Origin of the sequence: Streptomyces parvulus (assembly GCF_014648855.1) — a bacterium.
Lineage (GTDB): Bacteria > Actinomycetota > Actinomycetes > Streptomycetales > Streptomycetaceae > Streptomyces > Streptomyces parvulus.
Genome location: NZ_BMRX01000003.1, coordinates 337945 through 393061, shown reverse-complemented (window position 1 = coordinate 393061; position 55117 = coordinate 337945). Strand labels below are relative to the sequence as shown.

55 protein-coding genes and 1 riboswitch (2 of these 56 running past the window's edge) are annotated in these 55117 nt (G+C 73.6%); of the genes, 22 read left to right on the top strand and 33 right to left on the bottom strand.

The window, feature by feature from the left end:
* On the bottom strand, positions 1–229 hold the 5' portion of the coding sequence (locus IE108_RS07305) for a DUF397 domain-containing protein (RefSeq protein ID WP_064726714.1). 2 nt of this gene lie to the left of the window's left edge; 229 of the gene's 231 nt are visible here — the first part of the coding sequence; the start codon lies at positions 227–229; only part of the stop codon is in view: it crosses the left edge, with 1 base visible at position 1.
* 21 nt (positions 230–250) lie between these two features.
* The gene (locus IE108_RS07300; protein ID WP_064726713.1) at positions 251–1111 is read right to left on the bottom strand and encodes a helix-turn-helix domain-containing protein; all 861 of its coding nucleotides are present in this window, start codon (positions 1109–1111) and stop codon (positions 251–253) included.
* 214 nt (positions 1112–1325) lie between these two features.
* Here IE108_RS07300 and IE108_RS07295 point away from each other — a divergent pair, with 214 nt between their 5' ends.
* A complete protein-coding gene (locus IE108_RS07295; protein ID WP_064726712.1) occupies positions 1326–1808 on the top strand; it encodes an ATP-binding protein in 483 nt (160 codons plus the stop codon).
* A gap of 50 nt (positions 1809–1858) precedes the next feature.
* Here the strand turns inward: IE108_RS07295 and IE108_RS07290 are convergent, their stop codons facing one another.
* The 4 genes from IE108_RS07290 to IE108_RS07275 all read right to left on the bottom strand — a co-directional run bounded on the left by IE108_RS07290 (position 1859) and on the right by IE108_RS07275 (position 4331).
* Entirely contained in the window at positions 1859–2332 is a 474-nt protein-coding gene (locus IE108_RS07290) for a C40 family peptidase (protein WP_064726711.1), read from the bottom strand.
* Positions 2333–2335: 3 nt separating this feature from the next.
* Positions 2336–2478, bottom strand: a riboswitch (cyclic di-AMP (ydaO/yuaA leader).
* A 372-nt stretch (positions 2479–2850) separates the two neighbouring features.
* Entirely contained in the window at positions 2851–3159 is a 309-nt protein-coding gene (locus IE108_RS07285; protein ID WP_064726710.1) for a hypothetical protein, read from the bottom strand.
* A 7-nt stretch (positions 3160–3166) separates the two neighbouring features.
* On the bottom strand, positions 3167–3802 hold the full coding sequence (locus tag IE108_RS07280) for an ATP-dependent Clp protease proteolytic subunit (RefSeq protein WP_064726709.1): 636 nt from the start codon (positions 3800–3802) through the stop codon (positions 3167–3169).
* Between the two features lie 151 nt (positions 3803–3953).
* Positions 3954–4331: a VOC family protein gene (locus IE108_RS07275; RefSeq protein WP_064726708.1), complete on the bottom strand. Its 378-nt coding sequence runs from the start codon at positions 4329–4331 to the stop codon at positions 3954–3956.
* Positions 4332–4438: 107 nt separating this feature from the next.
* On the opposite strand from IE108_RS07275, the gene IE108_RS07270 reads away from it, so the two are divergent.
* The 8 genes from IE108_RS07270 to IE108_RS07235 all read left to right on the top strand — a co-directional run bounded on the left by IE108_RS07270 (position 4439) and on the right by IE108_RS07235 (position 11300).
* The gene (locus IE108_RS07270) at positions 4439–4720 is read left to right on the top strand and encodes a type II toxin-antitoxin system Phd/YefM family antitoxin (RefSeq protein WP_064726707.1); all 282 of its coding nucleotides are present in this window, start codon (positions 4439–4441) and stop codon (positions 4718–4720) included.
* Between the two features lie 271 nt (positions 4721–4991).
* Complete coding sequence (locus IE108_RS07265) at positions 4992–5294, top strand: urease subunit gamma (protein ID WP_064726706.1); 303 nt, start codon at positions 4992–4994, stop codon at positions 5292–5294.
* A 9-nt stretch (positions 5295–5303) separates the two neighbouring features.
* Complete coding sequence (locus tag IE108_RS07260) at positions 5304–5615, top strand: urease subunit beta (protein WP_064726705.1); 312 nt, start codon at positions 5304–5306, stop codon at positions 5613–5615.
* The gene (locus IE108_RS07255; RefSeq protein ID WP_064726704.1) at positions 5608–7329 is read left to right on the top strand and encodes an urease subunit alpha; all 1722 of its coding nucleotides are present in this window, start codon (positions 5608–5610) and stop codon (positions 7327–7329) included. The genes IE108_RS07260 and IE108_RS07255 overlap by 8 nt, the downstream gene beginning before the upstream one ends.
* 7 nt (positions 7330–7336) lie before the next feature.
* On the top strand, positions 7337–8011 hold the full coding sequence (locus IE108_RS07250; RefSeq protein ID WP_064726703.1) for an urease accessory protein UreF: 675 nt from the start codon (positions 7337–7339) through the stop codon (positions 8009–8011).
* 117 nt (positions 8012–8128) lie between these two features.
* Positions 8129–8806, top strand: coding sequence for an urease accessory protein UreG (gene ureG, locus IE108_RS07245; protein WP_064726702.1), 678 nt, complete (start codon positions 8129–8131; stop codon positions 8804–8806).
* Positions 8794–9570 (top strand): urease accessory protein UreD, encoded by a 777-nt coding sequence (locus IE108_RS07240; RefSeq protein WP_064726701.1) that lies wholly within the window; start codon positions 8794–8796, stop codon positions 9568–9570. Before ureG ends, IE108_RS07240 begins: the two co-directional genes overlap by 13 nt.
* Before the next feature lie 188 nt (positions 9571–9758).
* On the top strand, positions 9759–11300 hold the full coding sequence (locus IE108_RS07235; RefSeq protein ID WP_079163434.1) for an alpha/beta hydrolase: 1542 nt from the start codon (positions 9759–9761) through the stop codon (positions 11298–11300).
* A 61-nt stretch (positions 11301–11361) separates the two neighbouring features.
* Here IE108_RS07235 and IE108_RS07230 read toward each other — a convergent pair whose 3' ends face one another.
* The 3 genes from IE108_RS07230 to proP all read right to left on the bottom strand — a co-directional run bounded on the left by IE108_RS07230 (position 11362) and on the right by proP (position 14851).
* A complete protein-coding gene (locus IE108_RS07230) occupies positions 11362–12396 on the bottom strand; it encodes an NAD-dependent epimerase/dehydratase family protein (protein ID WP_107420075.1) in 1035 nt (344 codons plus the stop codon).
* Positions 12397–12475: 79 nt separating this feature from the next.
* A complete protein-coding gene (locus tag IE108_RS07225) occupies positions 12476–13198 on the bottom strand; it encodes a lysophospholipid acyltransferase family protein (protein ID WP_064726698.1) in 723 nt (240 codons plus the stop codon).
* A gap of 138 nt (positions 13199–13336) precedes the next feature.
* Positions 13337–14851, bottom strand: coding sequence for a glycine betaine/L-proline transporter ProP (gene proP / locus IE108_RS07220; protein WP_064726697.1), 1515 nt, complete (start codon positions 14849–14851; stop codon positions 13337–13339).
* A gap of 143 nt (positions 14852–14994) precedes the next feature.
* Between proP and IE108_RS07215 the strand changes: the two genes are divergently transcribed.
* A complete protein-coding gene (locus tag IE108_RS07215; RefSeq protein ID WP_064726696.1) occupies positions 14995–15450 on the top strand; it encodes an RpiB/LacA/LacB family sugar-phosphate isomerase in 456 nt (151 codons plus the stop codon).
* 23 nt (positions 15451–15473) lie between these two features.
* Here IE108_RS07215 and rocD read toward each other — a convergent pair whose 3' ends face one another.
* From rocD to IE108_RS07200, 3 genes are all read right to left on the bottom strand, one after another.
* Complete coding sequence (gene rocD, locus IE108_RS07210; RefSeq protein WP_064726695.1) at positions 15474–16694, bottom strand: ornithine--oxo-acid transaminase; 1221 nt, start codon at positions 16692–16694, stop codon at positions 15474–15476.
* Entirely contained in the window at positions 16691–17530 is an 840-nt protein-coding gene (gene ddaH / locus IE108_RS07205) for a dimethylargininase (protein ID WP_064726694.1), read from the bottom strand. The genes rocD and ddaH overlap by 4 nt, the downstream gene beginning before the upstream one ends.
* A gap of 125 nt (positions 17531–17655) precedes the next feature.
* Complete coding sequence (locus IE108_RS07200; protein ID WP_064726693.1) at positions 17656–18159, bottom strand: Lrp/AsnC family transcriptional regulator; 504 nt, start codon at positions 18157–18159, stop codon at positions 17656–17658.
* Positions 18160–18236: 77 nt separating this feature from the next.
* On the opposite strand from IE108_RS07200, the gene IE108_RS07195 reads away from it, so the two are divergent.
* Genes IE108_RS07195 through IE108_RS07180 form a run of 4 tightly spaced genes read left to right on the top strand, consistent with a single transcriptional unit; the run spans position 18237 to position 22352 of the window.
* Complete coding sequence (locus IE108_RS07195) at positions 18237–18995, top strand: LytR/AlgR family response regulator transcription factor (protein ID WP_064726692.1); 759 nt, start codon at positions 18237–18239, stop codon at positions 18993–18995.
* A gap of 2 nt (positions 18996–18997) precedes the next feature.
* A complete protein-coding gene (locus IE108_RS07190) occupies positions 18998–19357 on the top strand; it encodes a hypothetical protein (protein WP_064726691.1) in 360 nt (119 codons plus the stop codon).
* The gene (locus IE108_RS07185; RefSeq protein ID WP_229851688.1) at positions 19354–21138 is read left to right on the top strand and encodes a sodium/solute symporter; all 1785 of its coding nucleotides are present in this window, start codon (positions 19354–19356) and stop codon (positions 21136–21138) included. The genes IE108_RS07190 and IE108_RS07185 overlap by 4 nt, the downstream gene beginning before the upstream one ends.
* Positions 21135–22352 carry a sensor histidine kinase gene (locus tag IE108_RS07180; RefSeq protein ID WP_064726690.1) on the top strand — a complete coding sequence of 406 codons (1218 nt, stop codon included), beginning with the start codon at positions 21135–21137 and terminating at the stop codon, positions 22350–22352. Before IE108_RS07185 ends, IE108_RS07180 begins: the two co-directional genes overlap by 4 nt.
* Positions 22353–22373: 21 nt before the next feature.
* Here the strand turns inward: IE108_RS07180 and IE108_RS07175 are convergent, their stop codons facing one another.
* From IE108_RS07175 to IE108_RS07155, 5 genes are all read right to left on the bottom strand, one after another.
* Positions 22374–22544 (bottom strand): hypothetical protein, encoded by a 171-nt coding sequence (locus tag IE108_RS07175; protein WP_107291848.1) that lies wholly within the window; start codon positions 22542–22544, stop codon positions 22374–22376.
* A gap of 102 nt (positions 22545–22646) precedes the next feature.
* Positions 22647–23597, bottom strand: coding sequence for a cytochrome c oxidase assembly protein (locus tag IE108_RS07170; protein ID WP_064726689.1), 951 nt, complete (start codon positions 23595–23597; stop codon positions 22647–22649).
* A 167-nt stretch (positions 23598–23764) separates the two neighbouring features.
* The gene (locus tag IE108_RS07165) at positions 23765–24790 is read right to left on the bottom strand and encodes a 6-phosphofructokinase (RefSeq protein ID WP_064726688.1); all 1026 of its coding nucleotides are present in this window, start codon (positions 24788–24790) and stop codon (positions 23765–23767) included.
* A gap of 189 nt (positions 24791–24979) precedes the next feature.
* A complete protein-coding gene (locus IE108_RS07160) occupies positions 24980–25708 on the bottom strand; it encodes a type 1 glutamine amidotransferase (protein WP_064726687.1) in 729 nt (242 codons plus the stop codon).
* Between the two features lie 23 nt (positions 25709–25731).
* Positions 25732–26970, bottom strand: a complete 1239-nt coding sequence (locus IE108_RS07155) for a Mur ligase family protein (RefSeq protein ID WP_064726686.1) — start codon at positions 26968–26970, stop codon at positions 25732–25734.
* 169 nt (positions 26971–27139) lie between these two features.
* On the opposite strand from IE108_RS07155, the gene def reads away from it, so the two are divergent.
* On the top strand, positions 27140–27679 hold the full coding sequence (gene def / locus IE108_RS07150) for a peptide deformylase (RefSeq protein WP_064726685.1): 540 nt from the start codon (positions 27140–27142) through the stop codon (positions 27677–27679).
* Between the two features lie 57 nt (positions 27680–27736).
* Here def and IE108_RS07145 read toward each other — a convergent pair whose 3' ends face one another.
* Positions 27737–28393: a TetR/AcrR family transcriptional regulator gene (locus IE108_RS07145; protein ID WP_064726684.1), complete on the bottom strand. Its 657-nt coding sequence runs from the start codon at positions 28391–28393 to the stop codon at positions 27737–27739.
* A gap of 168 nt (positions 28394–28561) precedes the next feature.
* On the opposite strand from IE108_RS07145, the gene IE108_RS07140 reads away from it, so the two are divergent.
* A complete protein-coding gene (locus IE108_RS07140) occupies positions 28562–29788 on the top strand; it encodes an acyl-CoA dehydrogenase family protein (protein ID WP_064726683.1) in 1227 nt (408 codons plus the stop codon).
* Between the two features lie 163 nt (positions 29789–29951).
* Here the strand turns inward: IE108_RS07140 and IE108_RS07135 are convergent, their stop codons facing one another.
* The 6 genes from IE108_RS07135 to IE108_RS07110 all read right to left on the bottom strand — a co-directional run bounded on the left by IE108_RS07135 (position 29952) and on the right by IE108_RS07110 (position 36063).
* Positions 29952–31163, bottom strand: a complete 1212-nt coding sequence (locus tag IE108_RS07135; RefSeq protein ID WP_064726682.1) for a cytochrome P450 — start codon at positions 31161–31163, stop codon at positions 29952–29954.
* Between the two features lie 27 nt (positions 31164–31190).
* Positions 31191–31427 carry a DUF6213 family protein gene (locus IE108_RS07130; protein WP_064726681.1) on the bottom strand — a complete coding sequence of 79 codons (237 nt, stop codon included), beginning with the start codon at positions 31425–31427 and terminating at the stop codon, positions 31191–31193.
* Between the two features lie 25 nt (positions 31428–31452).
* Positions 31453–32838 carry an NADP-dependent succinic semialdehyde dehydrogenase gene (locus IE108_RS07125; protein WP_064726680.1) on the bottom strand — a complete coding sequence of 462 codons (1386 nt, stop codon included), beginning with the start codon at positions 32836–32838 and terminating at the stop codon, positions 31453–31455.
* A 108-nt stretch (positions 32839–32946) separates the two neighbouring features.
* A complete protein-coding gene (locus IE108_RS07120; RefSeq protein WP_064726679.1) occupies positions 32947–33408 on the bottom strand; it encodes an NUDIX hydrolase in 462 nt (153 codons plus the stop codon).
* A complete protein-coding gene (locus IE108_RS07115; protein ID WP_064726678.1) occupies positions 33405–34943 on the bottom strand; it encodes an ATP-dependent DNA ligase in 1539 nt (512 codons plus the stop codon). The genes IE108_RS07120 and IE108_RS07115 overlap by 4 nt, the downstream gene beginning before the upstream one ends.
* 154 nt (positions 34944–35097) lie before the next feature.
* Complete coding sequence (locus tag IE108_RS07110; RefSeq protein ID WP_064731657.1) at positions 35098–36063, bottom strand: NAD(P)/FAD-dependent oxidoreductase; 966 nt, start codon at positions 36061–36063, stop codon at positions 35098–35100.
* Between the two features lie 76 nt (positions 36064–36139).
* Between IE108_RS07110 and IE108_RS07105 the strand changes: the two genes are divergently transcribed.
* The 6 genes from IE108_RS07105 to IE108_RS07080 all read left to right on the top strand — a co-directional run bounded on the left by IE108_RS07105 (position 36140) and on the right by IE108_RS07080 (position 41442).
* A complete protein-coding gene (locus IE108_RS07105; protein WP_064726677.1) occupies positions 36140–36715 on the top strand; it encodes a helix-turn-helix domain-containing protein in 576 nt (191 codons plus the stop codon).
* Between the two features lie 125 nt (positions 36716–36840).
* Positions 36841–37821 (top strand): NADPH:quinone oxidoreductase family protein, encoded by a 981-nt coding sequence (locus IE108_RS07100; protein ID WP_064726676.1) that lies wholly within the window; start codon positions 36841–36843, stop codon positions 37819–37821.
* Positions 37818–38999, top strand: a complete 1182-nt coding sequence (locus IE108_RS07095; protein ID WP_064726675.1) for an acyl-CoA dehydrogenase family protein — start codon at positions 37818–37820, stop codon at positions 38997–38999. The genes IE108_RS07100 and IE108_RS07095 overlap by 4 nt, the downstream gene beginning before the upstream one ends.
* Positions 38996–40084: an acyl-CoA dehydrogenase family protein gene (locus IE108_RS07090; protein ID WP_064726674.1), complete on the top strand. Its 1089-nt coding sequence runs from the start codon at positions 38996–38998 to the stop codon at positions 40082–40084. The genes IE108_RS07095 and IE108_RS07090 overlap by 4 nt, the downstream gene beginning before the upstream one ends.
* A 183-nt stretch (positions 40085–40267) precedes the next feature.
* Positions 40268–41131 carry a phosphatidylinositol-specific phospholipase C/glycerophosphodiester phosphodiesterase family protein gene (locus tag IE108_RS07085; RefSeq protein ID WP_064726673.1) on the top strand — a complete coding sequence of 288 codons (864 nt, stop codon included), beginning with the start codon at positions 40268–40270 and terminating at the stop codon, positions 41129–41131.
* Between the two features lie 116 nt (positions 41132–41247).
* Positions 41248–41442, top strand: coding sequence for a hypothetical protein (locus tag IE108_RS07080; RefSeq protein ID WP_064726672.1), 195 nt, complete (start codon positions 41248–41250; stop codon positions 41440–41442).
* A 32-nt stretch (positions 41443–41474) separates the two neighbouring features.
* Here the strand turns inward: IE108_RS07080 and IE108_RS07075 are convergent, their stop codons facing one another.
* From IE108_RS07075 to IE108_RS07035, 9 genes are all read right to left on the bottom strand, one after another.
* Positions 41475–41843 carry a DUF779 domain-containing protein gene (locus IE108_RS07075; RefSeq protein ID WP_064726670.1) on the bottom strand — a complete coding sequence of 123 codons (369 nt, stop codon included), beginning with the start codon at positions 41841–41843 and terminating at the stop codon, positions 41475–41477.
* Positions 41844–41933: 90 nt separating this feature from the next.
* Positions 41934–42323 (bottom strand): luciferase domain-containing protein, encoded by a 390-nt coding sequence (locus IE108_RS07070; RefSeq protein WP_064726669.1) that lies wholly within the window; start codon positions 42321–42323, stop codon positions 41934–41936.
* Positions 42324–42435: 112 nt separating this feature from the next.
* Positions 42436–43530 (bottom strand): lytic polysaccharide monooxygenase auxiliary activity family 9 protein, encoded by a 1095-nt coding sequence (locus IE108_RS07065; protein ID WP_064726668.1) that lies wholly within the window; start codon positions 43528–43530, stop codon positions 42436–42438.
* A 94-nt stretch (positions 43531–43624) separates the two neighbouring features.
* Positions 43625–44788, bottom strand: coding sequence for a glycoside hydrolase family 12 protein (locus IE108_RS07060; RefSeq protein ID WP_064726666.1), 1164 nt, complete (start codon positions 44786–44788; stop codon positions 43625–43627).
* A 250-nt stretch (positions 44789–45038) separates the two neighbouring features.
* Entirely contained in the window at positions 45039–46064 is a 1026-nt protein-coding gene (locus IE108_RS07055) for a LacI family DNA-binding transcriptional regulator (RefSeq protein ID WP_064726664.1), read from the bottom strand.
* A gap of 53 nt (positions 46065–46117) precedes the next feature.
* The gene (locus tag IE108_RS07050; protein WP_107420074.1) at positions 46118–48190 is read right to left on the bottom strand and encodes an SWIM zinc finger family protein; all 2073 of its coding nucleotides are present in this window, start codon (positions 48188–48190) and stop codon (positions 46118–46120) included.
* Positions 48187–51858 carry a vWA domain-containing protein gene (locus IE108_RS07045; RefSeq protein WP_064726663.1) on the bottom strand — a complete coding sequence of 1224 codons (3672 nt, stop codon included), beginning with the start codon at positions 51856–51858 and terminating at the stop codon, positions 48187–48189. The genes IE108_RS07050 and IE108_RS07045 overlap by 4 nt, the downstream gene beginning before the upstream one ends.
* A 5-nt stretch (positions 51859–51863) precedes the next feature.
* The gene (locus IE108_RS07040) at positions 51864–53033 is read right to left on the bottom strand and encodes an ATP-binding protein (RefSeq protein ID WP_064726661.1); all 1170 of its coding nucleotides are present in this window, start codon (positions 53031–53033) and stop codon (positions 51864–51866) included.
* 118 nt (positions 53034–53151) lie between these two features.
* Positions 53152–55117, bottom strand: the 3' portion of a protein-coding gene (locus IE108_RS07035) for a hypothetical protein (RefSeq protein ID WP_229851694.1). It continues 3155 nt past the right edge of the window; 1966 of the gene's 5121 nt are visible here — the last part of the coding sequence; its start codon lies off the right edge, out of view — the gene reads right to left on this strand; the stop codon is at positions 53152–53154.

Genomic DNA, 55117 nt, shown 5'->3' with positions numbered 1-55117 from the left:
AGGGCCGGCGTACCCCGGCGGTGAAGCACGTCCAGCTCTCGGGGGAGAAGAGCAGGGCGGCCCCGGCCGGGTTCTTGGAGTCCCGCACCGCGAGCAGTCCGGCCCAGCGGCCGGCCGGCGGCCGGGCCGTCTCCACGCAGTTGTTCGCTCCCGTGCTGTAGCTGCTGCGCAGCCACCGGACGCCGGTGAGATCGGTGCCGGCAGGGATGTGCCCCGGGATTTCGGACATGGAGCCTGACATGGTGCCTCCTTACGCGCCTGCCGCGGTCGCGGCGATGAAGTCCAACGAGTCCTCGGGCGAAAGGGCATGGATCAGAAGGGCGTTGAAGGCCTCGGTATAGGCCTCTAGGTCTTCTTTCCGTTCGAGGTGCAGGCTACTCGTCAAGTGGTCTAGAACAACCACGTCCAGATCAGAAGTGTTCGAAAAAGAGAAGATTACGAAAGGGCCGGTAACACCGATGTGCGCCCCGGCGGCAAAGGGCAATACCTGGAGCCTGACATGGGGCAGCCGCGCCTCCTCCACCAGCCGCTCCAGCTGACGGGCCATCACCCCGGGCCCGCCCACCTGCCGCCGCAGCACCGCTTCGTCGAGCACCGCGCTCAGCTCCAGCGGCGGATCGCCGCGCAGCACGTCCTGCCGGGCCAGCCTCACCTCCACCAGCGCGTCCAGCCGTTCCTCGGGCATCCCGTCCACAGCCGCCCGCGTCACCTCCCGCGCGTACTCCGGGGTCTGGAGGAGGCCGGGGACCACCGTCGTCTCCAGCGTGCGCATCGCGCCGGCCTGCGACTCCAGGCTGATGAAGTCGCGGTAGGTGGGCGGCAGCACCCCCCGGTAGGCGTGCCACCAGTGGTGCCGGCCGCCCGCGTCGTCGGAGCGCGCCAGCATCACCAGCAGGCCGCGCAACTGGTCGTCGTGCACGCCGTAGGCGTCGAGGAGTAACCGGACGTCGGACGGTTTCGCCCCGCTCGTGCCGGTCTCGATCCGGCTGACCTTCGACTGGTGCCAGCCCACCAGCCGCGCCGCCTCTCCACTGGTGATGCCCGCCGTCGTGCGCAGGGCGCGCAGTTCCGCGCCCAGCTTCCGGCGGCGCACCACGGGACCGTGCTGCATGGGCCACTCCCTTACTCCTTATGGGCCGCCCAAATCCGCTCTGCCGTCGCAGAGTTCACCGCTTCGAGCGACAGATATATGCATATCTTGGTGGATCGCCGCCCTTCGCGGGCCGGGTGATGGCAGTCTGGCGGCGAAGCACCAGTCCGGGACCGTACTCGAACCATCCGGCCCGTGCCGGACCGCGGTCCCGTGAGAAAGGGACGACGTCGCCATGGCAGATCACCTGGAAGCATCCGTCACGCTGCCGAGCGATCCCGCCTCGGTGGCCGCCGCGCGGACCTACGTGGCCGGCACGCTGGTCGAGTGGGGCCTGCCGGCCGACGCCGACCTCTCCGACACGGTCCGGCTCATCGTCTCCGAACTGGCGACCAACGCGGTCCAGCACACGTTCGGGCAGTCCCCCACCTTCACGGTGGACCTCGCCCTCGACCGGGACGAGCGGCTGCGCATCGGCGTCACCGACAGCCATCCGCGTTTCCCCAAGCGCCTGCCCGCCGCCGTGCAGCAGGACAACGGGCGCGGCATGGTGATCATCCGCTGGCTGACCGCCGAGTGCGGCGGCAGGCTGCGGGTCCACCCCACGCGGGAGGGCGGCAAGACCGTCTGCGTCGAACTCCCCTGGACCGCCCCCGGCCGGCCGGTAGCCCCCGGGCCGGCCACGGCCGCCGAGTACGGGGCGCACCCGAGGGGATGACGGCGGACGCGGCGCCGTCATCCCCTCGGAAGGGCTACGCGGTCACCGGCCTACTTGACCCGGCCGTACAGGACGCTTCCGGTCCAGATCTTCTGGAGGCGCACCACGTCGCCGGTCTTCGGGGCGTGCCAGAGCTTGCCCTTGCCGGCGTAGATGCCGACGTGGTAGACGCTGCGGCCGGAGTGGAAGAAGACCAGATCCCCCACCTTGCGTTTCTTGGCCGAGATGTGACGGGTCTTGTTGTACTGCTGGGCGGCGGTGCGCGGCAGCTTCTTGCCGGCCTTCTTGAACGAGTACAGCGTCAGGCCGGAGCAGTCGAACCGGCGCGGTCCGACGGCCCCCCACTTGTACGGGGAGCCCTTCTTGGAGGCGGCGACCTTGAGGGCCTTCGTCGCATGCGTCGCCGCGGCGGCCTCCGAGGCGAAACCGGGGACCACGACGGAGCCGCCCACCGCGGCGAGAGTGAGGGCCGAGGCCGTACCGGCACGAGCCATCAGGGACGGGACACGATTGAGCGCGGACATGCGCAACCCTTCGTCAGCCGCCTGTGAAGGATGACCTGTCGGATTCGGGCTGGCGAAGTTGCCCGGCCGCACGAGTGCGGCTTCACCCCAAGGGCTGCTCGGTCCGGCACCTCTCACGGAGGCGACCGCTCCGGCGACCCGTCGTGCTCGGGTCCTCCACTCCTGCCGATCCACTTCCCTCGCGACCGGTCGTCCGGACGGCGGCAGGACTCGGCGTCCGCCCGGACCGCCCCGCCGCTGCGGCGGGGGCTTGTCGTCAGTCACGGATCTTGTCTCGCCGGAACGCGAAATCCCAACGGAACGTGGCTTTTGTGTTGTTACTCACCACTCACCCGTTCGGGTGGACGGCCCTGTGTTCGATCAACGGTCGTAGGCGGTGCCGACGCCGGGACCAGCGGCGCAGCGCGAACCACGGCCGCCGGTGGGGGAGTGCCGCGCAACCTCGACCGGCCGCGAACAGGGCGTGTTCCTAAGCCGAAAGGGGGTACGTCTTTTGGTCCGTTTCGAAACCGGCCGACTCAACTCTCGGAACACGGCGGAAGGGTGAGCCGCCCCGTCCGCCGGTCGCCGTCCAGTACGCGCAGGGCCCGGGCGAGGGTGGACGCGTGCAGCTCGGTCTCGCCGCGCGCGTGCATCAGCTCCAGCGCGTCGCGCAGCGCCGCCGCCTTGGCGACCAGTGCCTGGGCCGCCCGCAGCCCCCGGTAGGTGTCGCCGTCCCGGGCCGGGTTGACGCGTCCGAGCAGGTCGACGACGTCCAGGTAGCGGTCGATCAGCTCCGCCTCGGCGCGGGTCAGAGCGGGCAGGGGCGGCAGTTCCGGCGGCAGCACCGGCCGTTCACCGCTCACGGGGCGCCGGGGAGGCGCCGGGGCGGTCGGTGACGACGCGGTCCACCAGCCCGTACGCCACGGCCTGTTGGGCGTCCAGGACGGTCTCCCGCTCGACGTCCCGCGCCACCTGCGCGGGACCGCGGCCCGTATGCCGTCCGAGGATCTCCTCCAGGCGGGCGCGGATCCGCGTCAACTCCTCGGCCCGGGCGGCCAGGTCGCCGGCCCGCCCCTCCAGTGGCTCGGTGAGCGACGGCTGACGGAGCACCACCCGCGCCCCGGGCAGGATCGCGCGCTTGCCGGGGGTCCCCGCCGCCAGCAGTGCCGCGGCGGCCGCGCCGGCCTGCCCGAGGCAGGTCGTCTCCACGTCGCAGGCCAGGTACCGCATCGTGTCGTAGATCGCCGTCATGGCCGTGAAGGAGCAGCCCGGGGAGTTGACGTAGAGGGAGACGGGCCGGTCGGGATCGCGGTGCTCCAGGAGCATGAGCTGTGCCACCACGTCATGGGCAGAGGCCTCGTCGACCGCCGTCCCGAGCGGGACGATCCGTCCCTCCAGCAGCTTCGCGTACGGATCCGTCGTGCGGGCCCCGGCGCCGGTGCGCTCGGTGAACTCGGGCGGGACGTGGTGTGCGGACGGTCGGACCATGACGAGCCCCCTCCTCGTGGCGGAACCCGCGCGGCCGCACCGGTTCCGTAAAAAATGTACAGGACGTACGTTGCGGAGGTGGGGGATCGCCGGAATGCGAGGGTTCAGTGGTGTCGCGGGGACCTTGCCGCGGGGCGTCCGGGCCCGGCGGTCACCGCGCGGGCGGCGGCTCGTGCAGGCCGAAGAGCGAACCCTGGTCGTCGCGGCACAGCTTGAAGCGGCCGAACCGGGCCGCCGACTCCGGGTCCTCCTCGCCCTCCTCGTTCTCCTCGCCGAGAGCCTCCACGGAGCCGCCCAGCTCACGCACCCGAGCCACGGCCGCGTCCAGGTCGTCGACCCGGAAGAACAGGTAGGGCGCGGCGCCCGGATCGCCGCCGTGCATGCCGCCCGGCAGCCCGGCGGTGCCGATGGAGAACCCGCGCCCCGTGGGGCCCGCTTCGAGGGTCCAGCCGAACAGGGTCCCGTAGAAGACCCGCCCGCGTTCGGGGTCCGCCACGCCCAGCTCGAAGAAGGACGGTTCGCCTGTCATGGGGTGCCTCCCGCGGTGCGGCGGCCTCGGGTCGTCTCGTTTTCATCGTCCACCCGGAGCCGCGGCGGCGCAGCCGCTCGTCGCGGGCCGAACCGTAAGCTGGGGACATGGCCTACGAGATTCCGGTGACGCAAGCCAGGGCTGAGCTCGCCGACCTGATCAACCGGGTGGTGTACGGCGGTGAGCGCGTCGTCGTGACACGCCACGGCAAGCCTCTCGTCGCCCTCGTCTCCGCCGCCGACCTGGAGCGCCTGGAGCAGCCCGGGGACCCCTCGGAGGGCCAGGTGGTCACCTCGGTCACCGGTGTCCAGGACCCGCCCGCCGCACCGCCCCGCGAAGCCCACCGCTTCGGCATCGCCGCGGAGCACCGCGGACCGAAGCCGGCGTAGCGTCCGCGGGCCGAAGCCGGCGTAGCGTCCGCCGAACGGGTGCCCGCGTGCGGGCAGGCGTGAGCACGTCGGCACGACCGGTAATCAGTCGGTCAAAACCCGGTCATGCGACGGAAACACGCCAGCCGTACGCTCCACCCTATCCACCTGCGGTTTTAGCGAAAACGGCAGGTACTCGGCGGCCCATTCGTGTGTGTTACATCTTGAGCCGCCGTGGTGGCCGCGGCCGCCGGACCGCCCGGATCCGGCGTCATGTCCTGTGAGGTGGTACATGCAACTGACCCCGCACGAGCAGGAGCGACTGCTCATCCATGTGGCCGCGGACGTGGCGGAGAAGCGCCGCGCGCGAGGCGTGAAGCTCAACCACCCCGAGGTCGTCGCGCTGATCACCGCGCACATCCTCGAAGGCGCCCGCGACGGGCGCACCGTGGGCGAACTCATGTCCTCCGGGCGCAAGGTGCTCCAGCGCGACGAGGTCATGGAGGGCGTCCCCGAGATGATCCACGACGTGCAGGTCGAAGCCACCTTCCCGGACGGCACCAAGCTCGTCACCGTCCACGAACCGATCGTCTGACGGGCGGCCATGATTCCCGGAGAGATCCTCTTCGCCGACACACCGGTCCCCTTCAACGAGGGCCGTCCGGTCACCCGGCTCACCGTCCTCAACACCGCCGACCGCCCCGTCCAGGTCGGCTCCCACTACCACTTCGCCGAGGCCAACCCCGGCCTCGAGTTCGACCGCGCGTCGGCGCACGGCGCACGGCTGAACATCGCCGCCGGCACCGCCGTCCGGTTCGAGCCCGGCATCCCCGTCGACGTCGAGCTGGTGCCCCTGGCCGGGGCCCGCGTCGTCGTGGGGCTGCGCGGCGCCACCGGAGGTGCCCTCGATGCCTGAGCTGTCCCGCGGCGCCTACGCCGACCTCTTCGGCCCGACCACCGGCGACCGGATCCGCCTCGCCGACACCGACCTGCTCGTCGAGATCGAGGAGGACCGCTCGGGCGGTCCCGGCCGCTCCGGCGACGAGGCCGTCTTCGGCGGCGGCAAGGTGCTGCGCGAGTCCATGGGCCAGGCGCGGACCACCCGCGCCGAGGGCACCCCGGACACCGTCGTCACCGGCGCCGTGATCATCGACCACTGGGGTGTGGTCAAGGCAGACGTCGGCATCCGGGACGGCCGGATCACCGGCATCGGCAAGTCCGGCAACCCGGACACCATGGACGGCGTCCACCCCGGGCTCGTCATCGGCCCCGAGACGGAGGTCATCGCCGGCAACGGCAAGATCCTCACCGCGGGCGGCATCGACACGCACGTCCACTTCATCGCGCCCGGCGCCGTCGACGAGGCGCTGGCGTCCGGCGTCACCACCCTGATCGGCGGCGGCACCGGACCGGCCGAGGGCAGCAAGGCGACCACCGTCACGCCGGGCTCGTGGCACCTGGCGCGGATGTTCGCCGCCCTGGAGTCGAGCCCCGTGAACATCGGCTTCCTGGGCAAGGGCAGCACCATGTCCAAGGAGTCGATGCGCGACCAACTGCGCGCCGGCGTGCTCGGCTTCAAGATCCACGAGGACTGGGGCGCCACCCCCGCCGCCATCTCCGCCTGCCTGGACGTCTGCGAGGAGTCCGGCGTCCAGCTCGCCGTGCACACCGACACCCTGAACGAGGCGGGCTTCGTCGGAGACACCTTCGACGCCGTCGCGGGCCGCACCCTGCACGCCTTCCACGTCGAAGGGGCGGGCGGCGGTCACGCGCCCGACATGATCACCGCGGTGTCGCTGCCCAACATGCTGCCGGCGTCCACCAACCCGACCCGGCCGCACACCGTCAACACCGTCGAGGAGCACCTCGACATGCTGATGGTCTGCCACCACCTGAACCCCGCCGTCCCCGAGGACCTGGCCTTCGCCGAGTCCCGGATCCGGCCCAGCACCATCGCCGCCGAGGACGTCCTGCACGACATGGGGGCGATCTCCATCATGGCGTCGGACGCGCAGGCCATGGGACGCATCGGCGAAGTGATCATGCGGACCTGGCAGACCGCGCACGTGATGAAGCGCCGCCGCGGCTTCCTGCCCGGCGACACCCGGGCCGACAACCGCCGCGCACGCCGCTATGTCGCCAAGTACACGATCAACCCGGCCGTGGCGCAGGGCATCGAGCACGAGGTCGGCTCCGTCGAGACCGGCAAGCTCGCCGACCTGGTGCTCTGGGAGCCGCGGTTCTTCGGCGTGAAGCCGCAGCTCGTCCTCAAGGGCGGGCAGATCGCGTACGCGCAGATGGGCGACGCGAACGCCTCCATCCCGACGCCGCAGCCGGTCCTGCCGCGCCCGATGTTCGGCGCGCACGGCACGGCCCCGGCCCGCAACTCCGTCGCCTTCGTCGCGGAGCAGGCCGTCGAGGACGGTCTGGCGGAACGGCTGGGCATCGGGCGGGAGCTGGTGCCGATCCGCTCGACGCGCGGCCGTACCAAGGCGGACATGCGGGAGAACGACGCGCTGCCCCGCGTGGAGGTCGCCGCGGACTCCTTCGCGGTGACCATCGACGGAGAACTCGTCGAGCCCGCGCCCGTCGCCGAACTGCCGCTGGCCCAGCGGTACTTCCTCTTCTGAGGCCGGGATGAGCCGCGCAGCACTGCTCGTCCTCGCGGACGGCCGCTTCCCCGCCGGAGGGCACGCGCACTCCGGCGGGGCGGAGGCCGCCGTCCGGGCGGGCCGGGTGACCGACGCCGCGACCCTGGAGGCGTTCTGCCGGGGACGGCTGCACACCGGCGGCGTCGTCGCGGCCTCCCTCGCGGCGGCCGCCGCCCTCGGAACCGACCCCGTGGAACTCGACCGCGCCGCCGACGCCCGCACGCCCTCGCCCGCCCTGCGCACCGTCGCGCGCAGGCTCGGGCGGCAGCTGACCCGGGCCGCGCGGGCCACCTGGCCGCATCCCGAACTCGACGCGCTGGCGGCGAGGTTCCCGAAGGGCGCGCACCAGCCCGTCGTACTGGGGGTGGCCGCGCGCGCGGCGGGGCTCGGGGCGCTGGACGCGGCCTACTGCTCCGCCTACGAGGGGGTGAGCGGGCCGGCCACGGCGGTCGTGCGGCTGCTCAGCCTCGATCCGTTCGACGCGACCGGGGTGCTGGCCCGGCTCGCCGCCGACGTGGACCTCGTGGCGCGGGACGCCGTCGAGGCGGCGGGGCGCGTCCGGGCCGAGGGGACCGGGGTGCTGCCCGCCCGGTCCGCGCCGTTGCTGGAGATCGCGGCGGAGGCGCACGCGGGGTGGCCGGTCCGGCTGTTCGCCTCGTAGTCCTCGTGGTCCTCGTGGTCCTCGTAGTCGTCGTAGTCGTCGTAGTCCTTGAAATCCTCGTAGACCGCGCAGGCCTCGCAGGCCGCGCAGTCGAATTCCCTTCACAGGAGCCGTCACATGCACCTTGACCACGACCACGACCGTCCCGCCGCCGTCTCCGCCGACGCCCGGCGGCCCGACGGCAGCCGCCGGGCCGTGCGGATCGGACTCGGCGGGCCCGTCGGGTCAGGCAAGACCGCCACCGTCGCCGCGCTCTGCCGGGCGCTGCGCGAGGAGTTCTCGATCGCCGTCGTCACCAACGACATCTACACCCGCGAGGACGCCGAGTTCCTGCTCCGCGAGGCGGTGCTGCCGCCCGAGCGGATCACCGCCGTGGAGACCGGGGCCTGCCCGCACACCGCCATCCGGGACGACATCTCCGCCAACCTGGAGGCCGTGGAGGACCTGGAGGACGAGGTGGGGCCGCTCGACCTCGTCCTCGTCGAGTCCGGCGGCGACAACCTCACCGCCACCTTCTCCAAGGGGCTCGTCGACGCCCAGATCTTCGTGATCGACGTGGCAGGCGGCGACGACATCCCGCGCAAGGGCGGACCCGGCGTCGCCACCGCCGACCTGCTGATCGTCAACAAGACCGACCTCGCCCCCCACGTGGGCTCCGACCTCGCGCGGATGGCGGCCGACGCCAAGGCGGCCCGCGGTGAACTGCCCGTCGCCATGCAGTCGCTGCGCGGCGAGGACGGGGCCCGGGAGGTCGCCGAGTGGGTACGGGGGCGGATCGCCGCGTGGACCGCGTGACCGCTCCGGGCGGTGTGCGGGCGCGGGCCCGTGTCCTCGCCCGCGCCGACGGGCGCGGCGGCACCTCCCTGCCCGTGCTGGAGGGCGAGGGGCCGCTCGCGGTGCGACGGACCCGGGGGAGCGGGGCCGAGGCACGGGTGATGCTGGTCGGCGCGATGAGCGGACCGCTCGGCGGTGACCACTTCACGGTGACGGCGGAAGCGGCCCCCGGCGCCCGGCTGCGGGTCGGCTCCGCCGCGGCCACCCTGGCCCTGCCGGGGCAGGAGAAGGCCGACGCCCGCTACGACGTCCGGCTCACGGCCGGCGAGGGCGCCGACCTGCGCTGGCTGCCCGAGCAGCTGATCTCCGCCCGGGGCAGCGACCTGTACGTCGGCACGCGCGTCGACCTCGCCGCCGGGGCCCGGCTGCTGCTGCGCGAGGAGCAGGTGCTCGGGCGGGCGGGGGAGGAACCCGGCCGGCTGACCAGCCGTCTGACGGTGCGGATCGACGGGCGCTGCGTCCTCGACCAGGAGCTGGCCTGCGGTCCCGGTGCCCCGGGCGGCTGGGACGGCCCCGCCGGACTCGCCGGGCACCGCGCGGTCGGTCAGCTGGTCGTCGTACGGCCCGGGTTCGCGGCCGAGCCGCCGGCCGCCCGCGTCCTCGGGGAGGGCGCCGCCGTCATGCCGCTGGCCGGTCCCGCGGCCCTGGTCACGGCGGTGGCGCCGGACGCGCTGCGGCTGCGGCGGCTGCTGGACGGGGCGTTGGCCTCACTCGGGCGCGACTAGCGAACGCTTTTCTCCGTTTATCGGATTGGCAAAGAAGTAGCCCCGAGTCTGTCGCCGGCCGACGCACAGCCGCGAGGATCCCCGTACTTGTCGCGAACACGTACGGGGAGGACCACTTGAGCAGGAGCACAACGCGGCGCAGGGCCACGGCGTTCGGCTCGGCCGGAGTGCTGGTCACCGCCACGCTCATGGCGGGCGCGGTCACGGCACCCGCCGCGAGCGCCGCACCGGCGACCGACCGGCCGACCGCGCGGGGCTGGGACCACGAGGCCCGCGGTGCCGTCATCGCCGCCGCCCGCGCCGCCCGCGCCGGAGTCGACTGGCAGGACTGCCCGGCCGACTGGAACCTCCCCAAGCCGATCCAGTGCGGCTACGTCACCGTGCCGCTCGACTACGCCAAGCCGTTCGGCAAGCAGATACGGATAGCGGTCGACCGCATCGGCAACACCGGCACGAAGTCCGAGCGCCAGGGCGCCCTCCTGTACAACCCCGGCGGCCCCGGCGGCTCCGGACTGCGCTTCCCGGCCCGCGTCACGAGCCAGAGCGCGGTGTGGGCCGACGCCGCCAAGGCCTACGACTTCGTGGGCTTCGACCCGCGCGGCGTCGGCAAGTCCGCGCCGATCTCCTGCGTCGACCCGCAGGAGTTCGTCAAGGCCCCCAAGATGGACCCCGTGCCCGGCTCCGAGGCCGACAAGCTCGCCCAGCGCAAGCTGGCCGCGGAGTACGCCGACGGCTGCCTCGAGCGCAGCGGCGAGATGCTCCCGCACATGACCACGCCGAACACCGCCCGCGACCTCGACGTCGTCCGGGCCGCCCTCGGCGAGAAGAAGCTCAACTACCTGGGCGTCTCCTACGGCACCTACCTCGGCGCCGTCTACGGCACCCTCTTCCCCGGCCACGTGCGCCGCATGGTCGTCGACAGCGTCGTCAACCCCTCCCGCGAGAAGATCTGGTACCAGGCCAACCTGGACCAGGACGTCGCCTTCGAGAAGCGCTGGAAGGACTGGCAGGACTGGGTCGCGAAGAACGACGCCGCCTTCCATCTCGGCGGCACCCGCGCCGAGGTCCAGGAGCAGTGGCTGAAGCTGCGCGCCGCCGCCGCGAAGGAGCCCCTGGGCGGGGTCGTCGGCCCGGCCGAGCTGATCTCCTTCTTCCAGAGCGCCCCGTACTACGACTCCGCGTGGGCGCCGACCGCGGCCGTGTTCGCCAAGTACGTCGCCGGCGACACCCAGGCCCTCGTGGACGCCGCCGCCCCCGACCTCTCCGACACCGCGGGCAACGCCTCGGCGGAGAACGGGAACGCGGTCTACACGGCCGTGGAGTGCGCCGACGCCCAGTGGCCGTCCGACTGGCGCACCTGGGACCGGGACAACACCGAGCTGCACCGCGACCACCCGTTCATGACCTGGGCCAACGCCTGGATGAACCTGCCCTGCGCCACCTGGCCGGCCAAACAGCGGACCCCGGTGGACGTGAAGACCGGCCCGGGTCTCCCGCCCGTGCTGATCGTCCAGTCCGAGCGGGACGCGGCCACCCCGTACGAGGGCGCCGTCGAACTGCACAAGCGGTTCAAGGGATCCCGCCTCGTCACCGAGCGGGACGCCGGCTCGCACGGCGTCACCGGGCTGGTCAACCCCTGCGTCAACGACCGGGTCGACACCTACCTGCTCACCGGCAAGGTGGACGCCAAGGACGTGACCTGCGCCCCGCACGCCACGCCCAAGCCCTGACGGGCCCGCGACGCGCGACGAGGGGGCGGCCGGTCCGACCGGCCGCCCCCTCGGGCGTTCCTCAGTCCCGGCGTGCCGCCAACCAGGCGTCCTCCGCCGCGTAGTCGAAGAGGTCGCCGTAGGCCTGGAACATCTTCGGGTACGCCTCCCGCCAGTCGCGTCCGGCCAGCCGCTCCTCGATGAAGGCGACCGTCTCCGCCAGGCCGTCGGCGTACCGGCCCACCGGGCGGTAGCCCAACTGGCGTTCCGCCTCGCCCATGTCGCACACGACGGGCGCCGCCACCGACCACGGCGTGTCGCCCACCGTGTCCGCGGGCGGCGGTCCGTCCACCAGGACGTCCTCGGTCTCCACGCCCATCACCGCGTCGACGGCCCGCGCGATCTCGGCCACCGCCGGCGCGTCCGGGTCGACCGCGTTCAGGACGCGGGTGCCGGGCCGGGAAGCGGCCAGCCGGACCAGTTCGGCGATGTTGTGCACACCCGCCGGGTGGAAGCGGCTCGCGCCGCCGTACGCCAGCACGCGCCGCCGCCTGCCGTCGAGGTTGCGCCCCACGAAGTACAGCTCGCGCGGTGTGCGGCAGTGCGGGCCGTGGACCGCGCCCGCGCGCAGCAGGGTCGCGGGCAACCGGTCGCCCGCCGCGAGGAGTTCACGCTCCAGCGCGGCCTTGCGGGTGCTGTAGGACGAGTCGCCCGGCTCCACCGTGCGCTGCGACTCGGGAAGCGGCACGGGGTAGTGGGGGAAGCCGCCGGGCTCGGCCTGGGTGTCGAAGTTGCGGCCCCGGTCGTCCTCGTACACCGAGACGCTGGAGACGACCACCACCGAGCCGGCCCGCCCGGCGAGCGCGGCCAACTGCCGTGCGTGCCCCGCGTCGAAGGCCACCGTGTCCACCAGCACGTCGCAGCCCTCGCCGACCGCCGCCGAGAGCGCCGCGTCGTCCTCCCGGTCGGCCCGCACCACCCGTACGTTCTCGGGCCAGCGCGCGTCCCGGCCGCCGCCCCGCGAGACGGCGTCCACCTCCCAGCCGTCCCGGGCCAGCGCCGACACCGTCGCCCGCCCGATCTGCCCCGTCGCCCCGATCACCACTGCACGTGTCATACGCCGACCGTAGGCGCGCGCCCCCGGGTGCGGCCACGGGCTTCTGCCGACAGCAGACCCCAGGCCCCGGTGGTTCCCTCTAGCGGTGCGGCAGACGCGGGAACCGGCGCCCCTGCGCCGCCTTCCGAGCCGCCTCGGCCTTCACGTCGGCGGCGTACCGGTCGACGTACTCCTGACCGGACAGCGACAGAATCGCGTACATGATCTCGTCGGTGGCGGCGCGCAGCACGGCCTTCTCGCCCTCCATGCCCGCGTAGCGGGAGAAGTCCAGGGGCTCGCCGAAGCGGATCACCACGGGGTGCACCTTGGGGATCTTCCGGCCCGGCGGCTGCGCCTCGAAGGTGCCGATCATCGCGCAGGGCACGACCGGCACGCCCGCCCTGATCGCCATCACGGCGACGCCGACCTTGCCCTTGTAGAGCCGCCCGTCGTGCGAGCGGGTGCCCTCCGGATAGATGCCGAGCAGCTCGTCCCTGCCCAGCACGCCCAGTCCCTCGCGGATGGCGGCCTGCCCCGCCTCCTTGCCCGAGCGGTCCACGGGGATCTGCCCGGCGCTGCGGAAGAAGAACGCGGTCAGCCGGCCCTTGAGGCCCGGTCCGGTGAAGTACTCGGCCTTCGCCAGGAAGGTGATGCGGCGTCGGAGCACCGCGGGCATCAGGAAGTGGTCCGAGAAGGAGAGGTGATTGCCCGCCACGATCGCCGCCCCCGACGCCGGTACGTGGTCCAGGCCCTCGATCCTGGGCCGGAAGACCAGCCTCAGCAGCGGACCCAGCAGCACGTATTTGAGGACGTAGTAGAACAAGGCGGCGCTCCTCGGTCCGGCGGGACGGCTCGATCGCCGTGTTCTCACTGGTCAACCGGCGTCGGCCGGGGTGCCAGTGTAGGTGCGGGCCGGGCCCGCCCGGAACCGGACGTGCCCGGCCCGCCGGCCGTGCTCCCGTCAGAACTTGGGCGTCGGCGCCTGCGCCTCCACCATCTCCGCGGCCTCCTCCTCGCTCTGCACCGACGGCGGCGAACCCTCCAGCGGCTGCTGGGCCGTCTCCTTCATGCAGGCCACCGCCACCACACCGATCAGGGCCGCGGCCATCGCGTAGTAGGCCGGCATCATGTCGGAGCCGGTCACGCTGATCAGCGCGGTGATCACCAGCGGCGTGGTGCCGCCGAAGATCGACGCCGACAGGTTGTAGCCGACCGACAGGGAGCCGTAGCGGACGTTGGTCGGGAACATCGCCGGCAGCGCCGCCGACATCGTGCCGAGCAGGCACACCAGGGACAGACCGAGCATCAGCATGCCCGCGGAGACCGCGAGCAGACTGCCCTCCTGGACCAGCACGAAGGCCGGCGCGGACAGGACGAAGAAGCTGACCATGCCGGTCATCAGCAGGGGCTTGCGGCCGAAGCGGTCGGACAGCCGGCCCACCTGGTTGATGATCAGCATCAGCAGCACCATGGTCGCCACCAGGATCATCAGCCCGTGGCTCTCGCTGTAGTCCAGCTCGTCCGACAGGTACGTCGGCATGTACGACAGCAGCATGTAGTCGGTGATGTTGTAGGCGCCGACCAGCGCGATGCACAGCACCAGCGACCGCCAGTGGGTGCGGAAGATCTTGGCGAGGTCACCGCGCGTGGTGGTCTCCACCGCGTTCGCCGCCTCCGAGATGTGGACGTTGGAGTCCTCGAGCTTCAGGAACGCGGGCGTGTCGTCCAGCTTCAGCCGCAGGTAGATGCCGACGATGCCGAGCGGCGCCGCGACCAGGAACGGGATGCGCCAGCCGTAGGAGTCCATGGCGTCGCTGCCCAGCCAGGCGGTGAGCCCGGTGACCAGGCTCGCCGCGCCCGTGTAGCCGGCGAGCGTGCCCAGCTCCAGGAAGCTGCCGAAGAAGCCGCGCCGCTTGTCGGGCGCGTACTCGGCGATGAACGTGGAGGCGCCGCCGTACTCACCGCCCGTCGAGAAGCCCTGGAGCAGCCGGAAAACGATCAGCAGGACCGGGGCCCAGAAGCCGATGGCGTCGTAGCTGGGGATGAGGCCGATGGCGGCCGTGCCGATCGCCATCAGGATCATGGTCAGCGCGAGGACCTTCTTGCGGCCGATCTTGTCGCCCATCGGGCCGAAGAACATGCCGCCCAGCGGACGCACCAGGAAGGCCACGGCGAACGTGGCGAAGGAGGAGAGCAGCTGCGCCGTGTCGCTCCCGGACGGGAAGAACACCCGGCCGATGGTGCCGGCCAGATAGGCGTAGATGCCGAAGTCGAACCACTCCATGGCGTTGCCGAGGGACGCCGCCTTCACGGCGCGCTTGACCGCGGCCTCGTCCGTGACGGTGATGTCCGAGCGGCGCAGCTTCGGGTTCTGCCGGCGCTTGATGGCCCGGAACAGGGTCCGGTGGCGGCGCACCGCCGCGGCGTCGGGTTCCTGGCCGTTGTCGGTGGGGGACGTGGCGGCCTCCCTTTCCACGCGCAGTCACCCCTGGCGGAGTGCTGCTCGGTCGTACGAATTCTCAGGTCGTACCGTTCCCCCGATCATGCTGGGTATGGTCGTGACTTCGGTCATGTGGTTGAGCCGATGAGGTGACCGGGCGCCGTGGGTACCCTGCCCGCATGCGCATCGCCGTCTCCTCCGACATGGACGAACCCGTGGCCCGGCTCCTCGTGGAGGAGCTGCGCGGCCGGGGACACGAGGTGCTCCCGCACGGCGCGCTCAGACCGGGGGCGGACGCGCGCTGGGCGGTCTGCTCGGAGCGGGCGGCGCGCGAGGTCGCCGACGGCCGGGCCGACCAGGCCGTGGTCTGCTGCTGGACCGGCACGGGCGCGTCGATCGCCGCCAACAAGGTGCCGGGCGTGCGCGCGGCCCTGTGCGCCGACGCCTACACGGCCGACGGGGCCCGCCGCTGGAACGACGCCAACGTGCTCGCCCTCAGCCTGCGCCTGACGTCGGCGCCGCTGCTGGGGGAGATCCTCGACGCCTGGTTCGCGGGCGGCCCCAGCGAGGACGCCGAGGACCGCGACAACGTGACACGCGTGGAGCGGCTCGACCGGGGCCGAACCGCTCCGTAACCGCACGTCGGGGGCGCACTCCGTCAGGACGTCAGGACCTTCTCCAGCGTCCCGAGCGCCCCCCGCAGCTCCTCACCGGTGACGGTCAGCGGCGGCGCCAGCCGGATCGTCGAGCCGTGCGTGTCCTTGACGAGGACGCCCTCGCGCATCAGCCGCTCGCTGATCTCCCGGCCGGTGCCCAGCGCCGGGTCCACGTCGACCCCCGCCCACAGGCCCCGCGCGCGGAAGCCGACGACGCCCCTGCCGACCAGCGCGGCCAGCCCCTCGCGCAGCACCGCGCCCAGCTCCGCCGCCCGGCGCTGGAACTCGCCCGTCTCCAGCAGCTCCACCACCGCCGTGCCGACCGCCGCGGCCAGCGGATTGCCGCCGAACGTCGAACCGTGCTCGCCCGGGTGCAGCACGCCCAGCACGTCCCGGCGGCCGACCACCGCCGACACCGGCACGATGCCGCCGCCCAGCGCCTTGCCGAGCAGCACCACGTCCGGCTCGACCGACTCGTGCGCGACGGCGAGCGTGTGCCCGGTGCGGCCGAGCCCCGACTGGATCTCGTCCGCGACGAACAGGCAGCCCGCCCGCCGGGTCAGCTCCCGCACCCCGGCCAGATAGCCGTCGTCCGGGATCAGCACGCCCGCCTCGCCCTGGATCGGCTCGATCAGCACCGCCGCCGTCGTCTCGTCGACCGCCGCCTCCATGGCCGCCAGATCGTTGTACGGCACCACCCGGAAACCCGGCGTGAACGGGCCGAAACCCGCGCGGGCCGTCTCGTCCGTGGAGAAGCTGACGATCGTCGTCGTGCGGCCGTGGAAGTTGTCCGCCGCGACCACGATCGTCGCCCGGTCCGCCGGGACGCCCTTCACGTCGTAGGCCCACTTGCGGGCCACCTTGATGCCGCTCTCCACCGCCTCCGCGCCGGTGTTCATCGGCAGCACCATGTCCGTGCCGGTGAGCCCGGCCAGCCGCTCGGCGAAGCCCGCCAGCCGGTCGTTGTGGAAGGCGCGCGAGGTGAGCGTGAGCCGGTCCAGCTGGCGGTGCGCGGCCTCGATCAGCGCGGGGTGGCGGTGCCCGAAGTTGAGCGCCGAGTACCCGGCCAGCATGTCCAGGTAGCGGCGGCCCTCCACGTCCTCGACCCAGGCGCCCTCGGCGCGGGCCACGACCACGGGCAGCGGATGGTAGTTGTGCGCGAGGACCGGCTCCTCGGCGCGGATCAGCTCCTCGGAGCCGCGGGCGGGGGCGGGGGCGGTCATGAGCGGGCCTCCCGGATCTCCTGGGTACAGCACTTGATGCCGCCGCCGGCCTTCTGGAACTCGGACAGGTCGACGGGCACGGGGACGTAGCCCCGGCCGGCGAGCCGGTCCGCCAGCGCCCCGGCCCCGGGCGCGATGAACACGTGCCGCCCGTCCGAGACGGAGTTCAGCCCGAACGCCATGGCGTCCTCGCGGGTGGCGAGCACCGCGTCCGGGTACAGCCGCTCCAGCACCTCACGGCTGCCCGGCGAGAACGCCTCCGGGTAGTAGGCGATGTTCCCCGCGCCGCCGTCACCGCCGTCGTCGAGCACGAACAGCGCCGTGTCCAGGTGGTAGAAGTACGGGTCCACCAGCGTCAGCGACACCACGGGCACTCCGAAGTACTCCTGCACCTCGCGGTGCGCCTCGTGCGTGGTGCGGAACCCGGTGCCGGCCAGGATCCACCGGCCGGCCGGGACCAGGTCTCCCTCGCCCTCGCACACCGCCTCCGGGTGCTGGACCTCGAAGCCCCGGGTCTTGAACCACGCCTCGAAGGGCACGGACTCCGGACGCCGCTCGGGCGCGTGGAAGAGCGAGCCGAAGACCCGCCCCTCCACCACGACCGCGCAGTTCGCGGCGAAGACCATGTCGGGCAAGCCCGGGACGGGTTCGACGCGGTCCACGGTGTGGCCGTGGGCACGGTAGACGTCGACCAGCGCCTGCCACTGGTCGAGGGCGCGGATGACGTCGACCGGCCGGTCGGTGCTCATCCACGGATTGATCGCGTACTGCACGGCGAAGTGTCGGGGTTCGCAGACCAGGAAGCGCCGTCGGCGCGGCACACGGGACTCGGGCACAGAGGGGTACCTCCGCTCCTCACGGTGTGTAATTGTGGGTTGACACCACGGTAGAAACTGACGACCGCGCGCGACAAGCGACAAGGGCTGCGTGTTGCCGCACGATCGCTGCGTCTTCCACCAGGTCAGCGCAGGTCTGCTGCGCCTTCGTGGGCCAGCAGGCCCGCTCCCGCCTCCGCACTGTCCGGGATCAGGTGGGACAGCACCATCACACTGATCGTCTTCCGGATGAACGGCTCCGCACGGATCCGCTCCAGCACCTCCTCGAAGTGCTCCACGTCCCGCGCCCGCACGTGCAGCAGCGCGTCCGCGCCACCGGTCACCGTCATCGCCGCCCTGATCTCCGGATAGCCCCGTACCACCTCCGCCAGCCGCCTCGGCGGCGCCGCCCCCTCGCAGTACACCTCGACGTACGCCTCGGTGCGCCAGCCCAGCGCGGCGGGCCGCACCGTCGCCGTGAACCCGGTGATCACCCCGGTCTCCCGCAGCCGGTCCACCCGGCGTTTGACCGCCGTGGAGGACAGCCCGATCTCGGCGCCGATCTCGGCGAAGGACGTCCTGGCGTTCGTCATCAGCGCGGTGACGATCTTCCGGTCGAGATCGTCGAACGGGGTGGTCCTGCTGTTCATGCGGGCACTGTATCCAGCGGATACGTCCACCCCCGGCCCGTGTGCAGGCGTACGGATTACTCCTACACTCCAGCCTCATGCTGCGCGCCCTCGCCGTCGACGACGAACGACCCACGCTCGAGGAACTCGTGTACCTGCTGAACGCCGATCCCCGCATCGGCGCGGCGGAGGGCGCGAGCGACGCGACCGAGGCGCTGCGCCGCATCAACCGGGCCCTGGAATCGGGCCCCGACGGGCCGGACGCCATCGACGTCGTCTTCCTCGACATCCAGATGCCCGGCCTCGACGGGCTCGACCTGGCCCGGCTGCTGACCGGCTTCGCCCGGCCCCCGCTGGTCGTCTTCGTCACCGCGCACGAGGACTTCGCCGTGCAGGCCTTCGACCTGGACGCCGTCGACTACGTCCTCAAACCCGTACGCCGGGAGCGGCTGGCGGAGGCGGTGCGCCGCGCCGTCGAGCAACGCGGCAGCACCCACCCCGCGCCACGCATACCCGTCCACGAACCCGACCCCGACCACATCACCGTGGAACTGGGCGGCGTCGCCCGCTTCGTCCCCGTCGACGACATCACCCACGCCGAGGCCCAGGGCGACTACGCCCGCCTGCACACCGACAAGGGCAGCCACCTCGTCCGCATCCCCCTGTCCACCCTGGAGGAACGCTGGCGGGCCCGCGGCTTCGTCCGCATCCACCGCCGCCACCTCGTCGCCCTGCGCCACATCGGGGAACTCCGCCTGGACGCGGGCACCGTCAGCGTCCTGGTCGGCACCGAGGAACTCCAGGTCAGCCGGCGCCACGCCCGTGAACTGCGGGACCTGCTCATGCGGAGGCCCTGACCGTGCCCCAGGACCCCGGCGAGCGCCGCGTCACCGTCACCGGCCCGCCCAGGCGCACCCGGCGCGCCTCCGGCCACCACCGCCCGCGCACCGAGATCGACGAGCAGACCACCCTCGGCCACACCTACGTCCGCTCCCTCATGCGCAGCCAGCTGCGGGCCGGCCTCGCCGCCCTCGCCGTCCTCGGCCTCCTCGTCGGGCCGCTGCCGCTGCTGTTCGCGGCACTGCCCGACGCCCGCCGCCTGGAATGGGCCGTCCTCGGCTTCGGCCTGTACGCGCCGCTGGTCCTCCTCGCCCGCTGGTACGTGCGCCGCGCCGAGCGCAACGAACGGGACTTCGTGCGCCTCGTCGAGGACCGATGAACTCCGGCTACGCCATACCCGCGGTCGCCCTGGTCGTCGTGGCCACCGTCCTGGTCGGCGCCTTCGGCCTGCGCATCTCCCGCACCACCTCCGACTTCTACGTCGCCTCCCGCACCGTCGGCCCCCGCCTGAACGCCGCCGCCATCAGCGGCGAGTACCTCTCCGCCGCCTCCTTCCTCGGCATCGCCGGACTGGTCCTCGTGCAGGGACCGGACATGCTCTGGTACCCCGTCGGCTACACCGCCGGCTACCTGGTCCTGCTGCTCTTCGTCGCCGCCCCGCTGCGCCGCTCCGGCGCCTACACGCTGCCCGACTTCGCCGAGGCCCGGCTCGCCTCCCAGGCGGTGCGGCGCCTCGCGGGCGCCTTCGTCGTGGGCGTCGGCTGGCTCTACCTGCTGCCCCAGCTCCAGGGCGCCGGACTGACCCTCACCGTCCTCAGCGGCGCGCCCGACTGGCTCGGCGGGGTGATCGTGGCCGTCGTCGTCACCGGCGTCGTCGCCGCCGGCGGCATGCGCAGCATCACCTTCGTCCAGGCCTTCCAGTACTGGCTGAAGCTCACCGCGCTGCTCGTCCCCGCCCTCTTCCTCGTCCTGGCCTGGCAGGGCGACGGCGCGCCCGGCCGCCCCTTCGACGAACCCGCCACCTTCCGCGAGCAGCGCTCCGTACGGGTCGACGACAGCCTCGCCCTCAAGCTGGAACGGCCGCTGACCGTCACCGTCGACGGCACCGTGGACGGCCGCGCCCACGACGGCACCCGGCTGCGCCTGCCCGCCGGCACCCACCGCATCGAGGCCGGCACCCGGCTCACCTTCGCCGCGGGCACCCCCGTCCCGGCCGCCGGACGCGGCGCCGACGACGCCCTCTCGCCCTCCCGCGCCGAGAGCCGCACGGAGCGCCCGCTGTACGCCACGTACGGGCTGATCCTCGCCACCTTCCTGGGCACCATGGGCCTGCCGCACGTCGTGGTCCGCTTCTACACCAGCCCGCACGGTGTCGCCGCCCGCCGCACCACCGTCGCCGTCCTCGGCCTGATCGGCGCCTTCTACCTGCTGCCGCCCGTCTACGGCGCCCTCGGCCGCCTCTACGCCCCCGAGCTGACCCTCACCGGCGACGCCGACGCAGCCGTCCTGCTGCTGCCCGACCGGGTCGTCGGGGGAGTGGGCGGCGACCTGCTCGGCGCGCTGGTCGCGGGCGGCGCCTTCGCCGCGTTCCTGTCCACCGCGTCGGGGCTGACCATGGCCGTCGCGGGCGTCCTCACCCAGGACGTGCTGCCGTCCCGGGGCGTGCCGCACTTCCGGCTCGGCACCCTGCTCGCCATGGCGGTGCCGCTGGCGGCGAGCGCGCTGGTCGGCGGGCTGCCCGTCGCCGACGCGGTGGGTCTCGCCTTCGCCGTGTCGGCCTCCTCCTTCTGCCCGCTGCTCGTCCTCGGCATCTGGTGGCGCCGGCTCACCCCGCCGGGCGCGGCGGCCGGAATGCTGGTCGGCGGGGGCTCCGCCCTGGTCGCCGTCGCCGCCACCATGGGCGGCCTGCCGGGCGGCGGCGGGGCGCTGCACGCGCTGCTCGCCTGGCCGGCCCTGTGGTCGGTGCCGCTGGGCTTCCTGACCATGGTGCTGGTCTCGCTGGCCACGCCGGGCCGGGTGCCGGCCGGGACGGCGGCGATCCTGGCCCGCTTCCACCTGCCGGAGGAGCTGGGCGCCGGGGAGCTGCGCGCGGAGGGCCGTCCGGCGGACGCGCCGCCCCCGGCCGACGTCCGGGTCCCGCGAGGGGAGACGGCGTCGTGAGCGGCTCCCTCGGCGGCTTCCTGGCGGGCCTCGCCGTCGCCCTGCTCCCCCTGCTGGCGGCCGGATTCTGGCTGGGGCGGCGCACGGCGCGCCCGCAGAGCCTCGGCGACCTCGGCACCCCGGTCGAGCACGCCACCTTCCAGACCCTGCACACCGCGTCCCTGGCCGCGCCCCCGCTGCGGGCCGGCCTGACCGGGGAGACGGCCGGCAAGTCCGCCCGCAAGCTGCGCTCCCTGCTCGGCACGGACGCGCTGTGCCTGACCGACCGCGAGGACGTCCTGGTCTGGGACGGCGTCGGCGGCCACCACCGCGCCGAGGTCATGGCACGCCTGGCCGGGCCCCTGGAGACGGGCCGCGGCGAGGCGTTCCCCCTGAGCTGCGACATCCCGGACTGCTCGGTGCGCTGGGCGGTGGTCGCGCCGCTCACCGTCGACGACCGGGTGCACGGCGCCCTGGTGGCCTGCGCGCCCCGCGAGTCCGCCGTGCTGGCCCGCGCGGCGGGTGAGGTGGCCCGCTGGGTCTCCGTCCAGCTGGAGCTGGCCGACCTCGACCAGTCCCGCACCCGGCTGATCGAGGCCGAGATCAAGGCGCTGCGGGCGCAGATCTCCCCGCACTTCATCTTCAACTCGCTCGCGGTGATCGCCTCCTTCGTGCGCACCGACCCCGAGCGAGCCCGCGAGCTGCTGCTGGAGTTCGCCGACTTCACCCGGTACTCGTTCCGCCGGCACGGCGACTTCACCACCCTCGCCGACGAGCTGCACGCCATCGACCACTACCTGGCGCTGGTGCGGGCGCGTTTCGGCGACCGCCTCGCCGTCACCCTCCAGGTGGCCCCAGAGGTGCTGCCCGTAGCCCTGCCGTTCCTGTGCCTGCAGCCGCTCGTCGAGAACGCCGTCAAGCACGGCCTGGAGGGCAAGGCCGACCGCTGCCGCATCCAGATCACCGCGCAGGACGCGGGAGCCGAGGCCCTGGTGGTCATCGAGGACGACGGCGCCGGCATGGACCCGGGCCTGCTCCGCCGCATCCTGGCGCGCGAGGTCAGCCCGTCGGGCGGCATCGGCCTGTCCAACGTCGACGAGCGTCTCCGCCAGGTCTACGGGGACGACCACGGCCTCGTCATCGAGACGGCCGTCGGCGCGGGCATGAAGATCACCGTGCGGCTGCCGAAGTACCAGCCGGGCGTGCACTCGGCGGGCCGGCTCGGCCGCGAGTGACCCGCCCGGCGCTCCTCGGGCTCAGGCGCTGCGGGTGGCCACCATCCCCAGGGTGATCAGTCCCAGCACGACCCAGCCGAACCACAGCCAGCCGTTGCTTCCGAGCGCCACCGTGTAGGCCGTCACCGCGACCAGGCCGCCGATGGTGAGCGCCCCCATCGTCTTCGTCGAACTGTCCGTGGAACCGGGCATCGCAACACCCTCCTCGTGGTCCGTTGCCTTCCATGGTGCCCCGGTTCCGCGCGGATGGGGCACGTACGGACGGATCACGGACGGATACGGTCCGCGGCGGACTCAGCCGCCGCGGGTGTTCAGCGAGGCCAGGTAGGCGTTGTAGGCCTCCAGCTCCTTGTCGCCGTCCCGGTCGGCGGCCCGGTCGGTACGGCGGGCCTGGCGCTGCTCGGAGGCGTACCACTGGAACAGCAGGGCGAGCAGGACCAGCACGGACGGGACCTCGCTGAAGGCCCAGGCGATGCCGCCGGCCGCGTTCTGGTCGGAGAGCGCGTCGATGCCGAGCGAGGCGGGCGGGTTCTCGAAGGTCTTCACCATCGGCGAGGAGGCCATCATCAGCGCGATGCCGAAGAAGGCGTGGAACGGCATGCCCGCGAACAGCTCCAGCATCCGCATCAGGTAGCCCGGCCGGTGCGGGCCCGGGTCCACGCCCATGATCGGCCAGAAGAAGACCAGCCCGACGGCGAGGAAGTGCACCATCATCGCGATGTGCCCGGCCCGGGAGCCCATCAGGAAGTCGAACAGCGGCGTGAAGTACAGGGCGTACAGGCTGGCGATGAACAGCGGGATGGTGAACGCGGCGTGCGTGATGATCCGCATGTAGCGGCTGTGCAGCAGCATCAGCAGCAGCTCGCGGGGGCCCTTGCTGCCGCGGGCCGCCGGCGGCAGGGCGCGCAGGGCGAGGGTGATCGGGGCGCCGAGCAGGATCAGGATCGGCGAGACCATGCTGATGATCATGTGCTGCACCATGTGCACGCTGAACATGACCATGCCGTAGTCGTTGAGCTTGGTGCACATCATGAGCACGATGCTCAGCACACCGACGACGAACGCCACGGTCCGGCCGACCGGCCACTTGTCGCCGCGCCGCACCAGCCGCGCCACACCCCAGCCGTACAGGGCCAGTCCCAGCAGACAGGCGACCAGGAAGAAGGGGTCGGCCGACCAGCCGAGCCCCCGTGCCAGCGTGAACGGCGGCAGATCCGTCATCATGCCGTGCCCGCTGTGATCCATCCGCCGGCTCCTGATTCGTGGGGGTTGAACGCAGTCTGTCCGAAGCAAGACTAGAACCGCCCCCGGCGACTCATGTCACCGGGGGCGCGGGGCTGTATCGATGTGCGGCTCCGCCGCGTGCGCGCGAGCAACCACACACGACCCGCGGTCGGCGGACTACGTCAACCTCAGAGGACGCACTCCGCCTCCGCGTACCGCGCATCCGGCACCGTCTTCAACGACTCGACCGCGTCGGCGAGCGGCACCATCACGATGTCCGTCCCCCGCAGGGCCGTCATCATGCCGAACTCCGCGCGGTGCACCGCCTCCACCGCGTGCCAGCCGAACCGCGTGGCCAGCACCCGGTCGTACGCCGTCGGCGTCCCCCCGCGCTGCACGTGGCCGAGGATCACCGGCCGGGCCTCCTTGCCGAGCCGCTCCTCCAGCTCGATCGAGAGCTGGCGGGCGATGCCGGCGAAGCGCTCGTGCCCGTAGACGTCCTTGCCGCCCTCGTCGAAGTCCATGGTGCCGGCCTTCGGCTTGGCGCCCTCCGCGGCCACCACGATCGCGAACCGCTTGCCCGCCGAGAACCGCTCGCCGACCTTGGCGGTCAACTCGTCGATGTCGAAGGGGCGCTCCGGTACGACCACCGCGTGGGCGCCCGCCGCCATGCCCGAGTGCAGCGCGATCCACCCGGTGTGACGGCCCATGACCTCCACGATCAGCACGCGCTGGTGGGACTCGGCGGTGGTCTTCAGCCGGTCCAGGGCCTCGGTCGCCACGGTCACCGCGGTGTCGAAGCCGAACGTCACGTCGGTGACCGCTATGTCGTTGTCGATGGTCTTCGGCACGCCGACGATGGGCAGGCCGTTGTCCGACAGCAGGCGGGCCGCCTTCAGGGTGCCCTCACCGCCGATCGGGATGATCGCGTCCAGGCCCAGTTCCTCGACGTGGCCCCGGGCCCGCTCCACGCCGTCCCGCAGGTGCTCGGGGCGGACCCGGGAGGAGCCGAGGATGGTGCCGCCGCGGGCGAGTATGCCGCCCACCGCGTCGAGGTCGAGCTTCAGGTAGTCGCACTCCAGGAGGCCCTTCCAGCCGTCCCGGAAGCCGATGACCTCGTCGCCGTGGTCGACGACGGCGCGGTGCACGACGGACCGGATGACGGCGTTCAGGCCGGGGCAGTCGCCGCCGGACGTGAGGACACCAATGCGCATAGCCCGAAATACCTTCTCAACGTGGCACGGGTCCGGACCGCGCTGTCCGGCTCGATCCCCGCCACCCTAGCGGCATCGGGCGGCGGGACCGAACCACGCGTCCGCCTACTGGACGTGCCCGCTCACCTGTGCGGATGACCCATCAGACGGGCCACCCGGGAGGTCACGCCGGCTGCTGCGCAACTGTGCCTACGCAGGCTGCTGCGCAGCCGCGATGCGCTCGTTGCGGAGTGCCTCGTACCAGCGGTCGTCGGTCGGCGGCAGCGCGTTCACGTCGAGGGCCAGCTTGAGCAGCAGGTCCGCGATCTGCGGGTTGCGCGCCAGCACCGGGCCGTGCATGTAGGTGCCGAAGACCGTGTCGTTGTACGCGCCCTCGGTGCCGTCGCCCGTGCCGTTGCCGTTGCCGAAGCGGACCTGGGAGAGGGCGCGCGCGGTGGGCCCGAGGTGGGTGACGCCCTGGTGGTTCTCGAAGCCGGTCAGCGGCGGCAGCCCGAGGCGCGGGTCGATGTCGGCGAGGACGTCGCCGACGCAGCGGGCGCCCTCGCCGCGCGTCGAGACCACGTCGAGCAGGCCGAGGCCCGGCTCGCGCTGGCCCAGGTCGTTGATGAACTCGTGGCCCAGGATCTGGTACCCGGCGCAGACGGAGAACACGATCGCGCCGTTCTCCACCGCCCGGTGCAGACCGCCGTCGCGGCGCAGCCGCTCGGCAGCGAGCCGCTGCGGCCGGTCCTCGCCGCCGCCGATCAGGTAGATGTCGCCGGAGGTCGGGATCTGCTGGTCGCTGCGCACGTCGAGGCGGGCGACGTCGAGGCCGCGCTGGCGCGCACGCCGCTCCACCACGAGGGCGTTGCCCTGGTCGCCGTACGTGCTGAGCAGGTCCGGGTAGATCCAGACGATCCGCAGTTGGTTGTCGCTCACGAAAATCCCCTGAAGTCTCGCGGTCAGTTGCCGACGCGGCGGCGCAGGTCCTGGAAGGCGGTGTAGTTGGCGATGACCTCGATCCGGCCGGGCGGGCACATCTGCACCGCCTGGTCGAGGTCCTCGCACACCTGGAACTGCTGGTTCGCGACCTCCAGGCGCACCGCGAGGTCCAGCTTGCGGTCGCCGATCACGCAGATCGGGTGGCCGGTCAGCCGGGTGTAGTCCACGTCCCACAGCCAGGACGTGTCGGTGCCGTCGGCGCCGCGGGCGTTCACCGAGAGGATCACCGGTGTGGGCGGCGGGTCGATCAGGGAGAAGGTCTCCAGCCAGCCGGCCGGGTTCTTGGCGAGCAGCAGACGCAGGTCGCGGCCCTGGAACTGCACCACGTCGTAGCGTCCGGCGACCGCCTGCACCTGGTACATGCGCTCCAGGGCCACCTGCGGCGGGACGCCGAAGACGGCGGAGACGGCGGCCGACGAGGCCGCGTTGGCCTTGTTGGCGCGGCCCGGCAGCTGGAGGTGGATCGGCCAGGCGGAGCCGTGCGGGTCGAGGACGTGGTCGCCGGAGAGCGCCCAGCTGGGCGTCGGACGGCGGAAGCCGCACTCGCCGCAGAACCAGTCGTCGCCGGGGCGCTGCATCACGCCGCCGCACGACGGGCAGGACCAGGCGTCGTCCTTCCACATCTGGCCGGCGGCGACCCAGATCACATTGGGGGAGGAGGAGGCGGCCCACACCACGAGCGGGTCGTCGGCGTTGGCGACGATCACGGCCTTCGAGCCGGCCAGGCCCTCGCGCCAGTTCTCGGCGAGCATGCGGGTCTCGGCGGCGCGGTCCAGCTGGTCGCGGGAGAGGTTGAGTAGCGCGATGCACTTCGGGTCGGTGGCCTGGGCGACGCCGACCAGGTACTTCTCGTCGACCTCGATCACGCCGTAGCGGGCCTCCGCACCGCCCGCCAGGGCGGAGGTGATGCCGGCCGGCATGTTCGCGCCGAGCGCGTTGGAGACGACGGGGCCCGCGGCCCGCAGCGCCTCGGCGATCAGCCGGGTGGTGGTCGTCTTGCCGTTGGTCGCCGAGACCAGGGTCACGTCCAGGTGCTGGGCGAGCCGGGCGAGGAGGTCGGGATCGAGTCTCAGCGCGACCTTGCCGCCGATCACCGAACCGCTGCCGCGCCCCGCGGCGCGCGAAGCCGCCGCGACCGCCTTGCCCGCGGTCACGGCGATCTTGGCCCGGGGCGAGAGCGGGTCCGAGTTGCCTGCCATCAGTTCTCGATCCTCCTTGCGTACGCGCCGCGCCTGAAGCCTGACGGCCACGTGGTGTGGACCTCAGCCTATCGAGATCCGTTCGCACTCCCGAATCGCGGCACCGGCCACGGGGCTCCGGCGACGGGCGCGGGCCGCCGGGGGACACACGGACCTTACTCTTGCCGCCATGCGACACGGCTCCATCCCGGGCGCCCACGGGCGCGTCCGCCCCCTCGGCCTCCTCGGCGACCCCGTCCTGCACGCCCCCTGCGAGGAGGTGACCGACTTCGGTCCGGAACTCGCGGCGCTCGTCGAGGACTTGTTCGCGACCATGTACGCCGCCCGGGGCGTGGGACTGGCGGCGAACCAGACCGGCACGGGGCTGCGGGTCTTCGTCTACGACTGCCCGGACGACGAGGACGAGCGCCACCTGGGCCACCTGGTGAACCCGCGGCTGGTCGAGACCGGCGGCGTGGTGGTGCGCGGTCCCGAGGGCTGTCTGTCGCTGCCGGGTCTGGAGGCCGGGACCGAGCGGTACGACGAGGCCGTCGTGACGGGTCTCACGGTCACCGGTGAGCCCGTCACCGTGCGCGGGACCGGTTTCTTCGCGCGCTGCCTCCAGCACGAGTGCGATCACCTGGAGGGACGGGTGTACTCCGAGCGGCTGTCGGGATGGCGCCACCGGCGGCTGGCGCGGCAGGTGGCACGGGCCTCCTGGCACCGCTGAGCGCGCCGTGGCCCGGCCCCGCGCCTCTGGGTGCCGCGCCGTCCGTCCGCGGGAGGGTCAGAAGCCGGGCCCGCCCGCCTTGTCCCCGGCCGCCGCCAGCCGGCCCCACAGCAGGTCGGCCAGGGTGCTCACCAACTCCGCCCGTGAGCAGGGGCGTTCGCCGAGCCACCAGTCGCCCGCGGCGTGCATCATCCCGACGATGCCGTGTCCCCACACCCGGGCCAGCTGCTGGGTGCCGGGGCCGACGTCGAGGCGTTCCTCGATGACCTGGGCCAGCTCCTCGCCCATCCGGCGCAGCAGCGGGGCGGAGTGCCTGCCGACGTCGAAACCCTGGTCGGCCTGGTCGGCCGGTGCGGTGACGCCCTCGGCCGGATGCATGAGGAAGCGGTACACCTGCGGGCGTGCCTCGATGGCCGCCAGATAGGTGTCCAGGGTGGCCTCGACGCGTTGCCGCCGCTCCGCCGGGGCGTCCAGCGCGGCCCGCAGGGAGGCGAGGAGGGCGTCGGTGTGCCGGACGGCGAGGGCGGCGTACAGTCCGCCCTTGTCGCCGAAGTGGCGGTAGAGGATCGGCTTGGTGATGCCCGCCTCGGCGGCGATGGCGTTCATCGAGGCCTGCGGACCGTCGCGCAGCACCACCCGGTCGGCGGCCTCGAGCAGCTCGCGCCGTCTGCGGTCGGCGGACCGCTGCTGGTCGGTCCGCTGTGTGGTGTCCATGTGCTCTCCCCACCCGTGCTGGTTCGGTGACGCCGTCGCAAACTAACACCCACCGGGCGCCCGGCATCGAACGGGAGGGCGACGGTGCCTCGGGAGTTGACTTTTCCTACCGACCGGTAACAGACTCGTGTTACCGCAAGTAACACGCAGGGCGTCACTGGAGGGGACATGGCCGAGTTCACCATGGAGCTGAGCGACGAACAGAAGGAGGTCCGGGACTGGCTGCACGGCTTCGCCGCCGACGTCATCCGCCCCGCGGCCGCCGAATGGGACGAGCGTGAGGAGACTCCCTGGCCGGTCATCCAGGAGGCCGCCAAGGTCGGCATCTACTCCCTGGACTTCTACGCCCAGCAGTACTTCGACCCCACCGGCCTCGGCATCCCGATGGCGATGGAGGAGCTGTTCTGGGGCGACGCCGGCATCGCCCTGTCCATCGTCGGTACCGGCCTCGCGGCGGTCGGCGTCCTCGCCAACGGCACCGAGGAGCAGATCGGCACCTGGATCCCGCAGATGTACGGCGACCCGAACGACGTGAAGGTCGCCGCCTTCTGCTCCTCCGAGCCGGACGCCGGTTCCGACGTGTCGGCCATGCGCACGCGCGCCGTGTACGACGAGGCCAAGGACGAGTGGGTCCTCAACGGCACCAAGACCTGGGCCACCAACGGCGGCATCGCCAACGTCCACGTCGTCGTCGCGGTCGTGGACCCGGAGCTGGGCTCCAAGGGCCACGCCTCCTTCATCGTGCCCCCGGCCACCCCCGGCCTGTCCCAGGGCCAGAAGTTCAAGAAGCACGGCATCCGCGCCTCCCACACGGCCGAGGTCGTCCTGGAGAACGTCCGAATCCCCGGGTCCTGCCTGCTCGGCGGCAAGGAGAAGCTGGACGCGCGCCTGGCCCGGGCCCGGGAGAAGGCCAAGAAGGGCGGCGAGCGCGTCAAGAACGCGGCGATGGCCACCTTCGAGGCCTCGCGCCCGGCCGTCGGCGCCATGGCGGTGGGCACGGCCCGCGCCGCCTACGAGGAGGCGCTGGAGTACGCCCGCACCCGCGAGCAGTTCGGCCGCCCGATCATCGACAACCAGGGCGTCGCCTTCCAGCTCGCCGACATGCGCACGTCCGTCGACGCGGCCCGGCTGCTGGTGTGGCGGGCTTCCTGGATGGCGATCAACGGCAAGCCGTTCACGGCGGCCGAGGGGTCGATGTCCAAGCTGTTCGCGAGCGAGACGGCGAAGAAGGTGACCGCCCAGGCGGTCCAGATCCTGGGCGGCAACGGGTACACGCGGGAGTACCCCGTGGAGCGGATGCACCGGGACGCCGCCATCTACACGATCTTCGAGGGCACGAGCGAGATCCAGCGGCTCGTCATCGCGCGGACGCTGGCGGGAGTGCCGATCCGCTAGCCGTGCCCCGGCGGCGTCGGTCGCTCCTGGCCCAGGGGCGGGCCGGCCGGGAAGGACATCCCGGCCGGCCCGTCCTTCGGGTGCGTCCGGGCCATGCGCGAAAGCGAACCGACGGCATGAGAGGACGGTGTCCGCGGTCGCCCCGTCGCCGCCGAGGGCCCGCTCACCAGGTCACCGGCAGGGCCTCGGGGCCGCGGATCAGCGCCCCCTTCTTGAAGGGCACGTCCTCCGGCGGCACCGCGAGCTTCAGACCGGGCAGCCGGTCGAGCACCGCGTCGACCAGCAGCTCGCACTCCAGCCGGACCAGCATGCCGCCCGGGCAGTGGTGCGGTCCGAACCCGAAGGAGACGTGCGGGTTGGGGCTGCGGTCGAAGTCGATCGCGTTGGGGCCGGGGAAGACGGCGGGGTCCCGGTTGGCGGCCAGGTACGACACGTATACCGCTTCGCCCGCCCGGATGCGGACGCCCTTGACGACCACGTCCTCCAGGGCGATCCGGGACAGCCCCACGGCGTTGCGATGGGGAATCCAACGCAGCAGCTCGTCCACGGCCCGGGGACGGAGCGCCGGCTCCGAGCGCAGCCGCTCGGCGAGTTCGGGGCGGGTGAGGAGCAGGTGGAACATCTGGCCGCTGTTGTCGGTCACCGCCTCGCCGCCGACCTGCAGCAGCACCGCGAGCCCGACGGCCTCCTCCAGGGTGATCCCGCCCCGTCCCACGGCGACGCCCAGCAGCGAGGCGATGTCCTCGCCGCTGCCGTCCGACCGCGGCCCGACGAGATCGGCGAAGTAGTGGCTCAACTCCCGCCCGGCGCGCTCGCTGACCTCCGCGCCGTGCGAGGAGGAGAGGATCAGCCGGGTCCAGGTGTGCAGGGCGGGCCGGTCGGCGGGCGGCACGCCCATCAGCTCGCCCATCACCGCGACGGGGAAGGGTCTCAGCACCGCCTCGGTGAGGTCGGCCGGCGGACCGCCCGCGACCATCGCGTCCACCAGCTCGCCGAGCAGGTCCCGGGACCGCTCCCGGACCCGCTCCACACCCCGCGCGGTGAAGGCGGCGGCCACCGGGCGGCGCAGCCGGGTGTGGTCCGGCGGGTCGAGGAAGCCGACCGCGCCGCGCGCCGGGGCGAAGTGCGGCGCCGACCGGGTGACCTGGCGGTCAAGGACGGCCGCGCGGCCGAACCGGGGGTCGTCGGTGACCATGCGGACGTCGTCGTGGCGGGTCACCAGCCACGCCCAGCCCTCGCCGTCGGGCAGCGAGACCCGGGTGACCGGACCCTCCCGCATCAACTCGGCCAGCACCGGGTCGAATTCCGAGCCCGGCAGGTCGACGGCCGGCCACTCGCGGACCGGCGGCATCGCCCGGGAACGCGCTTCCCTCATGCCTGCCTCACACCCTGCCGCACGCCGCTAGGAGGAGGGGCCGCTGCTGTGGGCGATGCACGCCACGTCGATCCGGTCGGCCAGCTTGGCCAGCTCGATGGTGAGCGCCGCGACCGTGTCCTCGTCCAGACTCACCTCGCCGGCCTCCACCAGCCGCAGCCACCGCCCGCCCACCGTGCGCAGCAGCTTGCTCACGTCGGACGCGGCGACCTGCAGGGTGCCGCGGTCGTCGACGATCAGAGGCAGAGTCACTTCGCGGTTCACAATGGGGATCGTAGTCGCGGAAGGCTCACGCTCCGTGCCATACGGTGGTGATGTTGCAGAACTCCCGGATTCCGTGACCGGACAGCTCACGCCCGTAGCCGGACCGCTTGACGCCGCCGAACGGGAACGCCGGATGGGACGCGGTCATCCCGTTGACGTAGACGCCGCCCGCCTCCAGATCCCGTACGAAGCGGTCCACATCGGCGTCGTCGCGGGTCCAGACGTTGGAACTGAGGCCGAAGTCCGTGTCGTTGGCGATCAGCACCGCCTCGTCCAGGTCGGTCACCCGGTACAGCGTGGCGACGGGGCCGAAGGCCTCCTCGCGGTGGATGCGCATCTCGCGCGTGACGTCGGCGAGCACGGTCGGCGGGTAGTACCAGCCCGGTCCCTCGGGGCGTTCGCCACCGCACAGCACCGTCGCACCGGAGCGCTTGGCGTCGTCGACCAGCTCCATCACGTCGTTCAGGCCCTGCTCGCTGGAGAGCGGCCCGACCTCGGTCTCCTCCTCCATCGGGTCGCCGACCCGCAGCGCCCGCATGCCCTCGGTGAAGCGCTCCACGAAGGCGTCGTACACGTCCGTGTGCACGATGAAGCGCTTGGCGGCGATGCAGGACTGCCCGGCGTTCTGCGTGCGCGCGGTGACGGCCACCTCGGCGGCCCGGTCCACGTCGGCGGACGGCATGACGACGAAGGGGTCGCTGCCACCCAGCTCCAGCACCGTCTTCTTGATCATCTCTCCGGCGGTGGCGGCGACCGCGCGGCCGGCCGGCTCGCTGCCGGTGAGGGTGGCGGCCCGCACCCGCTCGTCGCGCAGGACGGCGTCCACCTCGGCGGAGCCGATGAGCAGGGTCTGGAAGCAGCCCTCGGGGAAGCCGGCCCGGTGGAACAGGTCCTCCAGGTACAGCGCGGTCTGCGGGACGTTCGAGGCGTGCTTGAGGAGGCCCACGTTGCCCGCCATCAGCGCGGGCGCCGCGAACCGGATCACCTGCCAGAGCGGGAAGTTCCACGGCATCACCGCGAGCACCGGCCCCAGCGGCCGGTAGCGGACCAGGGCCCGGGAGGCGCCGGAGTCCTTCACGTCGGACTCCGCGGGCTCCTCGTCGGCGAGCAGGGAGGCCGCGTGGTCCGCGTACCAGCGCATCGTCTTCGCGCACTTGGCGGCCTCGGCGCGGGCCTGCTTGACCGGCTTGCCCATCTCCGTCGTGATGACCCGCCCGATCTCGTCCTGGTCCGCCTCCAGGATGTCGGCGGCCCGCCGCATGAGCCGGGCGCGCTCGTCGAACGCCGTCGTCCGGTACGTGCGGAAGGTGGCCTCCGCGAGCTGGATCCGGCGCTCGATCTCCTCCTCGCCCATGGCCTCGTACATCCTGAGCGTCTCGCCGTCCGCCGGATTCACCGTCGCGATGGGCATGACCGACCTCCCTGGGTGCTGGCTGGTGCTTCGACCCTGGCGCGTGGCGCGGGGCGCCGCAACGCGGACGGGTCAGGTGCGGGACCTTCCCGCGCCGTGTCGCCTCTGTCAGTGCGAGTGCTCAGCCAGCCGGTCGAGAAACGCGGCCTGCGCCTTCACGATCACCTCGCGCGCCCGGTCCAGCGGAAACCAGGCGACCCGGTCCAGTTCGGGGAACTCCTCGGTCCGGCCCGAGCGGGGCGGCCACTCCATGGTGAAGGTGCCGGGTACGACCGCCGCCGGGTCGAGGTCGGCCTCGACGGCCCAGACCGTGACGACCTTCCCGCCCGCCTGCCGCACCTCGCCCAGCGGGACGGCCTCCCCCTCGGGCGGCGGCAGCCCCAGCTCCTCCTCGAACTCCCGCCGGGCCGCGTCCCAGGCGGGCTCCGCCGCGTCGTACTCGCCCTTGGGGACCGTCCACGCGCCGGCCTCGCGGCGTGCGTAGAACGGGCCGCCCATGTGTCCGAGGAGCACCTGGAGCTGCGCACCCGGGCCGCGGCGGTGCAGCAGCAGGCCCGCGCTGCGCCTCACGGGGCGACCCCCGGGTGCGTGGCGAGCAGGGTGTCCACGGTGTCCGCGTCCTCGGCCCGCTTGTCCTCGCGGTAGCGCACGACGCGGGCGAAGCGCAGGGTGACGCCGGCCGGGTAGCGGGTGGAGCGCTGGAGGCCGTCGTAGGCGATCTCGACGACGAGTTCGGGGCGTACGGTCACGCCCCAGGGGTGCTCCTCGACGGCCAGCCGGCCGAGACGCTCGGTCTGCCAGGCCAGCAGCGCGTCCGTCAGGCCCTTGAAGGTCTTGCCGAGCATCGCGAAGGAGCCGTCGGCCGTGCGGGCGCCCAGGTGGAGGTTGGACAGCCTGCCGGTGCGGCGGCCGTGGCCCCACTCGGCGGCGAGCACGACCAGGTCGAGCGTGTGGACGGGCTTGACCTTGAGCCAGGACGCGCCGCGGCGGCCCGCGCTGTAGCCGGCGTCGAGTCCCTTGACGACGACGCCCTCGTGGCCGCGCCGCAGGGTCTCGGCCAGGAACTCCTCGGCGGCCGGTGTGTCCTCGGGCCCGCCGACCAGGGTGCGCCGCACCCGTTCGGGCTCGGGGACCAGCCGGGCCAGCTCCGCGTGCCGGTCGGTGAGCGGCAGGTCGAGCAGGTCGTGGCCGTCGACGGAGAGCGCGTCGAAGAACACCGCGGAGACCGGGACCGTCCGCGAGGCGGTCGCCACGTCGGTGCGGGAGCCGACCCGTCCGGCGGTCTCCTGGAAGGACCGGGGGCGGCCGCTCCCGTCCAGGGAGAGCACCTCGCCGTCCAGGATGAACCGCTCGCCGGGCAGGGCGAGGGCCGCCTCGGTCACCTCGGGGAGCCGGTCGGTGATGTCGTCCAGGGTGCGGGTGTAGAGGCGGACGGTGCCGCCGTCGCGGTGCACCTGGACGCGGATGCCGTCCAGCTTCTCCTCGACCGCGCAGGTTCCCAGCTTGCCGACCGCCTCGGCGACCGAGGAGGCGCTGTGCGCCAGCATCGGCAGCACGGGCCGGCCCACGGTGAGCCGGAACCGGGAAAGGGCGCCGGGACCGTCCGCGAGCAGGGCCTCGGCCACCGCCTGGAGGGAACCGGCGAGCATCACCGCCCGGCGTACGTCCGCCGACGGCGCCTCGGTCGCCGCGGCCAGGCCCTCGACGGCGGCCGCGTCCAGGGCTCCCTGGCGGACCTCGCCGGTGAGCAGGCCGGTCAGGAAGCGCTGCTCGTCCTCGGTGGCCGCGCCCATCAGCTCGCCGATCAGCCGCGCCCGCTCGGCCTGCGAACCGGTGCCGGTCACCGACGCGAGGGCGGTGAGCCGGGCGTCCACGTCGCGGACCGTGAGCGTGGGCTCGTCGGCCGGCGCGACCGGGCGGCTCAGCACCTTCCAGCCGACGCCGATCCTGCCCTGCGGGAGGCGTCCCGCCAGATAGGGGATGACGACCGGCACGTCCGCCGCCTCCGCCTCCCGGAACAGCTCCGCGAGCAGGGCGGTCTTCCGGGACCGCGCCGAGGTGCCGGCGACCTCCCGCGACACCTGGGCCAACCGGGCAAGCAGCATGCCCTCAGGGTGCACCGGAGAGGCCGGGCTCACACCCTCGGACACACGCCCGCTCACGTCGGACGCACGCCCGCTCCCGGGCGCGCCCGCGCTCACCCGCCTCTTCGCGAGGTACGCCCCCGCTCACCCGCTCCCTCGCGAGGTACGCCCCCGCTCACCCGGCGATCGCCGCGTCGAGGTCCGACATGATCAGGTCGCCGACGACCGCGGCGGCCGCGCGGTAGCCCCCGCTGGCCGCGTGGACGACCTGCTCGGCGAAGCCCATCGCGTTGCCCGCCGTCCACACGCCCGGGACGGAGGTGCGGCCGGTCGGGTCCACCACCGGGTACGCGCCGAACGGCGTCTCCTGGAGTTCGGCGCCCAGCCGCTCCATCAGGCCGGTCTGCGGCACGGCCTTCGGGGCGACGAAGAGGACCGAGCGGTCGTGCGCGGTACCGTCCGCCAGCCGGACGCCGGTGAGCCGGTCGTCCTCGACCCGCAGGCCGGCGACCTCGCCGGGGACCACCTTGACGCCCGCCGCGGCGAGCCGGCGCAGGTCGTCGTCGCTCAGCTCCCGCTCGGCGACCGTGTGCAGGAACAGCGTCACGTCGTCCGACCAGCCGGACACCATCAGCGCCTGGTGCACGCTGAGCGGGGTGGTGGCGAGCACGCCGAACCGCTCACCGCGCACCTCCCAGCCGTGGCAGAACGGGCAGTGCAGCACGTCCCGGCCGAACCGCTCCGCGACGCCGGGCACGGCCGGCAGCTCGTCCCTGAGCCCGGTGGTGACGATCAGGCGACGGCCGCGCACGGTCTCCCCGCCGGCCAGCCGCACCGCGAAGTCCCCGTCGCGGGACACGTCGACCGCCCGGTCCCGGACCAGCTCCACGCCGTAGCGCGCGATCTCCTCGCGGCCCAGCGCCAGGAACTCGGCGGGGGCCATGCCGTCCCGGGTCAGGTAGCCCTGCATGTGGTCCGAGGGCGCGTTGCGCGGCTCCCCGGCGTCGACGACGAGGGCGCGCAGCCGGGCCCGGCCCAGCACCAGCGCCGCGGACAGCCCGGCGGCACCGCCGCCCACGACGACCACGTCGTACGTCCCGGTCAGGTCCTTGTTCTCGGTAGGGGTGACGTTCTGGGTCATGGTGACCACCTCCACCGCGAAGGTCGCCCATCCCTCCGGGATTGACAAATCTTGTTGCCGAATCTGCAATATTCACATGACCGCAGACGACGTCCTCGCCGGTGTCGGCCCCCGGCTCCGCCAGCTCCGCAAGGAGCGCGAGGTGACCCTGGCCGCCCTCTCCGAGACCACCGGCATCTCCGTCAGCACCCTCTCCCGGCTGGAGTCGGGCCTGCGCAGACCGAGCCTCGAACTGCTGCTGCCGATCGCCCAGGCCCACCAGGTGCCGCTGGACGAACTGGTCGGCGCCCCGCCGGTCGGAGACCCCCGCGTGCGGTCGAAGCCGATCGTGCGCCACGGCCGCACCCACTGGCCGCTCACCCGCCAGCCGGGCGGACTCCAGGCCTTCAAGGTCCTGGAGCCCGCCCGCAAGGAGGAGCCCGACCCGCGCACCCACGAGGGCTACGAGTGGCTCTACATCCTCTCGGGCCGGCTGCGCCTCGTGCTGGGCGACCACGACGTGGTGCTCTCGGCGGGCGAGGCCGCCGAGTTCGACACCCGGGTGCCGCACTGGTTCGGGTCGACGGGGGAGGGGCCGGTGGAGTTCCTCAGCCTCTTCGGCCCGCAGGGGGAGCGGATGCACGTACGGGCGCGGCCCGCCGCCCGCGAGTGACGGCGCGCCGGGGGCGCCTGCGCGGGGCGTGACGTACGACCGCGCGCGAGCTGTTCCCCGATCGGCAAGCGACCGCTTAGTATGCGAGTGACCCGGACGGACGACGCAGTCGGTGGAGGCCCCGCATGCAGGCATGGCAGGTGCACGAGAACGGCGAGCCGGGCGAGGTGATGCGCCTCGCGGACGTGGCGCCCCCCACGCCCGCCGACGGCCAGGTCCTGCTGAGGGTCCGCGCCGCCAACATCAACTTCCCGGACGCCCTGCTCTGCCGGGGCCAGTACCAGGTCAGGCCCCCCCTGCCGTTCACGCCCGGGGTGGAGATCTGCGGCGAGACCGAGGACGGGCGGCGCGTCATCGCCAACCCCGCGCTGCCGCACGGCGGCTTCGCCGAGTACGCCCTCGCCGACGCCCGCGCCCTGCTGCCCGCGCCGGACGCGCTGGACGACGCCGAGGCCGCGGCCCTGCACATCGGCTACCAGACCGGCTGGTTCGGCCTGCACCGCCGCGCCCGCCTGGAGGCCGGCGAGACCCTGCTGGTGCACGCCGCCGCCGGCGGGGTCGGCAGCGCGGCCGTCCAGCTCGGCAAGGCCGCCGGCGCCACCGTCATCGGCGTCGTGGGAGGGCCCGAGAAGGCCGCCGTCGCCCGGGAACTGGGCTGCGACACGGTCGTCGACCGACACGCCGAGGACGTCGTCGCCGCCGTCAAGGAGGCCACCGGCGGCCGGGGCGCGGACGTGGTCTACGACCCGGTGGGCGGCCAGGCCTACACCCAGTCCGCCAAGACCGTCGCCTTCGAGGGCCGGATCGTCGTCGTCGGTTTCGCGAGCGGCACCATCCCCAGCCCCGCCCTGAACCACGCCCTGGTGAAGAACTACGCGATCCTCGGCCTGCACTGGGGCCTCTACAACACCAAGGACCCGAAGCTGGTCGCGCACTGCCACGAGCAGCTCACCGCCCTGGCCGCGCGCGGCGCGATCAAGCCGCTGGTGAGCGAACGGGTGCCGCTCGCCGGGGCGGCGGACGCCGTGCAGCGCGTCGCCGACGGCAGGACCACCGGTCGGGTCGCCGTCGTGCCCGCGACGCCGGAGAAGGGAGCCACCGCATGACCGACGCAGCCGAACTGCGCGCCCTCACGCAGGAGTTGCTGGCCGCACATCCGCCGGGGACCACGGACCGCGTGGACTTCCTGCGCGCCCGCTTCGACGCCGGGCTCGCCTGGGTGCACTACCCGCGGGGCCTCGGTGGACTCGGCGCCCCCCGCGCCCTCCAGGCCGTCGTCGACGCCGAACTGACGGCCGCGGGCGCCCCCGACAACGACCCCCGGCGGATCGGCATCGGCCTCGGCATGGCCGCCCCGACGATCCTCCAGTACGGCACCGAGGAGCAGAAGCGGCGGCTGCTGCGCCCGCTGTGGACCGGCGAGGAGGTGTGGTGCCAGCTGTTCAGCGAGCCGGGCGCCGGATCCGACCTCGCCGCGCTCGGCACCCGGGCCGTCCGCGAGGGCGACCACTGGGTCGTCGACGGGCAGAAGGTGTGGACCTCCAGCGCGCACCTCGCCCGCTGGGCCATCCTCATCGCCCGTACCGACCCGGACCTGCCCAAGCACCGGGGCATCACCTACTTCGTCTGCGACATGACCGACCCCGGTGTCGAGGTGCGCCCGCTGCGCCAGATCACCGGCGAGGCCGAGTTCAACGAGGTCTTCCTCACCGGCGTCCGCATCCCCGACTCCCGGCGCCTGGGGGAGATCGGCGACGGCTGGCGGGTCGCGCAGACCACGCTCAACAACGAGCGCGTGGCCATCGGCGGTACCCCGATCCCCCGCGAGGGCGGCATGATCGGCAAGATCGCCGCGACCTGGCGCGAACGCCCCGAGCTGCGCACCCACGACCTGCACCAGCGGCTGCTCGGCCTGTGGGTCGAGGCGGAGGTCGCCCGGCTCACCGGTGTACGGCTGCGCCAGCAGCTGGTGGCCGGGCAGCCCGGACCCGAGGGCGCGGGCATGAAGCTGAACTTCGCCCGGCTCAACCAGGAGATCAGCGGCCTGGAGGTCGAACTCCTCGGCGAGGAGGGCCTGCTGTACGACGACTGGACGATGCGCCGCCCCGAGCTGGTCGACTTCACCGGCCGCGACGCCGGGTACCGCTATCTGCGCTCCAAGGGCAACAGCATCGAGGGCGGGACCAGCGAGGTCCTGCTCAACATCGTCGCCGAACGCGTCCTGGGCCTCCCCGCCGAGCCGCGCACCGACAAGGACGTCGCATGGAAGGACCTCGCCCGATGAGCGCACAGCCGGAACCCGCTCTGCTCTACTCGGAGGAGGAGGACGCCCTGCGCGCCGCCGTCCGGGACCTGCTCACCGACCACTGCGACCCGGCGGACGTGATCACCCGCACCGAGTCGGCGAGCCCGCACGACGTGTCGCTGTGGAAGTCGCTCGCCGGCCCGATGGGCCTCGCCGGCCTGCTGGTCCCCGAGGAGCTGGGCGGCCAGGGCGCCACCCACCGGGAGGCCGCCGTGGTCCTGGAGGAGCTGGGGCGCGCGGTCGCGCCGGTGCCGTACCTGACGAGCGCCGTCGTGGCCACCGAGGCGCTGCTGGCCTGCGGGGCCGACGACCTGCTCACCGAGGTGGCCTCCGCGACCTCCGTCGCCGTCCTCGCCGTCGGCCTGCACGTCGCACCCGGCGGTCCCGTCCCCGGAGTCCGGCTCGAAGGCGACGCCCTGCACGGTGAGCTGACCGGCATTGCCGACGCGGCCGCGGCCGACGTCCTGCTGGTGCCCGCCGACGACGGGGGGCTGTACGCCGTCCGGGCCACCGACGCGACCGTCACCCCGCAGACGTCCCTGGACCTCACCCGGCCACTGGCCCGGGTCACCCTCGAAGCCGCCCCCGGCCGCCGGCTCGGCGACTCCGCACCCGCGGTCCGGCGCGCCCTGCGGTCCGGCGCCGGACTGCTCGCCTCCGAGCAACTGGGCCTCGCCGACTGGCTGCTCACCGAGACCGTCCGCTACCTGAAGGAGCGCAAGCAGTTCAACCGCCAGGTCGGCGGCTTCCAGGCACTCAAGCACCGGCTCGCCCGGCTCTGGCTGGAGGTGGCCGGCCTGCGCGCCGCCGCCCGCAACGCGGCCGACGCGCTGACCACGGGCGCGGACACCGACGTGGCCGTCGCCGTGGCCCAGGCCTACGCGGCCCAAGTGGCCGTCCGCGCCGCCGAGGAGGCGCTGCAGCTGCACGGCGGCATCGGCATGACCTGGGAGCACCCGGTCCACCTGTACCTGAAGCGGGCCAAGGCCGACTCGATCGCCTACGGTGCCGCGGGCACCCACCGGTCCGCGCTGGCCGACCTGGCCGGCCTGCCCAAGCCCTGACGGCCTCCGACTTTCGGCACGGTGCCCGTCCCCCCAGGGGGGCGGGCCCCTTCCGTTTCGGGGCCCCGTGGAGGTGAACGAGGGAGGGCGGTCCGGCCAACTCCCCGCACGGCTCTGCACTCCGGCGGTACCGGGACCGCATACTCACTGGCGTCCCGTACGGCACCTCCAGGGAGGCAGAGCATGGCCCTCACCACCCGACGCAGAGCCCTCACCACCCTCGGCGCCGCCCTCGCGGGCGCGGTCGCCCTGCCCGCAGGCACCGCGCTGGCGAGCGAAGGCGGGCGCGGACCGCGCCCGTTGTGGCGCGCGCACGCCCACAACGACTACGAGCACCCCCGCCCGCTCCTCGACGCCCTCGACCACCGCTTCGGCAGCGTCGAGGCCGACATCTACCTGGTCGAGGGCCAACTCCTCGTCGCCCACGACCCCGAGGACCTCGACCCGTCCCGCACCCTGGAATCCCTCTACCTCGCCCCCCTCGCCGCCCGGGTCCGCGCCCACCACGGCAGGGTCTACCGCCGGGACCGCCGCGCACTGCAACTCCTCGTCGACATCAAGACCGAGGGTGCGGCGACGTACCTCGAACTCGACCGCCAACTGCGCCGCTACGGACACCTGTTCACCAGCTACGCCCACGGGCGGGTCCTGCCCGGCGCGGTCACCGCCGTGGTCTCCGGCGACCGGGCGGCCCGCGCCCCCATGGAGGCCCAGCGCACCCGCCGCGCCTTCTACGACGGCCGCCTCGCCGACCTCGGCACCTCCGCACCCGCCTCCTTCGTCCCGCTGATCAGCGACAACTGGACGCTCAACTTCACCTGGCAGGGCGTGGGCGCCTTCCCGGACGCCGAGCGGCGCAGGCTGCGGAGCATCGTCGGCACGGCGCACGCACGCGGACAGCGGGTGCGGTTCTGGGCCACGCCCGACATCGCGGGCCCCGCACGGGACGCGGTGTGGACCGAACTGGTGGCCGCCGGCGTCGACCACCTCAACACCGACGACCTCGCGGGCCTGGAGGCGTTCCTGGACGCCCACCGGGACGCGTAGGGCACCCGCGGGAACATCACTCGTTCGGCGGACAGGTCAGCCGCACGGACGAACCCTCCGCTACGCCACACTTGCGGCCGAACGCCGCGAAGTGGACGTGGCGGAGGAGGTTGACGATGGCCGTTTCCATCTCTGTGGTGCTGTTGCTGTTCGTCCTCGCGGTGCTCTTCCTGCGCAACGGCGGGCTCAAGATCTCGCACGCGCTGGTCTGCCTGCTGCTCGGCTTCTACCTGGCCGGCACGAGCATCGCCCCGACCATCAACAGCGGCCTGACCGCCACGGCGGACATCGTGAGCAGCCTCAGACCGTGACCACCACCCACACGACCGGCCGGGCGGAAGCTCTACGCGCCCACGACCTGTGAGCGGATGAGGAAGCGCACCCCCTCGGGCGCCTCCAGCGAGAAGCCGCTGCCCCGGCCCGGGACGACGTCCACGGTCAGCCGGGTGTGGCTCCATACCTCGTACTGGCTGCGCGACATCCAGAACTCCACCGGCTCCGCGACGCCGTCGACGGCCAGTTCGCCGAGCAGGATGTCCGCGCCGCCCGTGCGGAACTCGCCGGCCGGGTAGCACATGGGGGCGCTGCCGTCGCAGCAGCCGCCGGACTGGTGGAACATCAGCGGGCCGTGCTCCTCGCGCAGCACCCGCAGCAGATCGGCGGCTGCGGGGGTCAGCTCGACGCGGGGGGTCTCCTCGTATGTGTCGCCCATGGTGCGCATTCCAGCACGCGGAAGGTTGCGAAGGGGTTGCGCGCGGCAGCCTGACCCGCGCGGTCGCGCGAGCATCTGCGTCGGCGTCCGTCAGGCCTCGCCGGCCAGGGTGCGGGGCAGCACCGTGACCCGGTGGAAGTTGCAGCCCGACGGCGGGTCGGCGGCGGGGCGCGACTGGTGGGCCTTGAGCGCGATGCTCACGAGGCTCAGCAGCAGGTCCGCGTCGGCGTCGCAGTCGAGGTGCACGGTCACCCACCGGGAGCCGGCGACCAGCCGGATGGCGCTGGACCCGCTCAGGTCGTACTGGAAGCGCTGGATGGCCCGGTGGGTGAGGTGGAGGTCCACGTCCCGGTCCGAATGGAAGTGGACGATCTCGTCGCGGACGGAGCGCAGGGCCCGTCCGGTTCCGCAGCTGGCCGGACTCGCGGTGAGGTCGGGCCAGGCTTGCAGCCGCTCGAAGGCGTGCTGGGCCGGAGTCATGCCCCCATCGTCGCCCGATCACCCCGCCGCAACCAGAGGTTGAGCGATTTGTAACCGGTACGTGAGGTCGGCGGGGCCCGGCGCGGAGCCCCGCCGACCGCTTACGGGGAGGTCAGGGCGCGACGCAGCCGATGGTGCCGGCCGGGAAATTGTTGCCGGTCGACGTGGCGGTGAAGCCGAAGGTCACGCTGCCGTCGGGTGGGACGACCCGGTTGTGCTCCACGTTCCGGACGGTCACCGTGCCGTCGCCGCCGCTGGAGGCGGAACCGTTCCAGACCCCGCCCAGCGTGGTCCCGGCGCCGGGCCGCCACTGGACCGCCCAGCCGTCGAGGGGCTCGGTACCGTGGTTCATGACCTCGACGGAGCCCTGGAAGCCGCCGCTCCAGGAGTTCTGGACGGAGTAGACCGCCATGCAGGAACCGGAGTGGGTCGGCGGAGGAGTCGTCGGGGGCTGCGTGGGCGTCGGGTCCGGGCTGGGCGTGCCGCCCGCACCGCGGATGCCGGTGACCTCGCCGTTGCCGCCGTCGAAGACGACGTCCGAGCAGGAGAAGAAGTTCTCCTGGCTGTCCGAACGCACCCACTGCATGAACATCACCGCGTCGCCCGAGCGGCCCGAGGGCAGCGCGAGGTCCCAGTAGTAGTGGCCGCCGTCGGTGCCGGGCGAGCCCTGCTGCGACGGGTTGGTCACGGTGTCGATCAGCTCCAGGTCGTCCCAGCCCAGTTCGGAGGTGGGAGACCAGCCCGGCCTGGTCAGGTAGACGCGGAAGTCACCGGGGTGCGCGGCCCAGTTGCTGTACTGCACCTTGATCGTCCTGCCGGACGTCAGATGCGTGCGGGGCCAGTCCGCGCGGGCGGCGTTGTAGGCGGAGAAGTCGTACGGGGAACGGTCGCCGGCGCTGCACAGGGTGCCGTCGGGCACGTATCCGGCGCCGCGTCCGCCCGCGTTGGAGTCGAGCACGGCGAACCAGTTGTACAGCGCCGTCCCGCCGCTCTCGGCGAGGGCCGCCCGGCAGGCCGGGTTCGTCGGGTCGAGGGCGCCGGTGCCGGTCTTGGCGTCCAGCTGGCAGAGGTAGGTGCGCGAGCCGGGCATCATCGCCACGCCGTGCGCCTCGGCCCGCCCCTGTCCGATCAGGAGGGTCACGCCGAGTGCGCCGAGCAGGGTGGCCAGCACGGCCGCGAGGGAGAGGAGTCTGCTGCGTCGAGCCATGAGGTCTCCTGGTTCCGCGGTGGGAAGAGGGGGGAGGAGTTGGAACCCCCCTCCCGCCCGGGGCGGGGCTGCGACCGGACGGGAGGGGGAGCGCTCACGCCGTGGTGCAGGCGGTGTCGTTGAGCCGGAAGCCGTCCGGTTCGGCGAACGCCCCGTCGTGCGAGCCCTGGAAGCCGAACGACAGACTGCCGCCGGGAGCGATCCGGGCGTTGTGCGCCAGACCGGAGGCGGTGACGCTGCCGGCGGAGGGGGTGACGGAGGCGTTCCAGGCGTTGGTGATCCGCTGCCCCGAGGGCAGCGTGAAGGCCAGCCGCCAGCCGTCGAGGGGGGCCGTACCGGTGTTGGTCACGGTGACGTCCGCGGTGAACCCGTTCTGCCAGACGTTCGTGCCGTACGACACCTCGCAGGTCTCGGTCCCGCCGGGCGTACCGGGACCGGGGTCCGGGGTCCCGGGGCCGCTGCCGGTCCGCACGGTGGAGGAGAAGGAGTTGACGGCCAGGCCCGCGCCGTTCTGCCAGGGCTCGAAGCCCGCCTGGACGCTCGTCAGGTACCAGTCGTTCCCGGCGAGTCCGCGCGCGACGGTGGCCCGGACGAAGTCCATGACGTCGAAGCTCCAGCTGCTGACCGCCGACGGGGCCACGAACGACAGCACGTCGTTGGTGCCGTTGCCGCCGCTCCAGACATCCCAGGTCCGGCCGCCGACCGCGGCGGTGCCGACGGGGGAGCCGATGGGCTGGATCGGGCCGACCCGGTTGAACCAGATCATGATCTCGGTCCGGTTGACGCCGTCGGTCCGGGGGGCCGGGTCCAGCCAGATGTCGTACGAGGCGTTGTAGACGGCGTTCCCCACGAAGCCGTAGGAGATGCTGGAGGGCGCTTCGGCGATCGTGTCGAGCCGCGCCGGCAGACTGGTGCCCGGCGAACAGGTCGTGTAGTGACAGCCGTTGAACACCGACGGATACGACTTGGGTGCCCCGTTGGTCGGCACCGAGCCGTCGGCCTGCGTGACCCGGAAGCCGCTGTCGGTGGCTGTGACGCACTGGGTGGCGCTGGAACCCCAGCGGTTGTTCTGGACGACGTACCGGCCCTGGATCGTCGTCGTTCCGAAGGGTTCGCAGAGGGTGGTGTCGGCCTCGGCCGGCGCGGCCGCGGCGACGGGCGAGGCGAGGGCGGCGACGGCCGCGACGGCGGCGAGGGTCGCCACCAGTACGGATAAGAGGCCGCGTAAGGAGCGGTTCCGGGGTCGTGGCGTTCGCATGGGGGGCCTCTCCAGGAGGGCGGTGGGGGAAGGGGGCCGGAGCGGGAGCGCTCCCAACTCCCCACTGATGGGAGCGCTCCCAACTACCGGTTGACTGGGGACTGTAGGAGGGGTTCATGTTCCTGACAAGAGTGTGCGCACGAGTGGCGTCGAACGGGTGCGGAAGCTCCAGGTGGGAGCGGGGCCTACGCCGGGAGCGCTCCCGGCGGGCGGGCGCATTCGACGGGAGGGGCTTGGCGGCCGGTCTGGGTCAGGCGGTGTCCCGACGCACCAGTTCCGTGCGGAGGATGACGTGCCGCCAGGCGACGGGCGACTCCTCCATCTCCTCCAGCAGCAGCCGCACCATCGCGCGGCCGATCTCCCCCAGCGGCTGCCGGACCGTCGTCAGCGGCGGGTCCGTGGGCCGGGCCGGGTGGAGGTCGTCGAAGCCGATGACGGCCACGTCCCGGGGCACGCGCCGGCCGGCGGCGCCGAGCGCCTCGAGCGCACCGGCGGCCAGAGTGTCCGAGGCGGCGAACACCGCGTCCAGCTCGGGATGGCGGCCGATCAGGCTCGTCATCGCCCGGCGCCCGGTCTCCTCGGTGAAGTCGTCGCCCTCCACGACCAGCGAGGGATCGGCCGCCACGCCGCTCAGCTCGAGTGCCTCCCGGTACCCGCGCAGCCGGCACTCGGCGACGTACATGTCCAGCGGCCCGCTGATCGCCCCGATCGCCCGCCGGCCGCTCTCCAGCAGATACGTGACCGCCCCCCGTGCGCCCCCGGCGTTGTCGGCGTCGACGTAGGTGACGCTCTCGTCGCCGGAGCGTCGCCCCAGCATCACCGTGGGCAGCCCCGCCTTCGCCAGCATGTCCGGCAGGGGGTCCGCGGCGTGCACCGACATCAGCAGCACCCCGTCGACCCGCCCGCCCCGCGCGTACTCCACGAAGCGCCGGCGCTCGGTGTCCGTGCGGACCAGCGTGAGCAGCAACTGCACCGGCGTGTCGGTCAGGGCGTCGCCCACGGCGTGCACGATCTCCGTGAAGAACGGCTCCCCGAACATCCGCCAGTCCGTCTCCGTCATCACCAGCGCGACCGCGTCCGCCCGGTGCCCCGCCAGCGAACGCGCCGCCAGGTTCGGCACGTAGCCCAGCTCCGCGATGGCCCGCTGCACGGCCCGGCGGGTCGAGTCCCGCACGCCCGGCGCGTTGTTGATGACCCTCGAGACGGTGCCCCGCCCCACACCGGCGAGGGCGGCCACCTCCTCCAGCGTCGGCGTACCGGGACGCTGTCTGCCCATGTCCGCCCGCCTTCCCCCACGAGATCATCCGATAGTACGGCGCCACGCTCCGCTCAGTGGCCGGATCGTGCGGGTGGTGCGGCGGGGCGGATGGCCGCCTCGGGGTCGGGAACGGCGGGCATCCCCGTGGCGCCGGGTTCCTCGGTGGGTCTCCCCGTGGTGCTGTGGCCCGGTGCGGTGGACCTCCCCGTGGTGCCGAGGCTCGCGCCCCACGCCGCCGCGCACAGGGCGCGGTCGAGGAACTCGGTGTAGAGGGCGGCGCCCAGCCAGGCGCGGACGAAGCGGGCGGTGTCGGCGGGGAGCAGCCGGCCGAAGGGGTCGCGTGCGCGGTCCGCCGCGGTGGCGTGCAGCTCGGTCAGCAAATCACCGGCGGTGCCCAGGCCGTACCGGCGCAACCGCGCCGCCTCGGTGTCCCGGCCTCCGGGGAACGCCAGTACACGCCGCCCTCCGGACACGGCCTGCGTGACCCGGCGGCGCAGAAGGTGGAGCGGGGCGTCGTCGACGGGGGGAGGGGGCGTGGGCCGCTGCGATGGCCCGGGATGGGGCGCGCGGTGGGCTTGGTCTGCGGGGTGGGGCAGGGGGTGGGGCCGCCCGGTCGGGGCGGTGGGGAGGTCTGCTCGGCCGAGGCGGTCGAGGCCCAGGTCGACATGTCGGCCGGGGTCGGTGGGGTGGCTCACGGCGAGCAACGCCGCGCGGGGGAGCGGGCCCGGCGTGAGGCGGGCGATCACGCGCAGCCGGACTCCGGGCACGGACGCGAGGAGGCGCAGGTTCTCACGGTGGGGCAGCGCCGGGTGGTCGTGCGCGGCGGTCAGCCGCACCGTGAGGCCGTCGCACTCCGCGAGCAGGCATTCGCCCGCCGCCTCGCGCACCGTGCCGACGAGCGTGACGTCGAGGAACAGCAGGTCCTGGTCCTCCCGCGCGTCCTGGTCGTCCCTCAGCGCCCGGGAGATCTGCTCCGTCACCGGTACCGCCCACAGGCGGTCCAGCGGCTCGGCGCTCCAGTCCACCCCGGACGCGCGTACGGCGCGCACACCCGCCCCCGCGCCCAGGCGGCCCGCCGGGGAGACGGTCGCGCCGGACACGGCGAGCCCCGCGCGCGACAGTTCACGGTGGGTCAGGGACGTGTCGCCGATGCGCACGGCACGGTCCGCCGCGCCCGTGGCCCGCTCGGGACCGCCCGGAGCCACGTCGGACACCGTGTGGAGGCGGCCCGTCGGATCGGCGGTCCAGGTGACGGCACCCGCGTACCCGGTCGCCGAGAGGACGGGCTCGGCGAAGAGTCCGTACAGCCGCAGGGACCCGTCCGGGGTGTAAGGCTGCCGCACGCTGCCGCGCAGTCCGGCGAGTTCCGGCCCGGTGGCGTCGGGGATCCGGTGGGCGAGCACCAGGATCTCGCGCAGGGCGGCGGTGAGATCGGCGAGCCGGTAGGCGGGGTCGCCGCCGCGGGCCGCGCGCAATGCCGTGACCACGGCGACGGCCCGGCCCGCGGCCCGGGGGAGTCCGGCGAGCCGTGCGGTGTGCGCCGCCCGCAGCAACTCCGCCTGCAGCACGGCACCGGCTCCGTCCGTACCGGCCTCCAGCACGGCGGCAGCGGCGTCGTGCAGGGCGGTGGCGGCGGTGCGTTGGGCGGGAGTGGCGGTGTCTTGGGCGGGGGTGGAGGCGTGGGCGTGCTCGTCGGGCGGCGGGGAGTGCGGTGCGGTCGGCGTGGCTCCGGTGGTGGGGGTGGGTGTCCCGGTCGGGCTGGCGGCTCCGTGTGTGGTCGGTGGGGAGGCCGTGCTCGGGTCCGTGGCCGGCGCCGGAGTGGTGGGCGGCGCCGGCGTGGTGGGCAGGGCCGCGGGCTCCGCGACCGGGGCAGCCGAGGCCGCGGCGGCCCGGTGCAGGCAGTCGGGCGCGAGCAGGCACCCGCAGCGGATCGCCTCGGCCCGGGTCACGACCCCGCCGGGAGCGTGCAGTTCGAGATCCGTGTCGTCGTCGAGCGCGATGCGTACGACGTCGCCCTCCCGGCTCACCGGCCGTGCCGCCACCTTGCCCACCCCTGAGTCCAGCCGCTTGCGCAGCCTGGGCGTCAGTGCCGCGACGAGCTGGGCAGTCACCGAGGGATCGACGTGCGGAAGACGGGCGTTCATGCGATCTTCTCCCCTACCCAGCCGGCCAGTTCGAGTGGGCTCAGCGCGGCGACCGGCATGCCCGCGGCGACCAGCTGCGCCGCGACCGCGGTGGAGTACCGGGGGCGGCCCGCGTCGTCGAGGCTGGCGCAGCCCAGCACGTGGCATCCGCTTCCGGCCAGGGCGCGGACCTCGGAGAGCAGTCCGCCGAGGGGATAGCCCTCCTCGAAGTCGCTGACGACCACGACGAGGGTGCGCGACGGCACCGTGACCAGCTCGCGCGCGTGCCGCAGTCCCGCGGCGATGTGGGTGCCACCGCCCACGCTCACTTCGAGCAGCAGGGACAGCGGGTCGTCGACGTGGTCCGTGAGGTCCATGACCTCGGTGGAGAACGCCAGGAAGTGCGTGGAGAGCGTGGGCACCCCCGCAAGGACCGACGCGGTGAGGGCGGCCCAGACCGTGGAGGCCTCCATGGACCCCGACACGTCCGTCACGAGGACCAGCCGCCAGTCGGCGGACCTCTTGGCCCGGGTGCGGAAGACGGGGTGCTCGGGGACCACCAGCACCTTGCCGTCCGGCCCGCGGCGGGCGGCGGCCAGGTTGGCCCGCAGCGTGCGGGGCAGGTCGAGGCCGCCGCCGGCCCGACGGCTGGGGCGCGGCAGGACGGCGCCGTGCAGTGCGGGGCGCAGCCGTGTGGCCAGCTGCGTGGTCAAGGCGTCCACCAGGCGGCGGACCAGGGGCCGGAGCGCCGCGAGCCGCGCCTCAGGGAGGCCGCCCGCGTGCCGGAGGACCGTGCGGAGCAGATCGACGGACGGCCGCACGCTGTCCGGGTCGAGTTCGGCCAGCACGTCGGGCCGGCCCGCCGCCGCTGCCGCCGCCAGCACCTCCTCGCGGACGCCGGGGCCGAAGAGCGCCTTCAGCTCCTGCGACCACTCCCGGACGCTCGGATAGGAGGCTTCCCGTCCACCGCCGCCGTTGCGGCCGGGGCCGGTCAGCTCACCCCGGCTGCCCTCGCCCCTCCCGCTGCCGTACAACTCGTCCAGCGCGGTGGCCATCGCACCCGCTGCCGACGGCAGTTGGTCGGTACGACGGCCGAGCAGGAGCCGCCAGCGGTCGACGGGGGCGATGTGGTGCGGGGTGGGATCGGGGGGCGGGGTTGTCGCGGGTGCGGGTGCCTTCCGTTCCGCATCCGCGGGTGGCGTCCGGGGATTCGATGCCGATGCCCCGGCGGCAGCCGGTGCGGGCAGCAGACCGAGGCTGGCCAACGCCGCGCGCGCCCCGAGGTCGGCGCCCGTCCACACGGCGAGCGCCGCGGGGTCCGTGCGCCCCAGCTCGCCCGGCCGGGCCCGGTCCGCCCGGTCGGCGGGGCCGCCGCCGTCCAGGCGTTCCTCGACGGCCGTGAGGAGCCGGTCCCGGGCGGCCGGACTGAGCGTGTCGAAACCGCCGCGCAACGCGGGCAACCGGTGCAGGAAGTCCTGGTCCGACAACCCGGTCACCCGGTCGAGCAGGGGGTCCAGCGCCGGTGCGGCCGACTCCAGCAGCGGGCCGGCGGCCGTGAGCAGACCCGTCAGCCTCGCGGTGAGCGCGGAGCGGGACTCGCGGTCGGTCGCCCCGTCGACCCAGGAGGCGACCCGCCCGCCGAGGACGTCCGGGTCCTCGTGCCCCAGGAGTACCCGCACCGCTCCGGCGGCACCGCGCATCAGGGGCGAACCCTCCTGTTCGAGCCTGGCCAGGGCGTCGGTCAGACGGACGCCGCCCAGGACGTCCGCCCGGTGCGCGAGCTCCAGCAGGGCGTGCGCGTCCGCCGGGTCCTCGGCGCCGGTCAGCCCGTCCACCTGGCGCACGGCGGCCGCGGTCAGAACGCCGGCCACGGCGTCCGCCCTGGCCGCGCGGTCCTCGTCCACCCCCAGCCCGGCGACGTGCCCGGCGCGCAACCGGTCCAACAGGGCTAGCCCGGTGAGGAGTTCGGACAGTGTCGCGGAGGCGGGCAGCACGTCCGCGGCCTCGGCCAGGCGGGCGTCCGCCAGCGCCGGCAGGCCGCACTCGGCCGCCTGCCGGAGCCCGTCCAGTGTCTGCGCGGCCATGGGACCACCCTCGTCCCGCTCGGTCCGCCGGCGCTCGCGCAGGACGCCCTCCGCCGCCTGAGCGGGCGTGACTCCGTGCACCCCGACCGCGGACAGCATCGCCTCGGTCGCCGGCGTCCAGCGCACCTCCCACCGCGAGGTCAGCGCCTCGGCACCGCCCGTACCGACGACGCCCCGCGGCTCCGCGTACGGCACACCGCACACGGCCAGGCGCCGCAGCAGCAGGTCGCGGTCCCGGTCGAGGTCGGAGCGCAGCGGGTCCAGCCGCAGGTCCTTGGCCGCCGCCCCCGGACCGTTCACGCCCGCCGGTCGCGGGCCGGGCAGACCCAGTCGCGACACCTCGGACTCGACCGCCGGAGCGAGCCCGCTGCGTGGCGCGCCCGGCGCGGGGCGACCACTGCGGCTTCCGACGAGGATCCGCTCCATCGCCCGTGCCACGGCCCGGCCCCTGCCGTACGGTTCGCCCTGGGCGAGCACCGTCTGCACGGCTTCGACGAGTTCGCCCCGGCCGGCCGCGGGCAGTCCCCGCAGCCGGGCCAGGTCCGAGGCCAGCCTCGTGATCTCGCGCGCGTCCGCGGGGCCCGAGGGGTGGCCGAGGGCGCGCAGCTCGGCGCACACGCGCACGGCCGCGCGCGTCAGCGCCTCCTCCAGGGCGTCCGGGTCGCCAGCCGCCCGCAGCACCAGATGCTGCCACTCGGGGTCCCTGATGCCCGCCGGATAGCCGGATCGCTCGTCCAGGAGCGCGTACGTGTACGGGATCAGGGACGTGGTCCACCCGGCGCCATCCGTGGCGCAGCCGTCCCGGATCTCGTCGGCCGCACCGGCCGGGGCCAGCAGCGCGGGGGCGTGGAAGGCACCGACGACCACCGCGGCCCGCGCACCGTCCGCGGTGGCCGCCGCCAGACGGCACCGCATCCACTCCTCGCGCCGCAGATCCACCTCGGGCACCCCGTCCGCCGCCGCGGCCTCCGCACGCAGGGCCCACCCGGTGAGCAGCGCCGCGCGGCGCAGCGCCTCCGGCTCCGATCCCGGGGCCGCGGCCTCGACCAGCCGGTCCCACAGGTCGTCCCCCGGGCGACCGGTGAGCCGGGCCCGGAGGGCGGTGGTGAGCCCCGGCCCGTGAACCTCCGGTGGTTCGGGTACGGAGGAGGGGGTCACGCGTGGGACCGGTGCGCCGGAGCGCCTCCCCCGGCGCCACGCGCGGTCGGCCAGCGGGAGGTCGCACGCCACGACGGGCACACCGCGCCGGACGGCCCAGCGCACGGCGGCCAGTTCGGGCGAGAAGTCGGCGAACGGGTAGAAGGCAGTCCCTCCGCCGTCCCCCGCACGGGCGGCGGCGAGGGCCACCGGCGCCCGCGTCTCCTCGTGCCCCAGCCACGGCAGCCACTGCTGCGTCTCCGCGGGCAGCTCGACCAGCAGCACGTCCGGAGCGGCCGCCTCCAGCAGCGCGGGCACGGCCGCCGCGAGGGACGGCGCGTGGTGCCGTACGCCGATCAGGTAGGGCGCGGCCGGATCGGTGAGCGCGGCCACCGCGGCCTCCGGGGACGGCGACGGCGATCCCGGCGGCGAAGACTCCGCGGACGGCGCGGGCTGGAGCACGGACATGGGAGTCAGCCCTCCAGGACCGTGCGCAGGTCCCACAGGGTGCGCCAGGTGGCCGAACCCTGCTCCGCCCGGCGCCGCACCGGACCGTCCCAGTAGCCGCGCAGCCGTGCGGCGTCGGCGGGGTCGTCCTTGCGCACCACTCCGAGGAGGTGCCCGGGGAGCAGCCCCAGCACGTCGCGGTCCCCGGGGAAGTAGGCCGCCGCGAGCCCGAGCGCGCCCGCCACGGCCACGGCTTCGGCGGTGCTCATCACGGTGGACGGCCGCTCGACCTCCCAGCCTTCCGCCGACCGCCCCTCACGCAGGTCGCGGAAGGCGACGACCAGCGCCTCCAGAACGGCGTCGTCGACCTGGAACGGCGCGCCCGCCCGCTCCACCGAGGCCCGCGCCTGACCGCGGACCAGCGCCGTCTCGGCGTCGAGGTCCGGAATGGGGCCGACCGTCTCGAAGTTGAACCGGCGCTTGAGGGCGGCCGACATCTCGGAGACGCCCTTGTCGCGCAGGTTGGCGGTGGCGATCAGGTTGAAACCCGGCGCGGCGTGCGCCAGGGAGTCGTCCGTGCCCGAGAGCTCGGGGACGGCGATGCGGCGTTCGGAGAGCAGGGAGACCAGGGCGTCCTGCACTTCCGGCAGGCAGCGGGTCACCTCCTCGACGCGGGCGATGCCGCCCCGGGTCATGGCGGTCAGCACGGGGGAGGGGACGAGTGCCGTCCGGCTGGGGCCCTGAGCCAGCAGCAGGGCGTAGTTCCAGCCGTACTTGAGCTGGTCCTCGGTGGTGCCGGCCGTGCCCTGCACGACCAGTCCGCTCGTGCCGCACACGGCCGCCGACAACAGCTCCGACAGCATGGACTTGGCCGTGCCGGGCTCGCCGACCAGCAGCAGACCGCGCTCCCCGGCCAGCGTGACGACGCACCGCTCGACGAGGGCCCGGTCGCCGACGAACTTGCCCTCCACGACCAGTCGGCGGGGCACGCCCTCGGGCACCTCCGCGTCGTCGGGCAACCGCAGGGCCTGGCCGCCGCTGCCCATGACGAAGGTGACCACGGCCCGGGGCGTGAGCCGCCAGGCGGGCGGACGCGGACCGTCGTCGTGGGCGGCGAGGAAGGCCAGTTCGGTGGCGTGGCGCTCCTCGGGCGGGACGATCTGCCGAGTGGTGCCGGGGGAGAGGGTGGTGGTCATCGAGGGTTCTTCCGGTGGGCTCGGACAGAGGGCGGGGCGGACGGGCGCGGGGAGGTGATCGCGGGTGGGGAAGTCGCCGCGGGTGGGGAGGCGACCGCCAGAGCGACGGCTTCCGGAGTCATCGGCGGCGTCCGTTCCGCGTGGCGCGGGTGGACAGTTCCTCGTAGGCCGGGGTGTCCCCGGCCCGCACGCGCTCCCAGGCACGGGCGAACACTTCGGGTACCGGTATCGGCGGGACGGTGCGGAGTCCTGCGTGGACCGGGTACAGCCCCTCCTTCCACGTCTCCACCGGCAGGGCGGGCGCCTTCAGGTCGAGCCAGCCGCAGGGCAGGAAGAGGGAACGGCCGGCCCGGGACCGCTTGGCCTCCACCACCAGGCCGGTGGCGGCGGCGAGTTCGGCCCGCGCCTTCTTCATCCGGGCGGGCCGCCATCCGGTCCAGCGGGCGCAGTTGCGGTCCGTCGGATCGGGCAGCGCCAGCAGTTGCAGATACAGCGCCGCCGCGTCCTCGCTCAGGCCGTGGGCCGCCGCGACCTCGGCGACCAGGGCCGGAGCACCGACCGTCGGATCCTGCGCGGGTCCGACGGGTCCCGCGGTGTCCTGACCGGCGGCCACCGTGCGGGCGAGTTCCTCACCCAGGACGGTGCGCAGGGCTCGCATCCCGGTGCCGCGCGCGGCACCGACCAGCCCCTCCAGCAGCCCGAACACGGCGTCGTCGGGGCCGGTCAGTCCCGCCGGACGCACCAGCACGGTCTCTCGGTCCCCGTGCCAGGGGCGCAGTACGAGGGCCTCGCCGACCCGAGTCGTCCCGTCCGCGTCGGCGCCGCCGGTGGCGGGGAGTCCGTAGGCCTTGCGCAGCTCCGCGGCGGTCGTCCCGCCCTTCTCCGTCCACTCGACGTCGAGGTCGAGCAGCAGCCCCGGGTCGGCGAGGCGGCGGCGGAGCGCGGCCAGGCCCTCCGGCAGGACCGCGCGCAGGGGATGTCCGTAGGGCAGCGCGTAGGCGAGAGCGGTGAGGGCGGCGACCGCGCCGGTCAGCGCGTGGCGTCCCGGCACGGCTGCCGGGTCCTCGGCCACGAGTCTGCCGTCCTTGTCGGGGCGCTGGACCGTGGTGCGGCTGAGCCAGGCGGTGTGGGCCGGGTTGAGGACCACTTCCGCCGATCCCGTGGGCAGGCCGTCGAGCGCGGGAGCCAGGTCCTCGGGCAGCCGGACGAGAGAGCCGAGGAGGTCGGCCCAGGTCCGCCCCGCCGCGTCCGTGTCCGGCCCCGTCGTCCACAGCACGGCGGGGTCGTCCGGCAGCAGGGCGCCGACCAGGGCGGCCCGCTCCCCGAAGGGGAGGGTGTCCAGCATGGCCCTGCCCGCGTCCAGCTGGCGTGGCTTCAGCCCTGTCGTGGCCAGGGCTTCGGCTTCGGCCCGCTCCGGCTGTCCGGCGAGCAGGACCGTGGCCTGGAGCGGTCCGACGCCGCCACGGGTCGCCGCGGCGAGAGCCGCGGGGGCCTCCGGCTGCCAGGGCGCGGCTCCCTTCTCCCGGATCAGCCGGGTGGCGGCCGCGAGGGTGCCGGCGGTGATCGTCGGCGTGTGCCGGGTCTCCCGTTCCAGCGTGAAGTGGGCGACGGCCCCGAACGCGCCCGCCGGGTCGTGGTCGAGAGCGAGCCAGTTGACCCGTTCACCGCCGTAGTCGATGTTCTTGCAGCCGAGCACGACCACCGTCCGGCCCGCGCGACGCAACACCTGCCCCACGCGCTCCCGCTGACGGCGCTTGTCGTGCGGCTCGCTCAGCACGATCTCCCGGAGTCCTTCGCCGGGAGCGGCGAGCGGCCCCTCGCCCAGGGCCTCGAACAGCAGGAGCAGCGCCTCCCTTTCGGCCGCCGTGACGGTCGGGGCCGCCGCCCGATAGGCCAGCGGCCGCAGCACGGACAGCAGGGACGGCCAGACCAGGCCCAGGCGGGGAAGGGTGTACTCGTCGCTGAGCCAGCCGTCGGCGAGGGTGTCCTGACGGGTGCGGTCGGGCAGCCGCCTGCCGTCGGCGGGGTGCCCGGAGAGCACATGGTTCACGGCACGGATCTGGCGCAGGGCCGTCCACTGCTGG

Excerpts from the sequence above, each read along its gene's own strand:
- IE108_RS07165 (WP_064726688.1), bottom strand. The coding sequence starts at position 24,790 with ATGCGCATTGGTGTCCTCACGTCCGGCGGCGACTGCCCCGGCCTGAAC.
- IE108_RS07265 (WP_064726706.1), top strand. The coding sequence starts at position 4,992 with ATGCAACTGACCCCGCACGAGCAGGAGCGACTGCTCATCCATGTGGCC.
- IE108_RS07090 (WP_064726674.1), top strand. The coding sequence starts at position 38,996 with ATGAGCGCACAGCCGGAACCCGCTCTGCTCTACTCGGAGGAGGAGGAC.
- IE108_RS07055 (WP_064726664.1), bottom strand. The coding sequence starts at position 46,064 with ATGGGCAGACAGCGTCCCGGTACGCCGACGCTGGAGGAGGTGGCCGCC.
- IE108_RS07085 (WP_064726673.1), top strand. The coding sequence starts at position 40,268 with ATGGCCCTCACCACCCGACGCAGAGCCCTCACCACCCTCGGCGCCGCC.
- IE108_RS07230 (WP_107420075.1), bottom strand. The coding sequence starts at position 12,396 with ATGACACGTGCAGTGGTGATCGGGGCGACGGGGCAGATCGGGCGGGCG.
- ureG (WP_064726702.1), top strand. The coding sequence starts at position 8,129 with ATGCACCTTGACCACGACCACGACCGTCCCGCCGCCGTCTCCGCCGAC.
- IE108_RS07170 (WP_064726689.1), bottom strand. The coding sequence starts at position 23,597 with ATGGATCACAGCGGGCACGGCATGATGACGGATCTGCCGCCGTTCACG.
- IE108_RS07200 (WP_064726693.1), bottom strand. The coding sequence starts at position 18,159 with ATGAACAGCAGGACCACCCCGTTCGACGATCTCGACCGGAAGATCGTC.
- IE108_RS07145 (WP_064726684.1), bottom strand. The coding sequence starts at position 28,393 with ATGGACACCACACAGCGGACCGACCAGCAGCGGTCCGCCGACCGCAGA.
- rocD (WP_064726695.1), bottom strand. The coding sequence starts at position 16,694 with ATGACCGCCCCCGCCCCCGCCCGCGGCTCCGAGGAGCTGATCCGCGCC.
- IE108_RS07155 (WP_064726686.1), bottom strand. The coding sequence starts at position 26,970 with ATGGCAGGCAACTCGGACCCGCTCTCGCCCCGGGCCAAGATCGCCGTG.
- IE108_RS07080 (WP_064726672.1), top strand. The coding sequence starts at position 41,248 with ATGGCCGTTTCCATCTCTGTGGTGCTGTTGCTGTTCGTCCTCGCGGTG.
- IE108_RS07065 (WP_064726668.1), bottom strand. The coding sequence starts at position 43,530 with ATGGCTCGACGCAGCAGACTCCTCTCCCTCGCGGCCGTGCTGGCCACC.
- IE108_RS07100 (WP_064726676.1), top strand. The coding sequence starts at position 36,841 with ATGCAGGCATGGCAGGTGCACGAGAACGGCGAGCCGGGCGAGGTGATG.
- IE108_RS07110 (WP_064731657.1), bottom strand. The coding sequence starts at position 36,063 with ATGACCCAGAACGTCACCCCTACCGAGAACAAGGACCTGACCGGGACG.
- IE108_RS07050 (WP_107420074.1), bottom strand. The coding sequence starts at position 48,190 with ATGAACGCCCGTCTTCCGCACGTCGATCCCTCGGTGACTGCCCAGCTC.
- IE108_RS07060 (WP_064726666.1), bottom strand. The coding sequence starts at position 44,788 with ATGCGAACGCCACGACCCCGGAACCGCTCCTTACGCGGCCTCTTATCC.
- IE108_RS07075 (WP_064726670.1), bottom strand. The coding sequence starts at position 41,843 with ATGGGCGACACATACGAGGAGACCCCCCGCGTCGAGCTGACCCCCGCA.
- IE108_RS07135 (WP_064726682.1), bottom strand. The coding sequence starts at position 31,163 with ATGAGGGAAGCGCGTTCCCGGGCGATGCCGCCGGTCCGCGAGTGGCCG.
- IE108_RS07270 (WP_064726707.1), top strand. The coding sequence starts at position 4,439 with ATGGCCTACGAGATTCCGGTGACGCAAGCCAGGGCTGAGCTCGCCGAC.
- IE108_RS07125 (WP_064726680.1), bottom strand. The coding sequence starts at position 32,838 with ATGCCCATCGCGACGGTGAATCCGGCGGACGGCGAGACGCTCAGGATG.
- IE108_RS07300 (WP_064726713.1), bottom strand. The coding sequence starts at position 1,111 with ATGCAGCACGGTCCCGTGGTGCGCCGCCGGAAGCTGGGCGCGGAACTG.
- IE108_RS07290 (WP_064726711.1), bottom strand. The coding sequence starts at position 2,332 with ATGTCCGCGCTCAATCGTGTCCCGTCCCTGATGGCTCGTGCCGGTACG.
- IE108_RS07175 (WP_107291848.1), bottom strand. The coding sequence starts at position 22,544 with ATGCCCGGTTCCACGGACAGTTCGACGAAGACGATGGGGGCGCTCACC.
- IE108_RS07040 (WP_064726661.1), bottom strand. The coding sequence starts at position 53,033 with ATGACCACCACCCTCTCCCCCGGCACCACTCGGCAGATCGTCCCGCCC.
- IE108_RS07280 (WP_064726709.1), bottom strand. The coding sequence starts at position 3,802 with ATGGTCCGACCGTCCGCACACCACGTCCCGCCCGAGTTCACCGAGCGC.
- IE108_RS07260 (WP_064726705.1), top strand. The coding sequence starts at position 5,304 with ATGATTCCCGGAGAGATCCTCTTCGCCGACACACCGGTCCCCTTCAAC.
- IE108_RS07045 (WP_064726663.1), bottom strand. The coding sequence starts at position 51,858 with ATGTCCGTGCTCCAGCCCGCGCCGTCCGCGGAGTCTTCGCCGCCGGGA.
- IE108_RS07140 (WP_064726683.1), top strand. The coding sequence starts at position 28,562 with ATGGCCGAGTTCACCATGGAGCTGAGCGACGAACAGAAGGAGGTCCGG.
- IE108_RS07215 (WP_064726696.1), top strand. The coding sequence starts at position 14,995 with ATGCGCATCGCCGTCTCCTCCGACATGGACGAACCCGTGGCCCGGCTC.
- IE108_RS07235 (WP_079163434.1), top strand. The coding sequence starts at position 9,759 with ATGGCGGGCGCGGTCACGGCACCCGCCGCGAGCGCCGCACCGGCGACC.
- IE108_RS07185 (WP_229851688.1), top strand. The coding sequence starts at position 19,354 with ATGAACTCCGGCTACGCCATACCCGCGGTCGCCCTGGTCGTCGTGGCC.
- IE108_RS07250 (WP_064726703.1), top strand. The coding sequence starts at position 7,337 with ATGAGCCGCGCAGCACTGCTCGTCCTCGCGGACGGCCGCTTCCCCGCC.
- IE108_RS07115 (WP_064726678.1), bottom strand. The coding sequence starts at position 34,943 with ATGCTGCTTGCCCGGTTGGCCCAGGTGTCGCGGGAGGTCGCCGGCACC.
- def (WP_064726685.1), top strand. The coding sequence starts at position 27,140 with ATGCGACACGGCTCCATCCCGGGCGCCCACGGGCGCGTCCGCCCCCTC.
- IE108_RS07195 (WP_064726692.1), top strand. The coding sequence starts at position 18,237 with ATGCTGCGCGCCCTCGCCGTCGACGACGAACGACCCACGCTCGAGGAA.
- IE108_RS07255 (WP_064726704.1), top strand. The coding sequence starts at position 5,608 with ATGCCTGAGCTGTCCCGCGGCGCCTACGCCGACCTCTTCGGCCCGACC.
- IE108_RS07070 (WP_064726669.1), bottom strand. The coding sequence starts at position 42,323 with ATGACTCCGGCCCAGCACGCCTTCGAGCGGCTGCAAGCCTGGCCCGAC.
- IE108_RS07095 (WP_064726675.1), top strand. The coding sequence starts at position 37,818 with ATGACCGACGCAGCCGAACTGCGCGCCCTCACGCAGGAGTTGCTGGCC.
- IE108_RS07275 (WP_064726708.1), bottom strand. The coding sequence starts at position 4,331 with ATGACAGGCGAACCGTCCTTCTTCGAGCTGGGCGTGGCGGACCCCGAA.
- IE108_RS07105 (WP_064726677.1), top strand. The coding sequence starts at position 36,140 with ATGACCGCAGACGACGTCCTCGCCGGTGTCGGCCCCCGGCTCCGCCAG.
- IE108_RS07295 (WP_064726712.1), top strand. The coding sequence starts at position 1,326 with ATGGCAGATCACCTGGAAGCATCCGTCACGCTGCCGAGCGATCCCGCC.